Origin of the sequence: Providencia sp. PROV267, assembly GCF_028477825.1 — a bacterium.
Taxonomy (GTDB): domain Bacteria; phylum Pseudomonadota; class Gammaproteobacteria; order Enterobacterales; family Enterobacteriaceae; genus Providencia; species Providencia stuartii.
On the sequence record NZ_JAMPLX010000007.1, the window covers coordinates 173,015 to 230,685 of the forward strand.

Genomic DNA, 57,671 nt, shown 5'->3' on the forward strand with positions numbered 1-57,671 from the left:
TGCCTTATATTCTCGATAATTTTAATTTATCGATTCAGGCTGGTGAAACATTAGGCATTGTTGGTACATCTGGCTCAGGAAAAAGTACTCTTGCACGTTTATTACTCCGATTATATACCCCTGAGAAAGGAACGATCCTATTAGATGGCACTCCTCTTTCATCGATGAATATTCATTCGCTCAGAAGGCAAATTGGCATCGTATTACAAGAAAACTTTCTTTTTAACCAAACCGTTTTCGATAATATTGCGCAAACTTATCCCAATGCGTCAATGGATGAAGTCATACATGCCGCCAAAATGGCGGGGGCCCATGATTTTATCTTAAAATTACCGATGGGTTATGACACCATATTATCCGAAGGAGGCGCATCACTGTCTGGGGGACAACGCCAAAGAATTGCTATTGCACGTACACTGCTCGCCGACCCTAAAATTATTATTTTTGACGAAGCCACCAGCGCATTAGATGATGAGTCTCAAGCTATCATTCAAAAAAATATGCAGCTTATTGCTCAGGGCAGAACGGTAATTACGATTGCTCATCGCCTTTCTACTATTCGTCATCACCAACGTATTATCGTGATGCAACAAGGCAAAATTGTTGAACAAGGAAGCCATCAACAATTACTTGAGCAAGGCCAGTTTTATCAACATTTATGGGCGTTACAGCAATCTTTTAAATAATGACACGGATGTTAGTTATGAAACAAACAGCAGCAACGACACGGTATAACCATTTTTTACCGTCACATTTAGCACTATTAAAAAGCCCGCCGTCTTACCTAGCCTTAACAACGGCCATCATTATCAGTATTGGCATTTTATTTGCGATTATTTGGTCATATATCGGTAAATTAGATATTCAAGCGACGACACAAGGCCGATTGGTCGTTTCCGGGCGAACACAAGTTATTCAAGCCTTTGAGCTTAGCCGCTTACAACATATTTATGTGGCTGATGGACAACACGTCAAACAAGGCGACCCATTATTAAGTGTTAATGTCTTAGGGATCAATCAAGATATTCATAATCTTAATTATCAAATTCATTTTCAACAAATTGAAAAATGGGTACATCATGCGTTATTAAATCAAATTTCCCCTGAGCTCACTCAGGAGTTTGCTAAATTATTACCTACAGAGCAGCAACGCCTTTTAGAAAGCTATCAAAGCTTAAAAAATGAATATGATGCGTTACTCAATGAGATTGATAATGAAATAACATTGAATAGAACTCATTATTCGGCAAGAGAGCGTGAATTAAAAGACGTTAATACTTTGATCATCAATATACAAAAACGCCTTGATGCCCATCGGGTATTAAATAATCAGCAACTGATTAGCCAAAAAGAGTTTTTGGAGCAAGAGCGTGAACTGTTAATGGCGAAAAAAGAGAAAACCTCAAAATTATCCGAGCTAGCGATCCTCAATAGTCAACATTCCGCACTACATGAAAAACGTCACCGACTACAGACACAGAAAACCCAAGAGTGGTATGAAAAATATCGCCAAGCTGAATTTAAATTAGTTTCAGCGGAGCAGGAATTACTAAAAAAACAAGAAAGAGAGCAGTTAAAAATTATTCGTTCCCCTGTAGATGGTACAGTACAACAACTCGCGACCTATACTTTAGGTGCCGTATTACAGCCAGCTCAACAATTGATGGTGGTTGTGCCCAATAATGACGTGCAATTAGCCGAAGTCAAAATTCTCAATAAAGACATTGGATTTATTCGTGAAGGGCAATTAGCAACGGTCAAAATAGATGCTTTCCCCTACACACGCTATGGCACTATCGATGGTGAAGTCATTTCGATTTCTAGAGATAGCACCCAAGACGAGCAATTAGGTTTGGTTTTTTTAGGACAAATAGGTTTAAAGAAAAAGAGCCTATTGGTTGAAGGTAATCACATCGAATTAACCCCCGGTTTATCGGTCACTGCCGAAATTAAAACCGAAAAACGTCGCGTCATCGATTATTTACTTAGCCCTATTCAAGAATATACCACCACCGCCATGAGGGAAAAATAATCCATGACTGCGACTGAAACAAATTATGGTTTAGAGGCTTTAGTGTGGGTGGCAAACCATTATCAAAAAAATGTCACTAAAGACCAATTAATGCATGCTATTGGCATGAGCTCTGATTCACCGACCGACTGGGAGCTTAGAGAATGTGCCCACATTATAGGCTATGAAAGTGAGCTTGATGATTTAGACAAACGGCAAATTGCTAACCTTCCCCTTCCTGCACTAATTCGTATTCACGATGTTTGGTGGGTGCTGGCAAACAATCATGAGGGGGCGTTAGTGTTAATTCACCCCACACAAGGTGAGCTTTGTCTGTGGCATGAACATAATACAGAGGTAAATAGCCGCTTTGCCGTGTTATTAATCAAAGAACAATTTGAAGCCGAGCAAAAAAGAAAGTTTGGTATTGGCTGGTTTATCCCTTCAATATTACGTCAGCGCGCCCAATTAAAGAATGTTTTTATCCTTGCAGCTGTCGTGCAACTTTTTGCCTTAGTTAGCCCATTATTATTTCAAAATGTCATTGATAAGGTACTTGTTGGACGTAGTTTAAATAGCCTTCATGTCTTGGCAATTGGCATTATTAGTATTGCCTTTGCAGAGCCGCTTTATAGTTTTCTTCGGAATAAAATTTTTAGCCATACCAGTACACAAATTGGCGCTGAATTATCAGGAAAACTCTATCGGCACCTAATGGCACTACCATTGGGCTATTTTAAGCGGCGCCCTACAGGGAAAATTATCGCTCGAATTCGTGAAATGGCCCATATCCGCCAGTTTTTAACTGGCTCTACCTTGATGCTATTTATCGATTTACTCTTTGTTAGCCTTTTTATTGCCATTTTGTTTACCTATAGCGCCATTATGTCATGGCTTCTCATTGGCTCTTTGGTCATCTTTTTTATTTTATGGATGATACTCGGCCCCATTATTCGGCAACAAACAGAGAAGTCCTATCAAGCCGATGAAAATGGGCTAACCTTCTTAACAGAGGCTGTCACAGGGATTGAAACGATTAAAACGACAGCAACTGAAACCTATTTTTATCGTCGCTGGCAAAAGTTACTCAGTAAACAACTTATTCAAGGTTTTAAAGTCACCTTGCGTAGTAAGGTCGCCTCACAGCTAATGGCTCTCGTCAGTAAAATTACCACAGCGCTGTTGCTTTGGGTGGGTGTCAAAGAGGTGATGAATGGGGGGATCACCCCCGGTGAATTGGTTGCCTACAATATGTTAAGCGCTCATGTCACTCAACCTGTACTTCGATTAGCGCAAATATGGCAAGATTTTCAGCATACCATTATCTCTCTTCGCCGTGTGGGGGATATTTTGGATGAGCCTATTGAAAATGAACGAAAAGGCATTGTCAGTTCGGCATCTATTCAAGGCCGTATTGAGTTCCAAAATATTCGTTTTCGTTATCAACCCGAAGCCCCAGAAGTGCTGAGCCATCTTTCATTATCCGTTAAAGCGGGAGAGTTTATCGGTATTACTGGGCCTTCAGGCTCTGGAAAAAGTACCTTAACGAAACTACTGCAACGGTTATATATTCCACAACATGGTCAAGTGATTGTCGATGGGATGGATCTTGCGGTTAGCGATACGGTTGCTCTGCGTCGCCGCATGAGTGTCGTACTTCAAGAAAGTATGTTGTTTGTCGGTACTATTGAAGAAAACATTCGTTTGAGTAAACCACAAGCCAATCATGATGACGTTGTGGAAGCGGCTAAACTTGCAGGCGCCTATGACTTTATTATGTCACTTCCTGAGCAGTTTAACTTCCCTCTGTCAGAGCGTGGACTGAATCTTTCGGGAGGGCAGCGCCAGCGCATCGCACTCGCTAGAGCGTTACTGACAAAACCGGATATTTTGATTTTGGATGAAGCTACCTCGGCATTAGACTACGAGTCCGAAGCCGCCATCATGGCGAATATGCCTTTAATCACACAAGGACGGACAGTGATCAGTATTGCGCACCGTTTGAATACTATCATGCATGCGGATCGCATTTGTGTAATTTGCGACGGTAAGGTGGCTGAAATGGATAACCATCAAAATTTGCTTCAGCAAAATGGGTTATATGCACATTTATGGCGGCAGCAAACTCAATAATAGTACCGTCAAAGCACCAGCATGCGCTCGGCTGGTGCTTTTTCCAACAAACAGCTCTTTTTTTTACTATCAATAACTTTCGCTCGACATGCGCTATGGTACAAGGGAGTCAGCTAGGGTATTATTGCGCGCTGGATTATTGGTATACGCCCTTTAGCAGTAAAAATATATGGCAAAAGAACAAACTGATCGCACCACCCTTGATTTGTTCGCTGAGGAACGCAGGCCTGGGCGACCTAAAACAAGTCCGCTGTCGCGGGATGAACAATTAAGAATCAACAAACGTAATCAACTTAAGCGTGATAAGGTCAAAGGACTACGCCGCGTTGAATTAAAACTTAATGAAGATGCTGTCACGATATTGAATCAATTGGCGAATGAAAAAAACATGAGCCGTAGTGAGTTGATAGAAGAGATGTTAATGTCACAGCTAGCGCTAGTCTATGAGCCTTCTGGTCAATAGTTTCGTCTTCATAAACCACACAAATTCGACAGATTTATTCACGCTTTTTCGCCAAAATAGGGTCAAAATTCTAGGTACTTTAGTTCAAATTTAGCCCTATCTGGCTTTAGTAAACCAGATTGGAAAAACAAGAGGTTATTCACTTTATGGCAGTCATAGGCATTTTCTTCGGTAGTGACACTGGTAATACAGAAAATATTGCCAAGATGATCCAAAAGAGATTAGGCAACGAGAACGCGGAAGTTCATGATATTGCAAAGTGCAGTAAAGAAGATATTGAAGCATTCGATATTCTGCTTCTCGGTATCCCAACTTGGTACTATGGTGAAGCCCAATGTGATTGGGATGACTTCTTCCCAACACTCGAAGAAATTGACTTTGAAGGTAAACTTGTTGCTTTATTCGGCTGTGGCGACCAAGAAGACTATGCGGAGTACTTCTGTGATGCGATGGGAACCATTCGCGATATTATCGAGCCACGCGGTGCAGTGATCGTCGGTCATTGGCCAACTGATGGCTACCATTTTGAAGCATCTAAAGGAATGGCGGATGATAACCACTTTATCGGCCTTGCTATTGATGAAGATCGCCAGCCGGAACTCACCGAAGAACGTGTTGATGCATGGGTACAGCAAATTTCAGAAGAGATGTCTTTGTCTGAAATTTTAGGCTAATCGACTAATTAGAAATAGGCTTATTAATACTATTATAATAATGCGACAAAGCATGGTTTCTATTTTTTATTTCCATGCCTATAATTGTAAATCAGTTTAGAAGACAACTGAATTTATGTTAAAAACGTCTCATTATTGTTAAATTTATGATTTAAGATACAGGACAAACCCGCATGACAGACAACAATAAAGCATTGAAGAATGCTGGACTCAAAGTCACTCTTCCAAGATTAAAAATATTGGAAGTACTTCAGGAGCCTGAGTGCCATCACGTCAGTGCGGAAGATCTCTACAAAAAGCTGATTGATATGGGCGAAGAGATCGGTCTGGCTACAGTTTACCGCGTATTAAACCAGTTTGATGATGCAGGTATCGTGACACGTCATAACTTTGAAGGCGGTAAATCCGTTTTTGAGCTGACTCAACAGCACCATCATGACCACTTAATCTGCCTAGACTGTGGAAAAGTCATCGAGTTCTCTGACAAATCCATCGAAGAGCGCCAGACCAATATCGCTGCACGCCACGGTATTAAACTATCTAACCACAGTTTGTATCTTTATGGTCACTGTGCTGATGGCGATTGCCGTGAAAATGCGGATGCACACGATCCAAAAGAGTAATTACCGTAAATCTTTGCCTTTAACTGACTATAGATAGTTTTTAAAAAGGCTGTGGGATTTGAGTCCAGTACTCACTGGGCTCTAGCCTTCCCCACTTCATATTAATGCCTTACTTATCCTGTTTTGAGATCTTTCAAGAACCTAACGAGTCCCCTTCAATCCTTTGTCAGCTGAGTAAAGATTAAGTCGTATGGTTGATAGGGTTCTGATACCCAAGCTCGGCGGGTAATAGAACGTGATTATTGTATGGTGACGATAAAACCGTGAGGGAGCCTCTTCATTCGCTCCCTCACCACATACCCGTTATTTTTGAGTCACGATTTCTACACGACTCGCCCTCGCACCGTCTGGACTTTTCGCTCTTATTTTGACGTTCCCATTGACTTTGGGTGGGTTATCCGCCGAATAAACCTGCCAGTTATCGCTATCTGCCAATGCATACTCGATAATTAAGCTAGGGTAACTGATATTCGCCAGTAGCACACCGTTTTCAATTTTTGCACCAGGAACAGGGATACGGTAGGCAACTCCGGCTCTATCTAAGCGGCGAAGCTCTTTTTGCCCTACGATAGTCGCAAAACGGTTCCAATCATCTTCTAATTTTTGCTGTGAAACATATTGGGTTTTACCACCAATATATTCACGCCCTGATTGATAATCATTTTCCCATTGCGCCTTATGCCACGCTCTTTCTGCCAGCGGCAAAATGCGAGGGAATAACATGTATTCGACCTTATCATCCGTTCTGACGGCTTCACTCCACAATTGCCCTGAAAGACCATATACGCCCGGCCAAGGCTTGTCGCTTTTCGCACTGAAAGGATTCCCATCTCTATCCACTGAGGTTTCAGCATTTTGAGGGAGGTTATTCGGGGCAAAAGCAAAGACTTTTTGTTCATCACTCGCGCGTGTTGCCCAGTAGTAACCACTTTCACTTGGGTTAACTTCATAAGGCATATCAAAATAGACATAGTCTGGGTTGGAGATAACCACTTGGTAGCCTTTGTTTGCCCAATCATTTGCCGAGTCAAAGCCTCCCCAATAGAGAGTATCCCAGAAATTAACGCGAACATTGTCAGTGGCGAAATCTTTCGCACTCGAAGCGTCTTTTAAACCATCCTGCCATGCTTGCATTGTTGTAACGCCTTTTTGTTGCAAACTTTTACTCACCTGTTTAGCAAAATGGCTGGAAAGATGGTCAAAATCGCTGACATCCCCTTGCTGAATTAAAGCCTGACATGCTTTCGATTTTGCCCATGGCTTATCTTCGCGCTGTTTATCAATAATACCTTTGCCCGGCTCAATAGGGCCGCGTTTATCTTGGAAGCCTGCACCTAAGCGAATATTTTTCGCCTCATCACCACCAAAATGCCATGTTTTCAGTGGAACACCAGCTTCATCGTGCATCTGCATCACTTCACTGACGACTTTATTGACAAAGTTCTGTGATGAATCTAAGCAAGGGTTTAAATAACTACGCTTATCATAAAACTGTACCGATGTGGTTATTGAAGTATCTGATGGGTCAACTAAGCGGTACTCATTTGCCCCTTGTTCATCGCCCGCCGCGCTTAACTTATTATAACGCGCCTCCATAGCAACAACGGCTGCACGCGCATGGGCTGGCATATCAATTTCAGGGATCACCTCAATGTTGCGATCTTTGGCATAACGTAAAATTTCAATATAGTCATCACGCGTGAAATAGCCGCTCCCCATATTATTATTGTCAGCCCCCGACCCGAGTTGCGGCAATAAACATTTTTGCTCAGTTAAATCATGGCAACGCTGACTTCCCACTTCCGTTAATTCAGGTAAACCGGGGATCTCTATCCGCCAGCCTTCATCATCGGTTAAATGAAAATGGAATTTATTTAATTTATAGCGTGACATCTGGTCAATTAATCGCATCACCACCTGTTTACTGTGGAAATTTCGTCCAACGTCTAAAAAGACCCCACGATATTCCATACGTGGTTTATCATTCACGACCATTGCTGCCACTTTCGGTGTGTCACTTTCAGTTACCGCTGACAATAATGAACCTACACCATAAAATAACCCTATACGGTCATAACCAATAATTTCGGCTCGTTGCGGTGTGATCACTAATTTGTAAGCACCACTCACTTGATCTTCAGTAGAAAATTGCTTAGGTGCGATTTTTCCTTCAATGGGGAACCCGTGACTATTTTGTTTTAGCTTGCTCAGTTGTAAGTGTTGTTCAATAACAGCTAACTCACCTTTCGTTAGCCCATTTAGTTGTAATTTAACGCCTTTACTCAGATCAACATCCTCTGACTGCAAACTGATATCAAATGGAGTAGGTAAGATTTGCCCTCGCAATTGCTGCTCAGATAACGGTTTCATCGCTAAGTTTTTTTGATAGCGGTTTTCTGGTGTCATTAATAGATTGTTATCGGCGTCGGTTCGTTTCCAATTTTTCAGTTCAAAGGGGGTAACAAAGGTTGTTGGATCTTGAGTATCAGTGCTCTTAAGGTTGCGTGGGGATGCATCTCCCGATGTCGCGTACCACCTAGGCATAAAGTCTGAATAACTAACCTGCCAATATTCTCCCGTTAGCGGTAATACCACTTTTTCGTGGGCTTTAATCCCTTTAAATTGCTCTGTTGGTGTAATTTTATGAAGGTCGCCTGTAATATGTGTGATCTTAAATTGCGGGTTATCTTGTTTTAGAATCTGTCTAATACTATGAAAATAAAGCGCCCAATCGTTGGATTCAATCGCAGTATCGCCATTTGTTAAGGTAATATCGACACGGTTACATGCAGCCCAATCGGCACCCAGTGCAGCACAGTGAGTACCATGCTCACCAGCTTGGTTATCAAGCACATTTATTTTCACATCTATATCACTTAATGCATCGACGACTTGAGCCGATGATTGTTCAGCATTTACTGCGGTAGAAAAAAGTGTTGCTGATATGAATAATGCTAAAGGACTTAAATAATTCTTTTTCATTGTGACCTCAATATTAAATTCAAAATCAACCACTGCTATTTTATTTTTTAATAGCAGTGACCGCGCTATTAAAAAATAGTAAATGGCATCATGACCATAAACTTAATATCTTTTTCATCTTGAAATATATTGCCGAACCCACCACCATAGCTTGGAATATCTGTATGGTTGTCATATTTAGTAAAATGTAATTTAAATAAGGTATCTTTCGCCTTACCTGTCTGAACGGTATATAAAATATCAACGTTCCAAGCCGTTTCTTTTAATTTTACATCTTGAGCATATTGTGTATTCGTGCTGGGTTTAGCATCCCATCCATAAATATATGATGTTCCTACTTTCCAACCAGCAAGATCCCATTTAGCTAAATCGTACATCACCCCCGCAAAGAGCGCTTTTTCATTATTCGCGTTATAATCGGAGCGCCCATCCCACCAAATATCTAATCGCCCATTTGATGTCGCATACCCCGGGGTCATACGCTGTAAAAAATAGCCCTGATTCCCCTTTGCCTTCACATAAGTGCCTTCTAATCGAAAATCAAACTGATCATAGGTATAGCCAAACGTCACGGCTTGCAAGAACGCCAATCCATCGTAAACATCATTAATGCCACCATTGGTTACCTTATCTTTTGCTCCATAAAATTGATAAGACATCCGCAGGTCACGGGTAGCCACAGGAACAGCATAAGAGGCCTTCGCAAAGTACTGGTCCATATAGCCTTTTGCTTGCCCATAAGCCGCCTCTAAAACAAGGTTATTTTTAAAATCATATTTAAAACCAAGGGATTGCAAATAACTGATCCCTGTTTGACCATCCGCTTCACGGAAGTTATACATATCGCGATACCAAGGCGCTTTATAACGGTCTGTCCACATATATGACAGGCTCAAGGCCCCTTGTTGTGCGAAATCAAATACCCCACCGATTTCGAAACCCCGATAAGTTCCGGGCATATAGCTCCAGTGAGAAGCTAATAGTGTTTGTCCTGTTGGTTGGATATAACCGCCTCTGCCCCAAAACGGACCATATTGCATTTTAGCCGCTGCTTTATAAACGCTGACACCACTTCGATCACCGGTCCATTTTTCATCCCAACGCGTTTTTGCATCACTAAAACCAATTTCATTAGGCGCCGCTGGGCCACTATTGGATAATTCTATGGCTGTAAATGCGGCTAAATCTAAACCGATGACATCCTGAAAATAACCTGAAGAATAATCAAGGCTGGCATTCACGGTTGAATGTTTAAGGTTGTCGACATATTTCTTATATTTATCGCTTTCTGGATTTAACTCTTTCCTCGAACGGTCACGTTGCCAATAATACAAACCGCCTTTAAGGGTTGAATCATCTAAAAATTGCTCAGAAAAACTTATTGGTTGATAACTAATAGGAAGGAGTGCTATTCCTATTTTAAGCACGAGTATTCCCCTGCCACGATTGACATTTTTATTAACCATTCGATGTTTCCTCAGTTTTTTATATTATTTTTCAGTGATAAATTTCAGTAGCCGCCCGTTAAGTAATGATTAGTTTTGATAAACAAAATACGAGTACCTACTTAGCCTATTTTTCGCAACGCGAATTATTAAGGCTAAAAATATATTTATTCCTAAAATATGAGCCAAGACACATTAATTTTTCTATTCATTCACAGTACTAATTATTCGAGTTTATGGTGTTTCTCGAATTAATATCCTGAATTTAGGATAAAATGCAGGCAAAACACTATGGACAGAATGGGCATTTTGGACTTATTTCAACATAAAAAATAACTACATTTGAATGTAATCGTTTCATTCAAACTTGCTAAGTTGATTCATAACTGCTTTAGTTGATGAATAGTTTTTCACTCATAAACAGATCAAGTGAATGATTTTAGTGAGGGAAAATAAGGCGATTCAATAAGAGAAATAAGAGGGATCCGTCACACGTGAATATAGAGAAAAGTCAGCAGGAAGGTTGGCGTACACTACTCACCGGTAAGAATCTCTGTTTAACACTTGCCTTATCGGGGGGGATTTGCCTCCATGCGATTAATGTTTATATCACCATTACCACATTACCTTCCGTTGTACGGGATATTGGCGGCATTAATTTCTATGCTTGGAATACCACACTGTTTATTCTGTCTTCGATTATTTTGTCCGCCCTTACCTCACGGATCCTCAATTATTTTGGCCCCAAAAAAAGTTATGGGCTGGCGACGTTGATTTTTCTTGTAGGATCCGTTATCTGCGCTATCACCCCCTCAATGCCAGTAATGCTCCTTGGCAGAGTGATCCAAGGGGCTGGTGGCGGGATTTTACTCACCTTATCTTACTCAATGGTACACATTGTATTTCCTCAACATTTATGGTCGAGAGTGTTAGCGATGATGTCGAGTATGTGGGGAATGGCAACATTACTAGGGCCAGCACTGGGTGGCGTATTTGCAGAGTACGATATATGGCGAGGAGCATTTTGGTGTCTAGTCGTAGTCGGTATCCCTTATTTATGGCTGACTTGGCGGATTTTGCCGGCAAAAAATCCCCATGAAAACTGCCCTCAACAGCCGATTCCATTACAGGCCCTTTTACTGCTTTCTTGCGCCGTGCTCGCCATCTCTCTAGGCAGTTTAAGTCAAGACAAATTTATCCCTATTGGAGGGATGTTTATTGCCGTTTTACTGTGTGCTCGATTAATGGTTATTGAGCGTCGTGGTCATAATACGCTTTTCCCTTCGGGAACATTTCGCTTTTCTGCACAATTAGCGCCTATTTACCTCACGATGGCATTGTTGGGTCTAAGTGTACAAACAGAGGTTTTTGTTCCCTATTTTTTACAGATATTGCATGGTGTGGCTCCCTTGTTATCAGGCTATTTAGCGGCCCTAGTCGGTGCGGGTTGGTCAAGTGCCGCCATTGCTTCCTCATCACTAAAGCCGACGGTTGCCGTGCGAATTATTCGTTTCGCTCCACTATTCACACTGGTAGGCCTAACCACTCTTGCATTGTTCATAACAAAAATTATTGCTATTGAAGCATTTCAGGTATGGATTATTTGTATTGGTCTATTTATCACTGGCGCAAGTATTGGTGCAGCATGGCCACATTTGCTCACGCGAGTATTGCAAGTCTCGGCTGGAAGTGAATCTCAAAAAGCGTCGTCGGCAATTACGACCTTACAGCTATTTTCCACTGCTTTTGGTGCCTCTTTGGCAGGTATGATCGCTAACCTTGCAGGGCTTTCTTCACCTGGAGGGATTGAAGGTGCGCAATCGGCATCAATATGGCTCTTTATACTCTTTTCCTTAGTACCTTGCTTTGCGCTAATTACCGCTAATATTGTCGCCAATAGGGTGGATTTATCTGCGAAAAGCTGCGAATAGAGGGTCATTCCCCCTATTCGCTAATTTTAGTGTGGGTTAGTATTTTTCAAAAAGTGCCTGAATACGTTTAGGATCTTTGGTTTCAGTCAAGGCTAATTGAAGTAAAACACGTGCTTTTTGCGGGTTTAAGCGCTCTGAAGCTACAAAGCCATATAAGTTATCATCCACTTCAGCGTTACGAGTGGTGTAGCCTGTTGGTACACGGCTGGCACGAACGACAACCACATCCTCTTTAGCAGCAGTGGCTAATGCATCAAAAACCGTTTTATACATGTTGCCATTCCCAACCCCCGCACTCACTATTCCCTCAACTCCCTCATCACGTAACGCTTTCACTGGGGCAGCAGAGGCATTAGCATAGTTATAGACAATGCCAACTTGAGGTAATTTGTCTAATTTACTGACATCAAAGGCTGCTTTATTATCTCTAGGATCTGCTGGTTTATAAAAAGTCACTTTGCCATCATGGATAAAACCTTGTGGGCCTGCATTTACTGCCTCAAACGCTTGCACTTCGGTTGTGTTCATCTTAACGACATCACGCCCTTGGATCACTTTATCATTCATTGCCATTAAGACACCGCGATCCCCCGCTGATTTATCCGTCGCTACCACCACCGCATTATATAGGTTGAGAGGGCCATCAGCCCCCAGTGCAGTCGATGGTCTCATTGCGCCAACCAATACAATAGGTTTTTGACATGATGTTGTTAAATCGAGGAAAAAGGCAGTTTCTTCTAACGTGTCTGTACCATGAGTGATCACAAATCCATCTGTTTTATCACACTCTTGGTTGATTTTTTTCGCTAACGTTAACCAGACTTGGTCATTCATATCTTGGGAGCCAATATTGACGACTTGCTCGCCATTAAGATTCGCTATTTTTTTGATTTCAGGCACTGCATTGATGAGAGCATCAATACCGACCTTTCCGGCTTGGTAGCTTGAAGATGTTGCTGATTCACCACCTCCTGCTATCGTTCCTCCGGTGGCTAATACGGTAATATTTGGTAGTGCAAAAACGGATGTACTTGCCAATGAGAGCGCTGTCGCCAGTAATATTTTATGACTCTGTTTCATCCTATAACCTCTCTTTAAATAAACTACCGTTATTATGTGGATTTGAAACTGCATTTCCGTGATACCGATAATTATTTTAGGCAAAATAGTGGGGATTAGGATAATTTTGCGTGAGGTGTGTAACAAAAATCCGTATCATAGCCCCCTATAATTCTCCCTATTGATAAGTAACAAAATCATGAGCCAAACATTTATTCCTGGCAAAGATGCCGCCCTTGAAGTTTCCATCGACGCATTTCAAACAAAATTGAAAAAACTCGGTTTTGATATTGAAGAAGCCTCATGGCTGAATCCTGTTCCTAATGTTTGGTCAGTCCATATTCGAGACAAAGCATGCCCTCTGTGCTTTACGAACGGCAAAGGCGCGAGCAAAAAGGCCGCTTTAGCTTCTGCACTCGGTGAATATTTCGAGCGTTTATCAACTAACTATTTCTTTGCCGATTTCTATTTAGGAAAATCGATCGCTGAAGGTGATTTTGTTCATTATCCCAATGAAAAATGGTTTCCTCTTACCGAAGACGATAGCTTACCGGAAGGTATTTTAGACACTCGCTTACGTGAATTTTACGATCCTGATAATGCTTTGGCAGGCAGTCAGTTGATCGATTTACAATCGGGTAATGAAGAGCGTGGTATCTGTGCACTGCCTTTTACTCGCCAATCCGATAACCAAACGGTTTATATTCCTATGAATATTGTCGGCAACTTATATGTCTCTAATGGTATGTCGGCAGGCAACACGGCAAATGAAGCGCGTGTTCAAGGCTTATCTGAAGTCTTTGAACGTTTTGTGAAAAACCGCATTATTGCTGAACGAATCAGCTTGCCTACCATCCCAAATGAGATCATGGCTCGCTATCCTAATGTGGTTGAAGCCGTTGCCACACTTGAAAAAGAAGGCTTCCCTATTTTCTGTTATGACGCCTCTCTTGGTGGCCAATTCCCAGTCATTTGCGTGGTGCTATTTAACCCACAAAATGGAACCTGTTTTGCCTCTTTTGGTGCCCACCCTGATTTTGGTGTTGCTTTAGAGCGTACCGTAACAGAACTCTTGCAAGGCCGTAGCCTTAAAGATCTTGATGTGTTTAATGCGCCGACATTCGATGATGAGGAAGTGGCTGAGCAGACTAACCTAGAGACCCATTTTATCGACTCTAGTGGTCTTATTAGCTGGGATCTCTTTAAAGACGATGCCGATTACCCTTTCGTCGATTGGAATTTTAAAGGCACAACACAAGAAGAATTTGCAACACTTATGGGTATTTTTAATCAGCTCGGCGCCGAGGTTTATATTGCTGATTATCACCACTTAGGGGTTTATGCCTGCCGTATTTTAGTGCCGGGTATGTCTGATATTTATCCTGTCGAAGACTTGCATATTGCCAACAATGCGATGGGGGCACATTTACGTCATACCATTATCACGCTGCCTGATAGCCAATGGGAAAAGCAAGATTATCTGGCATTAATAGCGCAATTGGACGATGAAGGCCTCGATGATTTCACGCGTGTACGAGAGCTACTTGGCCTTGCCGTAGGTAAAGATAATGGCTGGAGTAACTTGCGTATTGGTGAGTTAAAATCCATGCTGGCGCTAGCAGGTGGTGACCTAGATCAGGCATTAGCCTGGGTAGAATGGACACAAGACTTTAATAGCTCCGTTTTTACCGCTGAACGAGCTAACTATTATCGTTGTTTGCATACCCTACTACTACTGAGCCAAGAAGAACAACGTGATGCGTCACAATATTATAGCGCTTTTGTCCGTATGTATGGGCAAGAGACCGTCGATGCGGCATCCGCTGCTATTGCTGGCGAATCTTGTTTCTATGGTTTGTGGTCCATCGATGATGAATTAACTGCGCTTCCAGCTCACCAAGCGCTACTTGCAGCCTATGAAAAACTGCAAAAAGCAAAACGTGAACATGCCTAATTGTTTTCTAACTCATCATTTTTAGATAGTGGCCTTCGGGCCATTATCTTTATATAAGTTAAATTAATTAAAATCACCGCTCATTTTGCAATATTTAAATAACAAATCACCGGTTTTATTTACCTATATTCCCTGAGCAAAGTCAGAATATAAAAATTTTTAATAAAATTTAAAAAATATTTAATTTATAAAAATCAATTAGATAAATCGAAATTTAACCATTTTTCAACAATTTACGTTGATTTCTTACGATGGTTCATGATCCATATCAAATTTCTTAGTTATGCCGTTTGTTACTATGATTGCGTGCTATAATTAATCAACTTAGTAAGAGAGTGTTAGTATGAAAGCTGACAACCCTTTTAATCTTTTGCCTCCCGCTGTAATGGCTCAAGTTGCAGATGACTCTGGTGTTTACAAAGCCAATAAACATCCTGCAATAACATACTTGTCAGCATTCACTGCCGGTATCTTTATCTCAATCGCATTCGTTTTTTATATTACTGCGACCACTGGCGCACAAGCCGCTCCTTTTGGTTTTACGAAACTTATCGGTGGTGTCTGTTTCTCTCTTGGGTTGATGCTCGTGGTTATTTGCGGTGCAGATCTATTTACATCCACGGTGTTGACCATTGTGTCAAAAGCTACAGGGCGGATCACTTGGGGGCAAATGTTCCTAAATTGGTTTAACGTCTATGTTGGCAACCTTATCGGCGCGCTCTTCTTTGTTGCTTTGATTTGGTTTGCTGGTCAATATACCGCGGCAAATGGTCAATGGGGGCTTAATGTCCTACAAACCGCAGACCATAAACTGCACCATACATTTATTGAGGCTGTTTGTTTAGGTATTTTAGCTAACTTAATGGTTTGTCTCGCTGTTTGGATGAGCTACTCAGGTCGTAGCCTAGCCGATAAGCTTTTGGTGCTTGTGCTCCCTGTCGCCATGTTCGTTGCGAGTGGCTTTGAACATAGCATTGCAAACATGTTTATGATCCCATTAGGTATCATGATCAAAGAGTTTGCTCCAGCTGAATTCTGGACTCAAATTGGCGTTTCACCAGAACACTTTTCTCAACTCAGTGTTAGCAACTTTGTTACAGACAACCTAATACCCGTTACTATCGGCAATATCATTGGCGGCGCACTTTTAGTCGGCCTAATTTACTGGTTCATGCATTTACGTGGTGGTCAAAAACATTAATAGCCACTACTTTCACGAAAAGATTTATTAAGATCCTTAAAAGATCCATTGTTAAAAGGTAAAAGTATCATGTCAGAATTAAATGAAAAATTCGCTTTAGCATGGCAAGGTTTTAACCAAGGTAACTGGAAAGAAAACGTCGATGTGCGTGACTTCATCCAGAAAAACTACACTCCATATGAAGGTGATGAATCTTTCTTAGCAGGCTCTACCCCAGCAACAGATGCGCTGTGGGAAAAAGTCATGGAAGGAATCAAAATCGAAAACCGTACTCATGCCCCCGTTGATTTTGACACTGATGTTGCATCAACGATCACTTCCCATGATGCGGGTTACATCGCCAAAGATTTAGAACAAATCGTTGGTCTGCAAACAGATGCACCTCTAAAACGTGGACTTATCCCATTCGGTGGGATCAAAATGGTGGAAAATTCATGTAAAGCCTATGATCGCACTTTAGATCCTAGCCTGAAAAAAATCTTTACTGAATACCGCAAAACCCATAACCAAGGCGTTTTCGATGTTTACACTCCAGACATCCTAAAATGCCGTAAATCAGGTATCTTAACCGGTCTGCCTGACGCATATGGTCGTGGTCGTATCATCGGTGACTACCGTCGTGTTGCTCTGTACGGTATTGATTTCCTGATGAAAGACAAATTTAATCAGTTCACTTCACTGCAAGAAAGATTAGAGAACGGTGAAGACCTGCAAATGACCATTCAATTGCGCGAAGAAATTGCTGAACAGCACCGTGCATTAGGCCAAATCAAAGAAATGGCTGCAAAATATGGTTATGACATTTCAGGTCCTGCGACTAACGCTAAAGAAGCGGTTCAGTGGACTTACTTCGCTTACCTAGCGGCAGTGAAATCACAAAACGGCGCGGCAATGTCATTTGGTCGTGTTTCAACCTTCTTAGACATTTATATCCAACGTGACCTTGAAGCTGGTAAACTGACAGAGCAAGAAGCACAAGAGCTGATTGACCACTTAGTCATGAAGCTACGTATGGTTCGTTTCCTACGTACTCCTGAATACGATGAGCTGTTCTCTGGTGACCCAATTTGGGCAACAGAATCTCTGGCAGGTATGGGTCTTGATGGCCGTACACTGGTGACTAAAAACACCTTCCGTTTCTTAAATACACTGTATACCATGGGCCCTTCTCCAGAGCCTAACATGACTATCCTGTGGTCAGAGAAACTGCCAATTAGCTTCAAAAAATTCGCTGCAAAAGTCTCTATCGATACTTCATCAGTTCAGTATGAAAACGATGACTTAATGCGCCCAGATTTCAACAACGATGACTATGCTATCGCATGTTGCGTCAGCCCAATGGTAGTTGGTAAACAAATGCAGTTCTTTGGTGCTCGCGCTAACTTAGCGAAAACCATGCTGTATACCATCAATGGTGGGATTGATGAAAAACTGAAAATGCAAGTAGGTCCTAAACACGCTCCTATCATGGACGAAGTACTTGACTTCGATACTGTGATGGATCGTATGGATCACTTTATGGATTGGTTAGCAACTCAGTATGTCACTGCATTGAATATCATTCACTATATGCATGACAAATACAGCTATGAAGCGGCTCTGATGGCACTGCATGACCGTGACGTTTACCGCACAATGGCTTGTGGTATCGCAGGTCTATCTGTCGCTGCTGACTCACTGTCTGCAATTAAATATGCGAAAGTAAAACCAATTCGTGACGAAGACGGCATCGCGATTGACTTTGAAATCGAAGGTGAATACCCACAATTTGGTAACAACGACCCTCGCGTCGATGATATTGCTTGTGACTTAGTTGAACGTTTCATGAAGAAAATTCAGAAACTGCCGACTTACCGCAATGCAGTACCAACTCAATCTATCCTGACAATCACTTCTAACGTGGTTTATGGTAAGAAAACAGGTAACACACCAGATGGTCGTCGTGCTGGCGCACCATTCGGACCAGGTGCAAACCCAATGCACGGACGTGACCAAAAAGGTGCTGTGGCTTCACTGACTTCTGTCGCTAAACTGCCATTTGCTTACGCGAAAGATGGTATCTCTTATACCTTCTCTATCGTACCAAATGCATTAGGTAAAGATGATGAGGTTCGTAAAGCGAACTTAGCCGGTCTAATGGATGGTTACTTCCACCATGAAGCTTCTATCGAAGGCGGTCAGCACCTAAACGTCAACGTAATGAACCGTGAAATGTTGTTGGATGCGATGGAAAACCCAGAGAAGTATCCTCAGTTAACTATCCGTGTTTCTGGTTATGCAGTGCGCTTTAACTCACTGACTAAAGAACAACAGCAAGACGTTATTACTCGTACTTTCACAAGTTCAATGTAATAATTAGGTTAATAAGTCAATTAAAATAACTAAAAAGCCCCAGCCTTATGGGGCTTTTTTAGAACTAAACCTGAATACTTTAAGTCAATTCCCCACTAATAACGATATATTTAAGTATGACAGGTATTTTTGGAGTTCCTGCTATGTCGACAACAACCAATATTATCCCAACCGCTGATTTAAGCACCACTGCGCCTCCTGCGACGCTGGGACGTATCCATTCCTTTGAATCTTGTGGTACTGTTGATGGCCCTGGTATTCGCTTTATTGTCTTTTTTCAAGGCTGCTTAATGCGCTGCTTATATTGTCATAACCGTGATACTTGGGACACCCATACCGGTAAGATGGTTACCGTCGAAGAGTTAATGAAAGAAGCTGTTACTTATCGCCACTTTATGAATGCCACAGGTGGTGGCGTAACGGCATCGGGCGGCGAAGCGATTTTACAAGCTGAATTTGTTCGTGATTGGTTCCGTGCATGTAAAGCGCAAAATATCCATACTTGCCTTGATACAAACGGCTTTGTACGTCGCTATGATCCCGTGATTGATGAGCTAATGGAGGTGACCGATCTCGTTATGCTCGATTTAAAACAGCTCAACGATGATATTCACCAAACATTGGTCGGCGTTTCTAATCACCGGACACTCGAGTTCGCTCGTTATCTTGCCAAACGTAACCAAAAAACTTGGGTGCGTTATGTCGTTGTTCCCGGCTGGAGTGATGATGACCACTCTGTTCATCTGCTCGGCGAATTTACCAAGGATATGAAAAACATCGAGAAAATCGAATTGCTCCCCTACCATGAGTTAGGCAAACATAAATGGGAAACCATGGGCGAGGAGTATAAACTCGATGGCGTTAAGCCCCCTTCAAAAGAGATCATGGAACGTGTCAAAAGCATCCTTGAAAGCTACGGCCACAAGGTCATGTATTAAACACCCTAATGGCTCTACACTCATGTAGAGCCATTATCATTTATTGCGTTTTAAACAGCATACCAATAGCTGCGGTAAACATGATCAAAGCGGTTCCTCGAAAGATCACTCTCTGCGATTTCGTACTCGATAAAAATTTACTTGCCTTCTTTGCACCAAAGATAAATATCATGCCAACTAAAAGTAATATTAATAACGTAGTTGGAACTAATACTGTGCTCCAAATCGTTATAGTCATTTCATTTAAAGAAATGACTAACGGTAATATTGCCATATAAAAAGCGATTGTTTTTGGATTACTTAATGTAATGGCAAGACCGGAAACACTCACAATAGCTAACTGCTTTTTTGATATAGCACCTACAGTATTTAATGGTTGGGCATCGTGGCGCCAAAAGACATAAGCTAACCAAAATAAATACAGTGCAGCAAACCAATAAATTAAATTAAAGATCGCGGCTAAGTGGTCAGCAACGAATACTAGGCCGAATATCGCAAAAGAGAGATAAATAATATCCCCTAAAATTAATCCACTCAGTAGTGCAAACCCCATTGTTACGCCACCCTTCAAGGTACGTGCGACGACTGCGGTCATTCCGGGCCCTGGAATAACGGCAGCAATCGCCAATGCACTCGCATAAGAGAGCAATTGTGTTATGCTTATCATATGATTAACCTACAGTAGAATGGCGAGATATAACGCTTATTTAAATAATGATAAATTACCGGTTAATTTATTGATGCTATTTTTATTCCCTACCAAACCAATAGCTGCTAATTGAATTTCTTGATCTAGAGTGTTAGTTAATTTTTGAGTGTAGTCATCATAACTTTTACAAGACTGAGCAATTAAACTAAAAGGTAATATATAAATATCTTCATGCTCTGCTATTTCTTTTTGAATTTGCTTTATTCGCTCAGGCGAGCTTTTTAATATAGGTAATGATGCACTGATGACCCCAGGATAATAAATATTATCTGCACTCATTAAATCATTCCCTATTAATTGGGTAATTTTGTTGCCTATCCCTACACCAATGATACTTGCAGCATTCATAGCAAGCCCTAATGCTAGATCTTGATTGACGATGATGGCACAACGATGAATAGATGCATCAAATTGCATAAAATCCCCTTTTCATAATTTTTGATAACATAAGGTTCTTCTGGTCGTGAACTGTAACAATTATGTCATCAATAAATAGAAATTTGCTGCCTATCTTATCTGTAGTAAAGTAGCTAAAAGAAGAAAATTACCTATTTATAAATATATTCCGAAAGGAAATACCCGCTATGGCAATAGATAAGACAGAAATCAAGATTCTTAAACTCCTTCAAGACGATGCACGTATTACAAATCAAGTACTCGCTGATAAAGTCGGTATGTCAGCATCCCCTTGCTGGCGACGCGTCCGTAAATTAGAAGACGATGATGTCATCCAAGGCTATCGAGCTATTCTTAACCGCAAAAAAATTGGTTTAGGTGTTATGGTTTTTGTGCGTGTCACTATCGACAGCCATAGTGAAACGGAAGCAAAGAAATTTGAACAAGAAGTCAGTGAGTTAGAAAATGTTGTTTCATGCTACAGCATCGGGGGAGATGCCGACTTTTTATTGCAAGTGGTTTCCCATGATTTAGATTCCTATGCCGATTTCGCGATGTCTGTGATCCGACGGCTTCCTGGTATTAAAGAAATGCAAAGTATGTTCGTGCTTAAAGAGATCAAACCCTTAGTTTCTTATCCTGTAACAACCGTTAATAGTGAAGCATAATAACCAGCAACGTATCAGTGGGTTGTAAAAAAAACGCCACTAATAAGTGGCGTTTTCTGTTTTAGTTAATTTAACTTGATTAACCGATGTACTCTAGGCCTTTCATATATGGGCGTAATACTTCTGGTACTTCAATACGACCATCTGCTAATTGGTAATTCTCCAATACAGCAACCAACGTACGACCAACAGCAAGACCAGAACCATTCAGTGTATGCACCAACTGTGTTTTCTTGTCACCTTTACTGCGGAAACGTGCTTGCATACGGCGAGCTTGGAAATCCCACATATTTGAGCACGAAGAAATCTCACGGTAGGTATTCTGAGCTGGTAACCAAACTTCCAAGTCATAGGTTTTACGTGAACCAAAACCAATATCACCAGTGCAAAGGATCACTTTACGATAGGGTAATTTCAGTAATTGCAGCACTTTCTCCGCGTGACCGGTTAGCTCTTCCAATGCTTCCATCGATTTCTCAGGATGCACTATTTGTACCAATTCGACTTTATCAAATTGGTGCATACGGATAAGCCCACGCGTGTCACGGCCATAAGAACCCGCTTCTGAACGGAAGCATGGTGTATGCGCAGTCATTTTTAGTGGTAATGCATCTTCATCAAGGATTTCATCACGTACTAAGTTGGTGACCGGCACTTCTGCTGTTGGGATCAATGCATAAGTACTTTCCGCTTCTTCTTCAAGCGGCTTAGTATGGAACAGATCTTCACCAAATTTAGGTAATTGACCAGTGCCATAAAGCGTATCATGGTTAACCAAATACGGTACATACAGCTCTTGATAGCCATGCTGTTCAGTATGCAAATCCAGCATAAACTGAGCCAGTGCACGGTGTAGACGAGCAATTTGCCCTTTCATCACCACAAAACGCGCGCCTGTCAGTTTAACGGCCGCGGGGAAATCTAGACCACCAGCGAGTTCGCCAAGGCTAACATGATCTTTAACTTCAAAGTCATATTGGCGTGGTTCACCCCAACGGGCAACCTCAACGTTATCTGAATCATCTTTCCCATCAGGAACAGCATCATCAGGCATATTCGGGATACTTAATGCAATATCACGGATCTCTTGTTGTAGCTTATCTAATGCTAACTTAGCAGCATCTAATTTTTCGCCTAACTGGTTCACTTCCTGACGTAAAGGCTCGATATCTTCACCACGCGCCTTAGCTGCACCAATGGATTTCGATCGCGAATTACGCTCTGCCTGCAGGGATTCAGTTTCAACTTGCAAAACTTTGCGGCGTTCTTCTAATTCACGCAGCTTTTCCACATCAAGGGTAAAACCCCTGCGAGCCAGTTTTTCAGCAACCGCGTCTAGCTCCGTACGCAGTAAATTGGGATCGAGCATGCTTATCCTGTGATTATTGTTAGTCAATATTGAAAGGGAGTATAACACATTCCGGCATTATACTCGTTACACCATCAAGCCGCCTATTGTGAAGGCGACCTAAATAATTTTATAAAAAATATTTCTTATAACCTTACCGCATTGCCCACATTAGCGATAGCGTTTTGTTGGGCTATTTTGATCCTGTTGCGCTAACCAGTTTAATTTTTCTGCTATTTTCGCTTCTAAACCACGATTCGTTGGGTGGTAATATTGGGTATGTTGCATTTCAGGTGGGAAATAAACCTCACCGGCTGCATAAGCATTTTCTTCGTCATGAGCATAGCGATACTCTTTCCCCGCCCCTAATTCTTTCAACAGTTTTGTCGGTGCATTACGTAAATGGGCAGGTACATCATAATCAGGCTGCATTTGCGCATCCGCTAACGCGGCTTTATAAGCCGTGTAAACTGCATTACTTTTTGGTGCACATGCCAAGTAAACAATAGCTTGAGCAATCGCACGCTCACCTTCCGCAGGACCAACCCGAGTGAAGCAATCCCATGCGGAAATAGCGACCTGCATCGCTCGCGGGTCGGCATTCCCTACATCTTCAGATGCGATAGCCAGCAAGCGCCGAGCCACATAAAGTGGATCACCACCTGCGGTAATAATCCGCGCATACCAATATAAAGCGGCATCGGGAGCCGAGCCTCGTACTGATTTATGCAAGGCAGAGATTAAATCGTAATAACGATCACCTTTATTATCAAAGCGCGCTGTACGTTCACCGCTGACTTCTTTTAGTAATTCAGCCGTTAAAATACGCTGACCATGGCTATCGGTTTCCGCCATATCCACCATCATCTCTAAAAGATTGAGGGAGCGACGCGCATCACCATTAACCAACTCGGCAATTAATTGACGTGTGGTATCGGGTAAAATCACATTTTGCCCGCCTAAGCCTCGCTTGGGATCCTCCATGGCTTGCTGCAACACATCTTCAATATCGCTTACCGTTAAAGATTTCAGTAGATAGACCCGTGCACGCGACAATAATGCGGAATTGAGTTCAAACGAAGGATTTTCTGTGGTTGCGCCGATAAAAGTAATGGTGCCATCTTCAATGTGTGGTAAAAACGCATCTTGCTGACTTTTATTAAAACGATGCACTTCATCAACAAATAAAATAGTCCTACGACCCGCATCTCGATTTTGGCGAGCTTTCTCTATCGCTTCACGGATCTCTTTAATACCGGACGTAACGGCAGAAATACGTTCAATATCTGCCTGTGCATAGTGACCAATAATTTCGGCTAATGTGGTTTTGCCTGTTCCTGGTGGCCCCCACAAAATCATTGAATGTAAATGACCTGCTTTTATTGCCCTGGGTAATGGTTTACCTTCAGCAAGCAAATGTTTTTGGCCTATATACTGTTCAAGAACCTCTGGGCGCATACGCGCTGCCAGAGGTTGAAATTCATTTTGTGAAAAATCGAGTGATAGGTTGCCCACTATTTCCTCTTATTTACCACCTGAGCGTTGGTCATCCAATGTGACCCCTTCCGGCACAGTGAATGTAAACTTACGCTTATCGACATTACCATTTTTTTGTTCTTTCAATTGGTAAGCACTTGTTTGCCCATCTTGCTCAACGGCTGAAAACTTCTCAATGGTGCCTTCTGGAGAAACCGTAATTGAAAAACGTTTTAATGTGCCATTACTCAACTTGGGTTTTAAGTCGAATGTATTACCTTGCTGAATAATAGAGTACTGTTTCCAATCTCTTGGGTTATTACGTGTAATCAATAAAAATGGGGTATCTTGAGTCGCATCCGCTAAGTTAGTGACAGTGACTTGCTCAACAAACGGGTTATAAAACCACAAATTTTTGCCATCAGACACTAAAACACTTTCATCAGGTGACGTCATATTCCAATTGAATAAATTAGGGCGCTGAAGCCATAATTCCCCCACACCTTCTTGTACGAGGTCACCTTCTGGGCTGGTGACTTTTTGAGAGAAGCTAGCGTGGAAGCTATTGACCTTATTCAGGCGATCCTGAAGGTCTTGGCTGGCATCTGCCAGTACTGAGCCGATATGTAAACTTAGGGCCAACGCCCCCAATAACATCATTTTTTTCATCGAACAAAGACCTTTTATTGATACCTTAATAGGCGCTATGCCTTTATTATTGCTCTCGCAACTCATCGACAACAAGGTTAGTAATCAGCTTGCCGTGGGGAAAGCACTTCGCGATTTCCATTATGTCTCGGCTCACTGACAATCCCTTGCGTTTCCATTTGCTCAACAATTCGCGCAGCACGGTTATAACCAATGCGGAACTGACGTTGAACACCTGAAATAGAAACGCGTTGTTTCTCTACAACAAACTCGACGGCTTGATCAAACAGAGGATCCAACTCTTCCTCTGCGCTATCATAACCGCCCCCTTCATTTTCATCGCTGCATTTGGTAATGCTATCAATATATTCTGGGCGACCGCGGGCTTTCCAATCATTCACCACCGCGTGCACTTCTTGGTCACGGACAAATGCCCCATGGACACGAACAGGAATCGATGAGTTAGGTGGTAAATACAGCATATCCCCCATTCCCAATAATGACTCTGCGCCACCTTGATCGAGGATAGTCCGAGAGTCAATTTTACTTGATACTGTAAAGGCAATACGCGTAGGTATGTTTGCTTTAATTAAACCTGTAATGATATCCACTGACGGGCGCTGAGTTGCCAATACTAGGTGGATACCTGCTGCACGTGCTTTTTGCGCTAGGCGAGCAATCAACTCTTCAACTTTTTTCCCTGCCGTCATCATCAAGTCAGCAAATTCATCAACCATGACGACAATATAGGGTTCTTTTTTCAGCATTGGATGCTCAGTTTCCATGCTGTCACTCGGTTTCCAGTGTGGGTCAGGAATAGGTCGCCCCATCTCTTCGGCAGCTTTAATTTTATCGTTGTAGCCAGCAAGGTTACGTACGCCAAGCGCCGACATTAAGCGATAGCGACGTTCCATTTCATTGACGCACCAACGCAATGCGTTAGCAGCATCTTTCATGTCAGTCACGACTTCTGTCAGCAAATGTGGAATGCCTTCATAAATAGACAGTTCCAACATTTTCGGGTCGATCATGATAAAACGGACATCTTCAGGTTTCGATTTATACAAAATACTGAGGATCATCGCGTTGACCCCTACCGATTTACCTGAGCCTGTTGTCCCCGCAACGAGTAAGTGTGGCATTTTCGCCAAATCCGCAATAACCGGATCGCCTTCGATATCTTTACCCAACACCATTGTTAACGGTGATGCACTATGCCTAAATTCGTCACAGTCCAGTACTTCTCTTAAATAGACTGTTTGGCGTTTTTCGTTCGGTAATTCAAGCCCCACATATGGCTTGCCGGGGATCACTTCAACAACCCTCACCGCCGTGGTAGAAAGTGAACGGGCAAGGTCTCTCGATAAAGTGGAGATCCGCGCCGCTTTTACCCCCGGTGCCAAATCTAGCTCGAATCGAGTGATCACCGGCCCCGGAGAGAAGCCGACCACTTCCGCTTTCACCCGATAGTCATTTAAGCGAGCTTCAATCAACCGTGCTGTCTGCTCTAATTTAAACATGTCAACAGGCTCTTCTTGTGTTGGTGGCGTAGTTAACAAATCCAAAGAAGGCATAGGCGTCGTTGGTTTTGGCAATGGTTGATCATTGCGTACCAAGAACGGGTGGAACAGGCTGTCTTGCTGCGGCTCCGGTTGTTGTGGCTGCGGTTGTTGTGGTTGTTGTTGCTGCTGTTGTGGTTGTTGCAGCGGAGCAAAAGTGTGCGACTGATTAGCAGAGATATCCGGTGTTGGAGCGACATGTTTTGTCACCTCATTCACTTGAGGTGTATTGTTTGTATTCTCCACGCTCGTTGCACTAAATGACGGCATAAATAAAGGATCTGCAGGCTCTTCATTAACCAAATCATTAACTGGCGAAAATTCATCTAATACCGAAATATGTTCACTCAGATCGAATTTAGGTTCAACTTTATAACCCGCATTCTCATCATCATCTTGCGCTGAGAAGGTATTTTTAGACTGGCTAAAGTGATGAGTATTTTGCTCAGTTTGTTCAACAGAAGCGGGCGCAGAAGACCAACGATGCTCTATTTCAGGTTGAGTATAATGAACCACTTTTTCTGGCGTTGGCGTCACTTCAGCCTGATGAGATATTGGTGACTCAGTCTCATCATGATGCTCAATATCACTGCCGTACCGTTCGCGCTGTTGCTGCAAAAATTGCTCACGGAGCCTATTTTCTTGTTCTTCATCTTGTTGTGGTTCATTCTCTGACGCAGCAGACCATTGTTGATAAATCTGCTCACGTTGCAAAGCTTCTTCTTTACGGCGCTGAAGTTCAGCATCACGTTGAGAAGGAATGCGAATGCCATATAGCTCCCGACGGGTTGGTAACCGAACAGGATTTGGGCGAGGCAATTCAGGCTCCATATTTTGTTTAACCTGAGCGTGGCGCTCAAGAGCCGCAACGGAAATACCAGCGGCTGCCAATGCAGCGGGATCGGCTAGCCTATCTGTTACTGATCGCCCACTTGCCTGTGAAACCGCCTCACTGATAGAAGAAGCTGGCATCGATACATTTTGCTGCCCTGTTAGGTTTGCTAATGATGGATTATCAGTATGTTCTGTCGGTGTCGTTGCAGCAGGTTGTGCCTCTGCCCCCCAACGCTCATGTGTATGATGATTGGCAGGTTGGTTAACCACACCATTCTCTGGAGATACATTATGGCTTTCAGGTTGGTAGCCTGTTGGCTCCGCGACTTGTGCCTGAGGCTCACTGGTTTTGAATTGGAAATCCCTATCATATACAACAGGTTGATAATCATCCGGCACTTCAAAATGATAAGCTTCTTGCGGCTCAGAAGCTGAAAACGCAAGGGGTTCTTCAACTTCATCAATAGGTTGATTGGCAGCCAAAGGAGCCGCTTCTTCTGTGGGTTGAACCTCTTCGGTTTCTACTGCGGCTAATTCACTAATTGAGGGAGCGGAGAACAAAACATCGTCACTGTCTACATTATCAATCGCTTGGCGCTCTGCCTCCTGCGCCCGCTGTAACGCATCTTCTGTTTCTTCAACATCATACGCATCATAATCATCGCCGCGCGCACGATTAGTCATTAATGTGATAGGAATTAATACCGCCGCACCAATTTTTTCGGCAATCGTCAACCATGACCAGCCCGTAAACAGTGTAAAGCTAATTGCCCATAAAAAGAGCAATGCCAGTGTTGCACCTAAAGAATTAAACCATGGCATGATCGCATTACTAAACACACTGCCAATCACCCCACCGGACGCGAAATTCGGTAAGTCGTCAAAGTTAAGCGCAGCAAGACCGCATGATGAGAGGATCAGCGCTAACCCACCAATTAAGCGCAATGACAACGAAAAGAAGTCAATATAACGACGTTGGCTTTCATAATGGTAAATCGCCCAACAACCGAGTAGCAGTAGAGGTGGAATTGCAAATGCTAAAATCCCAAAAGCCGAAAAGAGAATATCCGCACTCCAAGAGCCAACACTTCCCCCCAAATTTTTAACCGGTGCATTCCATGTGGTTTGCGACCAGCTTGGATCTGAAGGATTGAAACTCATTAATGCCACCATTAAGAAAATGGCACTTAAACAAATGGCAAGCAAAATGACTTCGAGTAGCCGTCTTCCACTACTGAGTTTTTTTAATCGAACGTGTTTGTCTTCTGTATATTCTTGGCTCATTACTGTTTCTTTACTGACTGATGATGTCACCCATGCCGAAACGAACTCACTTGAATTCGCAATGATGATAAGCACATATTGAAAGCCATTCTAACACCAATCACCTTCTTGTGCGTGACTTGTTGCCTCTCAGGCAAACTAAACGACTGTAGACACAGCAAGATGCAGTATTTCATCTTACAGTTGAGGATTCAATTTCTATTTTACGTTAAAAATCTTAATTATTTATGGCTTTAATATCAATAGATTAAAACGAAGAGTTACAGCTATTTAGCCTATTTTCAGAAAAAATCATATCGACGCTGTGCCTTTAATCGGAAACAGAGTCAAAAAAGCGCTAAGAGAGATAAAATATTGGCCTCTAAAACGGAACAACGCTGAGTAAACTCAGCGTTGAAACTGCAGTGCGACAACCATAAATGATGTTGTGCAGAAATGAGACTATACAAGCCTATTAGCGTGTTTTAATAACCAAGCGGTTACTTTGCTTCACTTCTTCCATAACGACGTACGTACGAGTATCGTTCACACCCGGTAGACGTAGAAGAGTCTCACCAAGCAGTTTACGGTAAGCGGACATATCTGGCACACGCGTTTTCAACAGATAATCGAAATCACCAGAAACTAAGTGACATTCTTGGATCTCTTCAAGCTTTTGAACCGCTGTGTTGAATTGCTCAAACACATCTGGTGCACCACGGTTTAGTGTAATTTCAACGAACACCAAGAGTGAAGCATCTAAGTAGTGAGGATTCAAAAGTGCTGTATAGCCAGAAATAAACCCTTGTCTTTCCAGACGACGCACACGCTCCAAACATGGCGTTGGTGACAAACCAACACGCTTAGACAGTTCTACGTTTGAGATACGCCCATCTTTCTGTAGTTCGTTAAGTATATTCCTATCAATACGGTCAAGGTCTTTTCCTGGACGCTTTTTATTATCAATCATCTCTTTATCTCTCTTTCTCTAATTGTTATTTTCCACACCTATAAAACAGCACCATCCTCGCTCATACTTTATTTATTTAGGTATTCGTGTTCAGGAGCAAATTTTATGCGCAATGCTGAAATCGACGTGAACAGAACCCCTGTTCACAATGATCACCTGTTTGTTAAGTTATAAGTGCTGTAAAGTTAACTTTCCGGCAAGAACAAAAACACACCATTTGCATTGGTCTACTAGATAATTAACTCTTACATAGATGTTTTCGCAAATGCACAGCCGATTGTCAAAGCAAATGAATAAAAATCAGTACAAGATTTCGATTTTTTTTCTATTTAAACGTTTCGCTGTCCGGATTCAGGAATATTCCTAAAAATCCTACCACGTGACATAAGCATACTTGCCATACTAAATTTTCACTTTAATCACTATTATCTATCGCAAAAATAGCTCAGCTATAATTTACTTAGTATTTAAATCACTTTTTTTAGCTTGCCAATTCTCCTACAATCCCATTATCGCTATTTTTATACTGAAAATGAGGTATTCATGAGCACAGCCATACATCGCAAGCTAATCATTTTGGGTTCTGGCCCAGCAGGATACACAGCGGCAGTTTATGCTGCACGCGCAAACTTAAGTCCAGCTCTGATTACTGGCGTGGAAAAAGGCGGTCAGTTAACCACTACGACTGAGGTTGAGAACTGGCCGGGTGACCCTGAAGGCTTGACTGGTCCAGGTTTGATGGATCGCATGTATGAACACGCGACCAAATTCCAAACAGAAATTATCTCAGATCATATTAATAAGGTTGATCTTAAGCAGCGCCCTTTCCGTCTTTTTGGCGATGAAAACGAATATACCTGTGATGCCCTGATTATTGCGACAGGTGCATCGGCGCGTTATATCGGCTTACCTTCTGAAGAAGCCTTTAAAGGCCGTGGCGTTTCTGCTTGTGCAACTTGTGACGGCTTCTTCTATCGTAATCAAAAAGTGGTTGTTGTCGGCGGAGGTAATACTGCGGTTGAAGAAGCCCTTTATCTATCCAACATTGCCTCAGAAGTCCATTTGGTTCACCGTCGTGATAGCTTCCGCGCAGAAAAAATCCTAGTTGATCGCCTAATGGATAAAGTGAAGAACGGCAATATTACGCTGCATACCGACCGTACACTTGATGAAGTACTCGGTGACGATATGGGCGTGACAGGCGTCCGTTTGCGTAATACCAAAACCGATGAAACTGAAGAATTAGAGGTGATGGGGGCATTTATCGCGATTGGTCACAGCCCAAATACCGCTATCTTTGATGGCCAGCTAGATTTAGAAAATGGCTATATCAAAGTGCAATCCGGTACACATGGTAATGCAACGCAAACCTCTATCCCAGGGGTCTTTGCCGCAGGTGATGTAATGGATCATATTTATCGTCAAGCAATTACATCAGCAGGTACAGGCTGTATGGCTGCCCTAGACGCAGAACGCTACTTAGATGGTTTAGCGGATAAAAAATAGTATAACCACATCCATCCTGATCATTTTAGGCACCTCAAATAGGTGCCTTTTTTGCCCCCTCTTTATAGGATAAGTTCCTTTTTTTTCAGAGTAAGTTCATAGGGGAGTTTCCTCCATCAATCTACAATAATCAAATTATTGATACATTATTTTTGACAATTCGCGCTAGGAAATATTATGGGTCAACAAATACAACGAGAAGCTATCAGCCGCTATGCCTACCTTTTTGTCGCTCTACTTGCTATTATCCAATCGACCTTGATTGTATTGTCAACGGACTCTTCATTCTCGTTCATCTATAATTTAAGCGCCCCATATACCTATCTTCCTTTTATGGTCGCAATTTTTGTACCTTCTGCTGTCAGTTACTTAATTACGAATGCCAAATCAGCTATTTTCTATACTAATATCTTGATCATTGCTGTATTAACAGTCTGGATCACGCTATGGGATGCAAAGAACTTAGAATTAAGTTACAGTCAACCTCAATTTACTGCCTTTGCTACCTTAATTGTTCTTTTTTTCTTTTTGCTACCTTGGTTGCAGACACGTCAGTTAGTGGGTAGATGGCATATTGATTATAGCCACTTACTCGATTTTTATATTAAAAATACGCTATTAATGATTATTGCCACCGTCATTGGTGGGCTTCTGGTTATTTTACTTTATCTCGCCAGTTTTTTATTTACGATTGTCAATCTCTCTACTCTTAGTCAGCTTATTGATAACAATTTTACTTTATATTCAGGTTTCACTTTAGGATTTAATATTGGGCTGGTTTTTTTACGCTCAATATTTGAGTTTCGCTTTAGCCAATTTATCCATTATATCGCCCGCTTTTTCCTGATAATACTCCATCTTATTGCTGCCATATTTGTCGGTGGTTTTTTATTTTCATTTGTGATGAAGCTATCGATATTAGAGGTGGGGGCTAGCGCAATACTGTGGTTCTTGGCTTTAAATATCATTTTAATTAATTTGACCTATGGGAATGGACACCACCAATATCAACGTGTTACATGGCTAAACACCTTAACGCTGTCTAGTATCATTTTATTGAATTTTTTCTCACTTTTTTCACTTTACGGCATTTTAGTGCGTGTCAACCAATACAGTTGGAGTGTCTCTCGCCTCTATGCCTTTAGCATCGCACTCTTTTTCACCGTCATTATTTTCGCCTACAGCTTTGCTATTATTCGCCGAAGAACGCTTTGGGCAAAATCTTTAGGTACCATAAACAAAGTAGGGATTGTAGGGCTAATGGCTGCCATCCTTATGATTAATAGTCCGATTGCTGATTTTAACCGTATTACCGCAAACAGCATATTAGCCAGTATCGAAAATGGTAAAATTGACGTTAACCCTCGGCTCGCTTTTGCCTTAAAAGAACTCGGGCCCAAAGGCCAACAAGCTATCGAAAGGCTCAAATTAAATCCCAATTACACCGCTCTACTCTATACAGATATCGATATTGGTAATGAAAAAATGAGTAAATCCCCCAAAGAGGCCATAATTATCGCAAAAAATAGTGCCGAATTGCCGGAAAGTTGGTGGTCCCAAACACGCGAATCGAGCTGCATCAATAATTATCATCCACCTCATTGCCTAGGTTTTATGGCAGATATCAATCAAGATGGGCAAAATGAGGTTATCATATGCCGTGCTTCCCCTAAGAGTGATTCTTTAGCCTGTACTATTTGGCAATATCAAATAACTGATTGGAAGTTTATTGATCACCAAATCAGTCATTATGATTCGGTGGCACAGCGAGATAACGCATGGGATAAATTATTAAATGGTCAATTTAAATTAGTGCCTAAAGAATGGCTACAAGTGGTACCAGAGCAATAATATTTATGCGTGATAAATGGCTTTACTCATTTATGTAAAGCCATTCGTTGTTATGAACCTACAGCTTATCCCTTGTATGCTAAATGCCATACATCTTGTAAACTCACCGACATCGCTCTAACAGGTTTAACTACCTTATTGATTTTAGTTTTGCATGGATGACAATTATCATTTACCTTTATAAAACATATTGATAACAATCATCTGTGCTATTTTAATAACACACTTTTATTATGCAACATATCGCGAATAAGCTGCTATGATAGGTAAAAACTCCGTTAAGCTTTAATCCATTGGCTTATTTTAGCTAGCGGCACACTCTCAATATAAAACTATACCTGCACACTGATCATTATGGATAAAACAAGACAGACTGAATTGGTACGTTGGTTGAAACAGCATAGTACATCCGCAAAACGTTGGCTGCGTATATCTATGCTATTAGGCGTTGTTAGTGGTCTGCTGATTATCGCACAAGCGTGGTTCTTGGCGGTAATATTGCAAGCTCTGATTATGGAACACACTCCACGAGAGCAACTTCTGACCCCTTTTATCCTACTCCTTGCCGTATTTGTGCTACGCGCACTCCTAACGGTTATTAGAGAGCGAGTGGGCTTTCGTTGTGGTCAAGTTGTACGCCAAGAAGTACGCAACATGGTCTTAAATAAGCTACAAGCGCTAGGCCCTGTATGGGTAAAAGGTAAACCAGCCGGTAGCTGGGCGACTATCGTTCTAGAGCAGATAGAAGATATGCAAGAGTACTATTCGCGCTATCTACCACAAATGTATCTTGCTGGCATCATCCCTATTATGATCTTGATTGCCATCTTCCCATTTAACTGGGCCGCCGCCTTAATCTTGTTTGCAACCGCCCCATTGATCCCCATTTTTATGGCCTTAGTGGGACTCGGTGCCGCAGATGCTAACCGACGTAACTTTGTTGCTTTAGGTCGCCTCAGCGGTAGTTTTCTCGACCGGTTACGCGGCTTAGATACATTACGACTGTTTTTCCGTGAAAAAGCAGAAGTGCAACAAATTCGTGAATCTACCGAAGACTTTCGCTCAAGAACCATGGAAGTCCTTAGAATGGCTTTCCTCTCCTCTGGTGTGCTTGAGTTTTTCGCCTCAATTTCAATCGCTATCGTAGCCGTCTATTTCGGTTTTTCCTATCTTGGCGAATTAAATTTTGGAAGCTATGGGTTACCAGTCACCATGTTTGCCGGTTTTCTGGCATTAATTTTATCGCCTGAGTTTTTCCAACCTCTACGTGATTTAGGCACCTATTATCATGCCAAAGCTCAAGCGGTAGGCGCAGCAGAAAGTTTGGTGACATTATTAGAAAGCGATGGCGAACAAAAAACAGAAACTGGGGATAAGACACCGCAAGATAAACCCATTCAAATTGAAGCAAATAAGTTAGAAATCTATTCCCACGACGGTCAACGTCTTGTCGGTCCTCTCGATTTTACTATCGAGCCACAACAGCGTATCGCTGTTGTCGGGCAAAGTGGTGCCGGGAAAAGCTCTTTACTCAATCTTTTGTTAGGTTTTCTTCCCTATAAAGGCTCGATTAAAATTAATGGGGATGAGCTAAAAGAGCTTTGCCCAGATAAATGGCGTGCATTAATTGGCTGGGTGGGTCAAAACCCTCATTTACCAGAACAAACGCTTATCGAGAATATCTGCTTAGGTAAACCGACTGCTTCAGAGGCTGAAATACAACAAGCCATTGATGATGCCTATGTTTCCGAGTTTCTCCCTATGCTACCTGATGGCTTAAATACACGCCTTGGCGACTATGCTGCTAGGCTATCCGTTGGGCAAGCTCAACGTGTTGCTGTCGCGCGTACACTCTTAAAGCCATCGCGTATTTTATTACTGGATGAACCAGCTGCTAGCCTTGATGCTCACAGTGAAAAACGGGTCATGCATACCCTTAATCAACTAGCTCAACAGCAAACGACAATTATGGTCACCCACTTACTCGAAGAAACGGTTAATTACGACCAAATTTGGGTGATGGCAAATGGTCAAATCATTCAGCGTGGTCATTATGCACAATTGAGCCAATCGGAAGGGCCGTTTGCCCGCTTGTTGGCTCACCGTAGTGAGGAGCTTTGATAATGCGAGTTCTATTACCTTTTTTGGCTCTCTATCGCCGACACTGGTTTTTGATCCTGCTCGGCATGATCTTAGCCATCGTGACTTTACTTGCCAGTATTGGGCTACTTACTCTATCAGGGTGGTTCCTCGCAGGGGCGGCAATTGCAGGTTTTCCGGGGCTTTATTATTTTAATTATATGCTGCCTGCTGCTGGTGTCCGTGGTGCCGCTATTTTCCGGACCGCAGGTCGCTACGCCGAACGACTGGTTAGCCATGATGCCACATTCCGAGTTTTGGCCCATTTACGTGTGTTCGCCTTTAGTAAAATATTACCGCTCTCACCGGGGGGGATCAGCCGCTTCCGCCAAGGGGAAATTCTTAACCGCCTTGTGGCGGATGTCGAAACCCTCGATCACCTATATTTACGTGTTTTATCGCCGATTTTTGCTGCTTTTGTCGTGATCTTTGTCCTGATTTTTGGGTTGAGCTTCCTTGACCCTCGCCTAGCGTGGACACTCGGTTGTATTATGCTGTTTTTATTATTTACCTTACCGTTTGTCTTTTATCGTGCAGGTAAGCCCATCGGACAAGAGCTGACTTACTTACGTGCCCATTACCGCACTGTCCTGACATCCGCTTTACAAGGGCAAGCGGAACTGACTTTGTTTGGAGCGCTTCCCCGTTTTCGCCAAACATTGGCAAATATTGAAAGCCAATGGCAAGTGCGCCAACAACAGCAAGCCAATCTAACAGGGGTATCTCAAGCCATTATTCTATTTGCCTCTGGTTTTACTGCTACTTTGTTGTTGTGGATGGCGGCAGATCATGTGGGGGGGAATACTAACCCAGGAGCACTCATTGCTTTATTTGTCTTCTGTGCACTGGCCGCTTTTGAAGCCTTAGGCCCTGTCGCCGTTGCCTTTCAGCATATGGGGCAAGTGATTGCTTCTGCTGAACGTGTTTCTCAGCTAATTGATGCCAAACCAGAGGTAACATTCCCTGACAACGGTTTATCCCTTCCCCAATTGGAAAGCCTTGTTGTCGACAATATTTCATTTACTTACCCCGAGCAACCTTTCGCAGTTTTAAAACAGGTTTCGCTTTCACTGCTACCGGGGCAACACATCGCCTTATTAGGTAAAACAGGTTGTGGGAAATCAACACTTTTGCAATTACTCACTCGAGCATGGGATGTTGATAGTGGTATGATCAAAATTAATGGTCAAAATATTAGTGACTATAGTGAACAAGCACTGCGTTCGCTCATGTCAGTCGTTCCACAACGGGTACACATTTTTAGTGATACCTTGCGTAATAATCTACTGCTCGCTAACGATAAGGCAACCGACAAACAGCTCATTGAGGTGTTAGACCAAGTTGGTCTTGGTAATTTGTTGGAAAATGAGCAAAAACTTAACGCTTGGATGGGTGAAGGTGGTCGACAATTATCGGGTGGAGAGCAGCGCCGCTTAGGGATCGCTCGAGCGCTATTACATAATACGCCATTAATTTTAATGGATGAGCCAACCGAAGGGCTTGATGCACAAACAGAGCAGCAGATCCTTGCCCTGTTAAAAGAGAAATGTGCCGATAAGGCACTAATTGTGATCACCCATCGCATGCAAGGTATCGAGCAAATGGATACTATTTGCGTGATGGATAACGGTGAAATTGTTGAGCAAGGCTCACATCAGGCGCTTTTAGATTTAAAAGGCCGCTATTTTCAGTTTCGCCAGCGCCATTTACAACAGCAGGCCCTGTGAGGCACATCATGTACCAGCTCGATGATGACTCCTATCTGTTCCCGCCCGTCCATGAAGCGATGCGGGAACCTAATGGCCTGTTAGCTATTGGTGGCGATTTAGCGCCAGATCGGCTGAAGGCTGCCTACTATGATGGCATTTTCCCTTGGTTTAACCCGGGCGAAATGCCATTATGGTGGTCACCCGATCCTAGAGCGGTTTTAATGGTTGGCGAATTGCACATTAGCCGTTCGATGAAAAAGTTATTGAGAAAGCAAAAGTATCGCGTCACTGTCAACCATGCCTTCAAAGATGTCATCGCAGCTTGTGCGATACGTGACGAAGGAACATGGATTTTACCTGAGGTGCGTGAGGGGTATCAGGCACTTCATGAGCAGGGGATCGCTCATTCTATTGAGGCGTGGTATGGTGAAGAACTGGTTGGCGGCCTGTATGGCGTGAACATGGGGCACCTATTTTGTGGGGAATCTATGTTCAGTCGGATGAATGATGCCTCCAAATTTGCTTTTATTACATTTTATTTTCATTTTTTGCGCTATAATGGGCAGCTTTTTGATTGTCAGGTACTTAACCACCATACCGCCTCATTAGGCGCAAAAGAAATATCCCGTCGGGATTTTTTACATATTCTTTATCGGTGGCGTAACAAAGCGATTGATCCCGCCTGCTGGTTACCGCAATCGATTGAAATACCGCCATTATTCGAATAGCGAATTTTGGCTTTACGTTATTTTATGCCCATACTGTTCAAGAAAAATCGCTTTAAAATGCAACATTTCTTTACTTAGTGAGGGTTTTTGGGCATTATCTTGCCCGTTAAAAATCATGGTTATTAGACTTAGAGGATTAGATGGCCAAAGAAGACAATATTGAAATGCAGGGCACAGTACTGGATACCCTGCCAAACACAATGTTTCGTGTTGAACTGGAAAATGGTCACGTTGTGACTGCCCATATTTCTGGAAAAATGCGTAAAAACTATATCCGCATCCTGACAGGCGACAAGGTAACTGTAGAGTTAACTCCGTACGACCTGAGCAAAGGCCGTATCATTTTCCGTAGCCGCTGATTCTATCTCTTCAGGCAAGGCCTGATACAGCCACAGGTGCACAAGACACCTGTGGTCTATTTGTTGTCAGAATACCGCATCCTCCGGAGAGGCCTTGTGCACGCTACTGAAGCTATATGTCAGTGTGTTACTTTTATTATCAAGCCCGATACGTACTGAGCCGCCATTAGTTAACGAACCAAACAGTAGCTCATTTGCTAATGGTTTTTTCAGGTTATCCTGGATCACACGTGCCATAGGTCGGGCTCCCATCGCCTTATCATAGCCTTTTTCACACAACCAGCGGCGAGCCTCTTGGCTAACTTCAATCGAAACACCTTTCTCATCAAGTTGTGCTTGTAGCTCGACAATGAATTTATCCACCACCTGTATGATGATATCCATGGATAATGAATTAAACCAAATAATGCCATCAAGACGGTTACGGAACTCAGGCGAGAAGACTTTCTTAATTTCAGACATCGCATCCGTACTGTTGTCTTGCTCTGCAAAGCCAATTGAGCGGCGCTGTGTTTCTTGAACCCCTGCATTGGTTGTCATGACAACAATCACATTACGGAAATCGGCTTTGCGCCCATTATTGTCTGTCAGTGTGCCGTGATCCATAACTTGTAGAAGGATATTAAACACATCGGGATGCGCCTTTTCAATTTCATCAAGCAGCACAACAGAATGTGGATGTTTAATCACCGCATCCGTCAAAAGCCCGCCTTGATCAAACCCTACATACCCAGGAGGTGCACCAATTAAGCGGCTCACGGTATGCCGTTCCATATATTCAGACATATCAAAGCGCAATAATTTTATATCCAATGCCTTAGCGAGTTGGACTGTGACTTCCGTTTTACCTACCCCAGTAGGGCCTGCAAATAAGAAGGAGCCTACCGGTTTATGATCTTGGCCTAACCCCGCTCGACTCATTTTAATAGCTTCTGTTAATGCGGTGATCGCATCATCTTGCCCAAACACTAGCATTTTCAGGCGTGAATCTAACGTTTTTAAGCGCTCTTTATCGCTCGAAGAGACGGTTTTTTCTGGGATACGTGCGATACGCGCAACCACAGATTCAATCTCAGGCACACCAATGGTTTTCCGACGTTTGCTAGGTGCAACCAAACGTGTCCGAGCGCCTGCTTCATCGATAACATCAATCGCTTTGTCTGGCAGATGCCTATCCGTGATGTATTTAACCGACAAATCAACCGCGGCTTGAATGGCTTTTGCCGTATAACGAACATCATGGTGTGATTCGTATTTCGGTTTTAATCCATTAATGATACGTACCGTTTCTTCGGTTGTTGGCTCTACAATATCAATTTTCTGGAAGCGGCGTGCCAACGCCCTATCTTTTTCGAAAATATTACTAAACTCTTGATAAGTCGTTGAACCAATAACACGGATACGGCCACCTGATAACAATGGCTTAATTAAATTTGCCGCATCAACTTGACCACCAGACGCTGCACCAGCCCCAATAATCGTGTGAATTTCATCGATAAATAGAATGCTTTTACTGTCTTTTTCCAGCATTTTTAGCAGTGATTTAAACCGTTTTTCGAAATCACCTCGGTATTTAGTGCCTGCTAATAAAGAACCAATATCTAATGAATAGATAGTGCAGCCGTTCATGACCTCGGGGACATCCCCTTGCTCAATGCGCCATGCTAGCCCTTCCGCTATCGCTGTTTTACCAACGCCAGATTCTCCCACCAGCAATGGGTTGTTTTTGCGACGGCGGCAAAGAACTTGGATCGTTCTCTCTAGCTCTGCCTGACGCCCTACCAGCGGGTCAATTTTGCCTTGTTTAGCCAGTTGATTCAGATTGGTTGTGAAATTATCCATATGATCATCAGAAACAGGCTGTTCTTCATGATTGACGTTGCTGTTTGGCGTATCTTGCTCGGATGATGCCGAAGCTTCCCCTTTAATCGTGCCGTGGGAGATAAAATTGACAACATCTAAACGGCTTACATCATGTTTACGCAATAAATAAGCTGCCTGTGACTCCTGCTCACTGAATATTGCGACCAGTACATTAGCGCCACTTACTTCATTACGACCCGATGATTGAACATGGAAGACCGCACGTTGCAGAACGCGTTGAAAACTTAATGTTGGCTGAGTATCGCGATTATCATTTTCAGGCAACAGTGGCGTCGTTTGCGCAATAAAGTGCTCAAGCTCTTGTCGCAGAACAACAAGGTCAACTTTACAGGCATCCAATGCTTCACGTGCTGACGCATTACTCAATAATGCCAGCAACAGGTGCTCCACTGTCATAAATTCATGTCGATTATCTTTCGCTTTTGCAAATGCGACGTTTAGACTCAGCTCCAGTTCTTGATTGAGCATAAGCACCTCCCAAAATTGATATTAGCGAGTTCACACTTTTTCTATTGTGCACAACAAAGGGTACTCATGTTCGCGCGCATAGCTGTTAACTTGTGCCGCTTTTGTTTCCGCAACCTCTGCCGTAAAGATACCGCAAACCCCTTTCCCCTGAAAATGGACATCTAACATTATCTGTGTAGCGCGTTCTTCATCAAAAGAAAAGTATTTTTGCAACACTTCAACAACAAAATCCATTGGAGTGTAATCATCGTTATTTAATATAACCTTATACATCGAAGGGGGCTGTAAAACTTGCTCCACTTCATCTTTAAAAACAACATCTGTTTTAAATGTACCAAGAAAATCGCTCATTACTTGTCGTGCTCGGAGTTAAGATTTATTAAGCATAGCCTTTATTATCAATGATTTCTATTAATCAAGATAACAATAAAACATAAATAAAATCATTTGTTTTATCAATTGCTGTTTCCGCTTAATAACAGTGTAACACGCAACCTAACGCAACTCATATGGCCTAAATTTTGTGATCTGCTTCAAAATTAATAAACTGGAGAGCGTTAGCCATATCAAATTTTTATCACTTCGCCAAAAATCAGCAAATTGATCGCTTGACGTCCGAAGGCAATTCACTACAGTATGATTTGCAGACAGTCAATATGTGTAATTATACTTAGTCGATGCATAGTGGTTATGCATTTATGTCAAACACAACTTGTAAATACGAAGGACGATGTATGGAGACAGGTACAGTTAAATGGTTCAACAACGCCAAAGGCTTTGGTTTCATCTGCCCAGAAAATGGGGGCGAAGATATTTTCGCTCATTATTCTTGTATACAAATGGAAGGTTACAGGACATTAAAAGCTGGTCAGAAAGTCAATTTTAGTATTAATACTGGCCCAAAAGGGAACCATGCCAACCTCATCATTCCGATTGAAAGCAGTACGTTGAATCATACAAGTGCAGAGGCAACGCCTCAAGAATAACCCCCGTGTAATAGAGCACAGTTAATTACTTTTCATTTAGCAATAACTGGTTTGCATGATTGGTCGTTAACTGTGTCTATTTTTTAATATCAATCTTTTGATATCAATGAGGACGGCCGTGGGTTTGTAAAAAAGAGACATCACCATAAAGTGATTTAAGCAGTGCGAATTGCTCTTCATCATAGAATTGGCAATTACCGCTACCAAATGCCTTCGCAACTTCAATCATAAACTTCACCGATGCGGCAATATCCACTTCATGACTAGCGCCTGTTGAACAACCCGGCACAATTGTCTGCGTACAAATAGCCACACCAACAACAGGGGCTGTTGTTGAGACTGCTGGCTGCATAATACTATTGATGTGATGTAATCCGTTGCCGTAAGGCGTGATATCTTGTACCGCGAGTGGGAACGTCACCGCATTCTGCCCACTGCTCCACTCCATCAAATGAAGTAAGTCCTCAGAAACAGGCAAGATATAGCCATCTTTTACCGTTGGTGACAAGGCATAACCTTTATGGTTGATCAGCCTATTTCCCTTTGTCGTGTCCACAGATAAAATAGCATCCGCTTCTGGGATAGCCTCATTTTCATTCATCGTCTCATCGTTGAGTGGTGAGTCCATAAAATCAACGGGGCTATGAGGACGTGTTGGCGCTGTTGGGCAAATATGCGTCGTAATGATCACATCCCCCATGAGGACATCACCCTTTTCTCTCATCTCGGCAAGTTTTAATGCCGTCGCAATGGCAGCAATAGCGCCATCAGCATCAGAAACCAGCCCAATACGAGATGGGCGCGCTCCGATACCCCCTAAACGCCCAATAATCCCCAATGTTGGGGCATGGTTACCTTGGCGTTTACCATGAGTACCTGGGATCACGATACGCACAAAATCACTTTGCCCTTTTCCATCTCGCACTGTTTTTGATGATGCTTCAATGGTAGTAAAGTTTTTAAACAAAGCGACAATATCATCCCCATTAACAACGGCGCTATCGATTAACTCGTAAGCACACAGGGTCTGCTTTAAACTCATATATTTCCCTTGTTATGTACTACTTTTCAGCTTATTTCTCTCGATCTCACCACTCTCCTTTAATGGTTGGTGTATAACCGTCAAAAATTAGCCTATTTCCTGGTGAAGGCGCATACACGCACAATAAATATAATATTTTTATTTTATGATTCACTACTACGTTTTAACCAATAAGGGTCACCTACCATACTGCCAAGGTAGGATGCCTTATGACATATTTTTGTCGCTAATTGCGCCAATAATTCAGAGGTAATTTGCGATGCAGGTAAACTCAAACATAAGGCATAGAGTGTACCTTGCGCAGGGTCATACACGGTACTTGAGACAGAGGCGACCCCCGGAACGGACTCATTAATTGAAAATGCCCAGCCTCGTTCCTCAATTTGATTTAACTCTTGGCGTAGCTTGTCTTGCTTTTCTTGCGGCTCTTGGCAAATGATCACTTCACGTTCACTCAAAGAGTAACGAGCTAATAACGCTTTACCTGTAGAAGTTCCCGCTATAGGCAATTTTGTTCCCGGCTGAGTGATCACTTGAAGCATGCTATTACCAATACGTGCATGCACGACTCTTACCTTATCTTTGTCTCTTAAAGAGACATAAGTGGTGAACCCCGTTTCTTTGGTCAGTTCATCGAGTGATTCAAGCGCCATATCAATCAACGGGTTCATACCCCGAGCGCGATGCGCTAACTCCATAATGATCAGCCCCGGACGATAAATGGGCGCATCATTTTTCTTTTCGAGCAAACCATGCTCTGCCATCTGTTTTAATAAACGTGATGCTGAGCTTTTTGGCATTCCCAATTCATTCACTAACGTTGTCACCGTCAGTTCATCGCCGGAGCGAAGAAACAACCGATATACATCGACAACACTTGAGAGAATACTCATAACTCACCTGTAACCTGAGAATTCTGCACCAACGCCTCATAGCTTTGTGGTTTTCTATCTCTTAAATAAGGAATGTTCAAACGCGTATGAGCCTGAACTCGAAAATCAACCTCACCAATGAGCAACGTTTCACCATCACAACTGGCTTCACTTAACACTTGCCCACGAGGCCCTACAATCTTACTACCGCCAAATAAATGAAGATCTTCCTCATTCCCCCAACGGTTAACTGCTAATAAGTGGCTACCATTCTCCAAAGCGCGGCACGCGGTATTGATATCCCACATATCCTTATCTTGAATACGCCATGCAGAAGGCACGAGCAGCAATTCAGCGCCATTTAAGGTTAAGATACGAGCCACCTCAGGAAACCCCATGTCGTAACAGATCATCACACCAATCTTACCGAATGGAGTATCAAATACCGGATAGCTATTACCACTGCTAAACCATTGTTTTTCAATGCCAAATGCGTGGACCTTACGGTAGACCCCGCTGACACCTTCACAACCTGGATTCCACACCCCAACAGCGTTATAAACCTCGCCTAAGTAGCTTCCTCGCTCAGCAAAGCCACTAACAATAGTGAGATCCAATTGCGTCGCTAGTGCGCTAAACAAGCGATAAGTTTCGCTGCCTTCATCATCGCTGAGATCCCATAGTTGGGTCGCAAGCAAATCGCCTCGATAGCCTGTTGTAGCCAGTTCAGGAAAACAGATTAATTTGGCACCTTGCTCCGCAGCTTGATGGCAGAATGCGGCCATCCGCTCTAAATTATGCTGCTTTTGACCAAGTAAAGAGTTAAATTGCGCAAGAGCAACTTTAACGCTGCTATGATCCATTGCTCTCATCCTTAATCTAAATGGTTAACTTTACGAAATTGCAGCGTATCGACACCTTTTATTCGAGCTTGCAGCAGCATCATCATCCAATAAAGGACTCCGCTAACTAGCAAAGAGTTAAGCGCTGGCACACCAAAATCAGTATCCCAAGGGCCTAATGCCGAGCTTAGCCAACCGACAACAACAGCAATAGCCCAAACAACCAACGTAATGGGATTAACTGCCTCACACAGAGTTGGAAGTTCACCCGCTGCTCTGGTTGTATCTAACTCACGCCGATCACGCTTTAATAAATAATAATCAACCACCATGATCCCCGCCACAGGTGGGATTGCTATACCTAAATAAATCAGAAAACCCACAAAATTATCTAAAATGCCGAGCATCGAGGCGATCGTACCCAAAATGCCGATAACCCACGTTAGATAACGACGGTCAAACCGTTTTTTGAAGATGGCATTCAATAAAGTCGATAAACCTAGTGATGAAGAGTAGAGGTTAATATCATTCATTTTGATAGTGGAGAAGATAACGATCGATGCTCCAACCAACCCAGTTAATGTCAACATCAGGTCAAAGACTTCATTGGTACGCAGGGCAAGTGCCATCAACACTGAAATCATATTGACTAACAGCTCACCAAAAAAAGTCCCGATAAGGGTCATCCAAAAAACCTCTTTCGGGCTTTTCATGAAACGACTAATATCGGGCGTTGTGATAGCTGAAATAATAAACCCACCAGCAACCATCGTAATGGCTGCTGGTAGAGTCATAAAAGCCCCCGCAGGTTCAGTGCGATTAATAAGCGCTCCGATATCTTGCCCAGAAAGCAAGCTATAGGTTGCCCAAGCTAATGCGAGTAAAAATAGCGGCGTTGATATATTTGCGGTAATAGATAAAAAGCGATACCCATATACCGTAATAATCGTCACCGCGATACCTGTAATAAGCGACCAAGTCCCTGGTGTTAGCACATTCGTCGCTTTATACATTCCATCCGCAAAGAAGCCATTTTGTACGCCAAACCAGCCCATCAGTGAAATCGCAATTGCGCCACCAATTAAAGCAGAGCCTAACTTACCAAATCCAGACCACCTTGATAGTAGACTGATTGACATTCCTTCACGGCACGCAGCTGCACCTAAAGCCCAGCTAACAACTTGTAAAATCACTGAACCTAACATTGTGGCCCAAAACGCTTGCCAAAACGTCAGTCCATAACCCAATGCTGCACCTAACATCACCTGAGATACACAGGCTAGTGAGCCAATTCGGATTATAAGAACTTCGTAGAATGGCCTGCGAGCACTGAAGGGCACCCGAGCCAGAGAATAATCTTCACCTGTTTTATTCGCCATTTAGTATTCCTGCTGTGTGGATCTTTGCTATTAAGTTTATTGGCTTTATTTTATTTGTTCCATTTTATGGAACTAGGTTTCATTTATTCTACGAGACAAATGATATCCATGTTCGATACCAAATCGCAAGTAGAATTTAACTTTTTACATAGCTTTTTGTGTATGTAGATATAACTATAACGGGAAAACTAAAGGCTGGGGAGATAAATTGATATAAAAATAAGGATGTTGAAGTACCTCTGACCATTACAGAGGTACTTGAAAAAATACAGATAGATCTCTTACTACTCTCTTGCTAATGCATCAATAGGGTTTAATCTTGCTGCACTTCGCGCGGGTAAGAATCCAAAAATGATACCAATTGCTGTCGAACAGATAAATGCACTGATCAGCGCCATAGGTTGAAAAACGAAAGTCCAGCCGGGCAACGCCATTTGCGCCATGACACTAATGCCATAGGAAAGCCCAATCCCCATTAACCCACCAATCAAGCAGACCAGTACCGCTTCAATCAAAAATTGCTGCATCACATCACTTGTGCGCGCACCAACCGCCATACGGATACCAATTTCTCGGGTCCTCTCAGTAACGGAAACTAACATGATGTTCATCACGCCTATACCACCAACCACCAGCGAAATAACAGCGACCAAGGTTAGAAACAGTTGCATGGTACGAGTGGTTTTCTCCGCTGTTTTCACAAGCGTATCAATATTGTAAGTAAAAACGTCCTTCTTACCGTGTCGCAATGTTAATAAGCGGGTGATCTGTTGCTCCGCTGTTTTGGCATCAACCCCCTCTTTAACCCTTACGACAATACTATCCAAGTAAGGTCGATTTAAGATTTTGCTATTTACCGTCGTATCCGGCAGCCACACTGACAGCGAATTACTTGAACCAAAAATTGATTTTTGCTCCGCGAGAACACCGATCACGGTAGCTGGCATATTCCCAATCAAGATGGTTTCCCCTACCACTTGCTTTTGGTTAGGAAAAAAGCGACGTTTTGTGTTCGCATCAATCACAACCACTTGCGCCCTACGCTCTACCATGTCTGCAGTAAAGTTCATCCCTTCGGAAAACTTTTCAGCGTAGACCTGAAAATAATCACGCCCAACCCCTAATAGCTGGGCTGAAGCATCTAAATTCCCCTTACGCAATCGAGTTGATTTAGATAACTCCCCCGATACGGCTTGCACATAAGGTTGCTTGGCAATGGCGTCAACATCGGATGGCTTTAAAGATTGCCGATTCTCTGCATCATCACTACCAAAATCCTCCCCAGGGTAAACCGAAATGGTATTCGTGCCGATTGATTTTATATCATTGAGAACCATGCTTTGAGCGGCATCACCGATCACCATAATAGAGACGACTGACGCAATACCGATGATAATGCCTAACATGGTGAGTAGTGTGCGCATTTTATTAACCACCATGGCGCGCCAAGCCATTAACAGTGCTTCGCTAAACCGTCCATAGATTTGCCCTAACGACATTTTCCTAGGTGATGTTTTCTCCAATGAAGGTACATTTGGAGCTTTAGCAGAGCCTGAGTCACTAATAATTTCGCCATCTTTAATTTCAATAATGCGTTCAGCCTGCTGAGCGACTTTGGGGTCATGGGTAACAATAATAACGGTGTGCCCCTGCGCACATAATTCTTTGAGGATTTTCATTACCTCTTCACCAGAGTGGCTATCAAGGGCACCAGTTGGCTCATCAGCAAGGATAACTTGACCACCATTCATCAACGCACGCGCGATACTTACCCGCTGTTGTTGCCCTCCCGATAACTGACTTGGTCGGTATTCTGTTCGTTCGCCAAGCCCGAGTTTCGCTAATAATTCAATGGCTTTTTTACGGCGTTGAGTCTTACCTGCCCCCGCGTAAATGGCGGGAACTTCAACATTTTGTTCAGCCGTTAAATGGCTAAGTAGATGGTAGCGCTGGAAAATAAAGCCAAAGTGTTCACGGCGTAACTCAGCTAGCTGATCGTTATCAAGCTGGGAAATATTTTGCTGAGCAACAAAGTATTCCCCTGAGCTAGGTTTATCCAAACAGCCGATGATATTCATTAAAGTTGATTTCCCCGAGCCAGATGCACCAATAATGGCCACCATTTCCCCAGCATCAACAGTTAATGAAATATTTTTCAATACCGTAATTTCTGTTTCACCAGCAGGATAACGTCGCGTGATCCCTCTAAGTTCTAATAAGGCTGACATATTAACTCTCCGCGTTACGGCCGGTGATCACCTGTTCGCCTTCTTTTAGTCCATCAGTGACTTCAACATATACATCATTACGGCTACCGATTTTTATTTGCCGTTTTTCAGCCTGTTCTCCCTGCAACACTTCTACCTCATAAATTTGCGGGGAAACTTCATCCCCTAAAGCAGAGAGCGGTAAAAGTAATACATTTTTATGCGATTCAAGATCAATTTTGACCTGTGCCGTCATTTGTAATTTCAGTAAATGCTGGGGGTTGGGCACTTCAAAACGTGCATAATAAAAAATAGCATCGTTGATTTTTTCAGGAGTCGGTAAAATATCTTTCAACACCCCTGAGAAGCGTTTATCTGGCGCGCCCAATACAGTAAATGACGCTGCCTGACCCGGTTTAAGATGAATAACATCCGCCTCTGACACTTCAGCTTTAACTAACATTGTATTCAAATCAGCTAATGTCAGAATGGTTGGCGCTTCCTGAGCCGCTATCACTGTTTGACCTTGTAATGTTTTGATAAACGTGACAATACCATCCATTGGCGCGGTAATTTGTGTATATTTCAAGTTTGTTTTTGCCGTATCTAAGGTCGCTTGGTTGCGCTTAATTTGCGCCTGATATGTTGCCACCTGCGCCTTTTTCACAGCGACATCCGTTTGCGCTTTATCTAAATCTTGTTTTGAGACGGCTTGGAGCTTAGATAAACTCAATTGGCGTTGATAAGTCACTTCAGCTAAGCGTAACTCTGCTTTCGCTAACGCCAAATGTGATTCCAGCTCATGGATCGTTTCTTGAGATTCTGTCACGTCGTTTTGTGCTTTTTGTGGATCAATGACCGCTAGCAAATCACCTTTTTTGACTTTATCTCCCTCTTGAACATACAGAGTTTGTAGCTGCCCACTGACCTGCGCACCGACATCAACTTTGCGCACAGCATCCAGTTTACCTGTTGCTTGAACTTGTTTATTGAGATCACCTCGGGCCACTGCGACTGTTTGAAAAGCCTCTTTTTTATCTTCCGTGAAAAAAAAGAATGCGATACCAATCGCAATTAAAATAACCAGTAAAGAAACCAGCCACTTCTTACGTGAATTTGCTCTCATTCAATCTATACCTATACCAATAAAGAGAGGGCTACGCCCCCTCATAAAATTTACCTATTTAGCCGAGCATTCGTGAATAATTTAGTAAGCTTTACCTCTTGCTAACCACGCTACCCGAGAAAACATATTTTTGAGTTGTGATGGGATAGAATCTGGCCCTAATTCTGCTGCTCGATTGACAATAGCGATAGCAAGATCAGGTTTGGATGTTTTGGAAATTGCTTTAATAATCACACGTCGAGTCGAAACTTTCGCGTTATCCGGTATCCCTGATATCTCATGATAAAGATGTTTAAATCCTTCGCGATATAAAAAATGCTCCATATCCGGTGCCGGCAATCGAGTTAATCGGTCTCGTTCCGTGTCATGCATTTTTTCAGCGTAACTCAGCGCGGTGGCGGCATACTTCTTACCAGCCTCATCGCCATCAACAAGTGTATGCCATTCTATACCCATTTTGCTGGCAAACTTTAACAAAGGCTTAAGACCGCTTTGTGCAAACTCAATCACTTTGATGCCTTCTGTTTCAAAGTAATAGTTACACTGCCGCGCTAACTCATTCATTAACCAAATTTCAGTCTCGCCTTCAACCAATAACCAACAACGCGCAAACATCGCTGATGGCCGGTTAAAGCGGATGTGAAAGGAGATTTTCCGAATTTCCTCCGCAGATAGCTCATTCTCACCTAAGCGATAAGCCGAAACTTTGCCGGAATCGCGCACCAAGCGGCAAAGATTTTCAATCGGCACTTGCGACAGAAGCTCCCCGGAATTCGTTGTGGTCAAGCGTTGTAAAGAAAAGAGATTGAGTAGACCCCAAGCAATCGACAACATAATTGGATGCAGGCGTGTTTCGGGGTCTTCTACAATAACCAAAGGGCGTGCATATTTATCGAGTTGGATATTGCCTTTTGACTGCAATAAAGAAGAAAACATGCCTAAGATAATTAAACGGATATTACGCTGATTTGGTTTTGCAATAATACGGCTAATATTATCTAAAGCATGCCAGCCTCTTTTGCGTGGTTCAAACTTAATTGCTGCTTTATGCTCTTGAAACAGATGGTTACTTTGCCCCGCAAAATAATGACTGAGCAGTTGCTGCATCGCATCCACCCCTTCAACCAACTCCTCGTCGCTCAAGCGTTGCGGATTATTGATTAATGCACGAGTCAGCTCTTCCATTCGCGAGTTAAAAATATCGCGTACCTCTTTTTCACCCGCAACAATCGTCTCAGTATTTAATGTGCGCAAAAAACGGGCATCACGCAAACGGATCACTGGATATAAGCGAATAATTTCTTTGATATATTTACCGACATTATCCAATGACAACTTATTTCCCCCTGCATTGAGGAAACTGCGGTCAACGCTAATGCTGCCGTCTTCTTTTAGTTCAGCACTAACGCGGTAAAAGATATGCTTAAGATCATCACCGTTATCGACCCAAACGGAGGTAAGATTACGAAAGCGAAATGAGCGATGTCGGCCTGGGCGGTTTTCACAAAATTTCAACACTATCTGCAATGAGCGAAATCGAGAGGCATCATCCCCTGTTGGATGATGAAAATCATGCTTATTAAATTGGTAATTTTCTTGTTCGGGCGAAAGTAAAATCGTCAGTGCATCCAAAAGGCTCGACTTTCCCCATGAGTTTTCACCAATTAACACCGTATTATTATTTAAAGCTAATGAGAGCCGGTTAATCCCTCTAAAACCGTAGATTTCCACTCGTTCCAGATACATACACCCTCTCCTTGCTATTAATCTATTTTTAGAGCTTACCTCTTAACTGCTGGTATGACTATAAGACAGCTCGAAAATTAAATATATTTTTACACTCAATAACTAAAGTTGTATTTCGGCAACAGACGCGGCTGGCTCGTCCGTAAAGCCACTTGACGACGTATCAACGGCAGATAACAATAGAGCTGACTAAGTTGAGCCTCCATTTATAGTGTTATAAAATAGTTAAACTTTATTTTTTAGTCTTTTTATCCTATTTTTTAGCCATAACTGGAGAAAAAGACGCTATCTTAGAACCATCTGCCAGACTGATAAAACAGCAAATAAATGAAATTAATATCAAATATAATAATTAATATATAACCCCTTGTTAATGGGATAATTATAAGGATGCAAAATGTATTCAGGACTACTCATTATTTTACTACCGTTAACGCTAGGTTATCTTATCCCTATAAAAAATAAAAAGATTTTAGATATTATACATCGAGCGTTAAATTCAATGGTTTATATCATTCTCTTTTTAATGGGGATTACACTCGCTTTACTTGAAAACTTAAGTGTTCACCTATTTTCAATTTTAATCTACGCACTCACATTCTTTGGTTGTATATTTTCACTTAACCTTATCTCACTACTGCTATTAGATAAGTTAGATCCTTGGAAAATCCCTAAGCATAAACAAGAAAAGCCTCCATCACGTTTAAAAATGGTATTTGAATCATTGCAACTGTGTGGTGTGCTATTGATTGGTTTCTTAGTTGGCTTAACTGGATTTGATTTCCTGCACTATGCCGATAAAGGCAGCCAAATTGCGTTAATGATGTTACTGCTTCTTGTCGGCTTGCAACTTCGCAATAGTGGCATGAGTATTAAACAAATCTTAGTTAACCGCCGAGGAACCACAATCGCCTTTGTGATGGCAATCAGCGCGCTAGCTGGTGGCGCAATTGCCGCATTATTATTAGGTTTACCCGTAAAAATGGGGCTAGCATTGGCCTCTGGGTTTGGCTGGTACTCATTAACAGGGATTGTATTAACCGATGCCTATGGCCCTGTCATGGGGAGCGCCGCGTTCTTTAATGACCTCGCTCGTGAACTCGCTGCGATTATGTTGATCCCTTTAATTATTAACCGCTACCGCTCAACCGCATTAGGTATTTGCGGCTCAACATCAATGGATTTTACCCTCCCAGTCCTCCAGCGAAGTGGTGGCGTCTCTATCGTACCGGCCGCTATTGTGCATGGTTTCGTGCTCAGCCTCGTTACCCCGATCTTAATGGCATTTTTCACTTAGCTATATTTCACTCACAGATTGCCACTTATTTATAACATGATAGATAAGTGGCAAGTCCTAAAATGACTATAATTAACAGCACTTTACATAAGTAGAATTTCAGTCACAATAGCGACAGATGAGAGTGAAACAGGAAACCAAGATGAACGAAAAGCAACGTGTTTTAGTATTGGGCGCCAGTGGCTATATTGGGCAAAATTTAATCCCCGAATTAATTAAGCAAGGCTATCAAGTGACAGCCGCTGCTAGGCGGGTGGATTGGATGCTCTCACAAGGCTGGCAAGATACACAATGTGTTTATGTTGATCTGCAAGACCCTGAAACACTCAAAGACGTGATGAAGGAGATCGATATTGTCTATTTCCTCGTTCATAGCATGGCTGATCATGCCAACCTGATTGAACGTGAGCGCACGGCGGCTCGCCATGTTCAGCAAGCACTTGATCAATCGAATGTTAAGCATGTTATTTATCTCAGTTCACTACAACATGGTCACAGCTATTCTCAACATTTGATCTCTCGTCGATTAACAGGGGAGATCTTACGTGAGAGTCAGGTGCCAGTCACAGAGATCCGCTCAGCAATCATCGTTGGCTCAGGATCGGCGGCTTTTGAGATCATGCGTGATATGGTTTACAACCTCGCTATCTTAACCCCACCGCGTTGGGTACGTTCAAAGTCTTCACCTATTGCGCTGAGTAACATACTGCATTACTTAACTGAATTAGCAAAACGCCCCGTGACTGAAAGTAAAATTTACGATGCGGGTGGCCCTGAGTACATGAGCTACCAAGAGCTATTCAAGCGCTTTATAAAAATCAGCGGTAAGCGTAGATTGCTGATCCCTATCCCTATTCCTATTAGCATGATCTCCGTCCACTTCATCAGTTTGATCACCTCAGTTCCTCCGGCAATTGCTAAAGAGTTGATCCAAGGATTGCAGCATGACCTGCCTGCCGACGATAAAGCCTTACGCGAACTGATCCCACAAACGTTGGTTTCATTTGATGAGGCGGTCAAAACTACCTTAGCTCAAGAAGCCGATGCTATCGACAATGCAGATTGGGGTTATGATCCTGAAGTCAAAAAACGCTGGCGACCGGGTTATGGTTTTTACCCTAAACAGGCCGGTGCCACACTCGGCACTTCGGCAAGTACAGAGTCGCTATGGCATGTTGTGCAGCAAATCGGGGGTAAAAACGGCTATTTTTATGCCAACGCACTTTGGAAAACCCGTGCCATTATGGATGACATGATGTTAAACAAAGTGAAATATGGTCGCCCCGCTCGTGAAGAGCTGCAATTAGGTGATGAAATTGATGGTTGGCGCGTCATTAATTTGGAGCCTAATAAACAGCTTAGCCTGCTCTTTGGGATGAAAGCGCCTGGGCTAGGCCGCCTGACTTTCACCATTCACGATAGCGGTAGCCGCCGTTCAATTGATGTACGTGCATGGTGGCACCCCGCAGGATTTAGTGGGTTGCTCTATTGGTTTGCCATGATGCCTGCCCATCTATTTATTTTTAAAGGCATGGCTAAACGTATTAGTGAATTGGCGTTTGAGCGGGATAAACAACTTGCAGGCAAGTCATCAACTGGGCAACAGCCGCCAAAATGATGATTGCTTAATAACAAAAAACCAAATTTTTATGCATATATTATTGCATAAATATGCTTACAGGATTAATATCTGTGTCAGTTAAACAAGGTATTATTGGTAAGCATGAGCATTCAATTAAAAAATATAAACTGTTTTTACGGCTCTCATCAGGCGCTCTTTGATATCAACTTAGAGTGCCCTGCCGGAGAAACCATGGTATTACTCGGGCCTAGCGGTGCAGGCAAAAGCTCTTTGCTACGTGTACTGAATTTGTTGGAGATGCCACGTTCAGGTGTACTTAACATTGCAGGTCAAAATTTTGATTTTGCCTCAACCCCTGATGCCAAAGCTATCCGTGCATTACGTCAAAATGTCGGAATGGTTTTTCAACAATACAATCTATGGCCTCATCTCACCGTCATGGATAATTTAATTGAAGCGCCGTGCCGAGTTTTAAAGCTGTCACGTCAAGAAGCAAAAGCAAAAGCGGAAAAATTATTAGAACGTTTGCGATTAACACAATTTGCAACGCGTTTCCCTTTGCATTTATCTGGCGGCCAACAGCAACGTGTTGCCATTGCTCGTGCATTGATGATGGAACCACAAGTTCTGCTATTTGATGAACCAACGGCAGCCCTTGACCCCGAGATTACAGCACAAGTCGTCGATATCATTCGCGAGTTGTCTGCAACAGGAATTACACAGGTAATCGTGACTCATGAAGTTGAGATTGCCCGTAAAGCCGCTAGCCGTGTGGTGTATATGGAAAACGGTCATATTGTTGAACAAGGGGATGCCAGCCATTTCACAGCACCTCAAACTGAAGCATTTGCAAATTATCTGTCACACTAATAGATATAGGATTAAGCAATGAAAAAAATTATATTAGCTGCACTACTTGGCGCTGTAACCCTATCTGCAACTGCGGCGGAAAAAGAGACCATCCGTTTTGCAACAGAAGCGACTTATGCCCCATTTGAAATGTTTGACAAAAACAACCAAATCGTGGGTTTTGACGTCGACCTTGCCAATGCGATGTGTGAAAAAATGAATGCAACTTGCACATTCACCCATCAATCTTTCGATAGCTTGATCCCAAGTTTGAAATTCCGTCGTTTTGAAGCATTGATGGCAGGTATTGATATTACGCCTGATCGCCAAAAACAAGTGGACTTCACTGACACTTATTACCCTAATTCGGCTGAGTTTATTGCCATTAAAGAGAAAGTCTCTTCTGTTGATCAGTTAAAAGGGAAAAAAATTGGCGTTCAAAATGGCACAACTCACCAAAAATATATCATGGAACAGCATAAGGATATGACGACCGTTCCTTATGATAACTACCAATCAGCTATCCTTGATCTGCAAAATGGTCGTATTGATGCTGTGTTCGGTGATACTGCTGTTGCTGACGAATGGCTAAAAGCCAAAGGCAACGAAAACTTAGCGCCTGTTGGTGAAAAAGTCACTGATCCACAGTATTTTGGTATCGGCTTAGGTATCGCGGTTCGTAAAGGTAATAAAGAGTTGTTAGATAAAATGAATAAGGCATTGGCAGAAGTAAAAGCTGATGGAACTTATGACGTTATCTATAAAAAATGGTTTGAACAATAATCGATACTGTTAATGAACAATTTTCTTTTTCTAACAAGTGCCGCCGGTATCACCGTCGGCCTTGCTGTTTCTGCTCTCATATTGGGCCTGATCCTCGCCATGTTATTTACGGCATGGGAGTCCGTGCGTTTTAAACCTATCGCTTTTTTAGGAACGTGCTGGGTCACCTTGATCCGCGGTCTACCTGAACTGCTGGTTGTGTTATTTGTCTATTTCGGCACACTGCAACTGATTAATATTTTAGGTGATGGGATAGAGATCAATCTGGGTTTCTGGCAAACCACCTTACAGATTGATCCGAGCATTTTCTTTGCAGACAGCGGTGAGTTTGACTTTACCCCCTTCGCTTGCGGTGTGGTTGCATTAGCCCTTCTCTATGCGTCCTACGCATCACAAACCCTACGCGGTGCCTTAAAAGCGGTGCCTTATGGGCAGTGGGAAGCAGGTTTAGCGCTTGGATTAACCAAACGAACCATATTCTTTCGTTTTATCATGCCACAAATGTGGCGTCATGCGCTGCCCGGCTTGGGCAACCAATGGCTGGTATTACTCAAAGATACCGCACTGGTTTCTTTAATCAGTGTTAATGATCTTATGTTACAGACTAAGACCATTGTTAACCGTACCCATGAACCTTTTACATGGTACGCTATTGTAGGGCTTATCTATCTTGCGATTACCTTATTAAGCCAAGTTATTTTGAAACGAATTGAATTGCGTACAACTCGCTTTGAAAGAGGTGAATCGCAATGATTGATTTAATTCTCGATATTTTACCTGGCTTACCAACGAGCTTATCGTTAACCTTCAGCGCATTATTTGTGGCATTTATATTGGCCGTATTATTTACGCTCATTTTGTCATTAAAAACGCCAATTATTTCGCAAGCCGTCAAAGTCTATATTACCCTATTTACCGGCACACCATTATTGGTGCAGTTCTTCCTGATTTATAATGGCCCTAGCCAATTTAAATCATTACAAAACTATCCTGTACTGTGGGAGTTTATTTCAACGCCTTGGGTATGTGCGATGATTGCATTAGCCCTCAATAGTGCTGCTTACTCAACATTACTCTTTCATGGTGCCGTAAAAGCAATTCCATCTGGGCAATGGCAATCATGCCAAGCATTAGGTATGTCTAAAGCCCAGACCATGCGGATTATTCTTCCCTATGCGTTTAAGCGCTCTTTATCATCTTATTCGAACGAAGTGGTATTAATCTTTAAAAGTACCTCACTCGCCAGTACGATCACGATGATGGATATTATGGGTTACAGTAGCCAAGTATTTGGTCAAAGTTGGGATGTAATGGCATTTGTGGCTGCGGGGATCATCTACCTCGTTGTTAACGCAATTTTGACGATCATCATGCGATTTATTGAACGTCACGCTCTTGCATTTGAGCAAAGGAACTAACCCGTTTTATCTTTGAATTTAACCTATCACAGTCATAAAAGGGCTTATGAAAATAAGCCCTTGAGGCTTGCTGATAAACAGGGATAAAACCCTAGTTTTTCCCTCTTCGTGTTATCAGCAGTCTGTTTGATTCACCATCAGGGCTAGCGTTTTACCGCTTTTAATACTAAAAATGGTGCATAACGGGTATAGCGTTCAAGATCAGGGCGCTCTTTTAGCGCACTAGCAAGCGGTTTAGGCTCTTTCAACCCTTCAAGGGTAAAACCACAATCAAGTAAGATTGAGACATAATTTTCCACCATACGATGGTACTTGATGACGTTCTCCACAAACCACGTTGTGTTCCTGCTTGATTGTTGTTGATAGCAATCAACAGGTAAATAGCGAAAATTACCCCGTATATTCGTGCAGGTATCGGCTTGACCAACCTTAAATATAATTCCAGCTATCAATATAGAGAATGGGATCCCGAAGGGAGATTAACGGATGATGTTCATTGTCTAAATCTAAAACGAAAAACAATTTTGCTTGGCGCTTAGGTTTAGAGGTTCAATATGCCGTTAATGACAATCTGTCAATGGATTTGAGTTACCGCTATCGAAGATGGCTGCACCTTTAAATCCAAAATTAAAGCTCAGTCTAATGATATTTTATTGGGTGTCACCTATCATTTCTAATTAACATTATCCGGCAGCTTATCTTTTAATAAGCTGCTTTAATTATCACACTATTCGATTAATAAAAATGTTCTAAATAATTCGCTAGGTAAGTTGTTTAGTTTTTGACTAATAATGCAATCACTTCGTAGTGCGCAGTATGTGGGAACATATCAAACAACTGCACCTTACTCACAGCATAGCCTTCCAATTGCTCAATATCTTTTGCCATGGTCTGAGCATTACAGCTTGAATATAAAATATAGTTAGGCCGCATAGTCGAAAGATATTCACATAACTCTTTACCTATGCCTCTCCTAGGTGGATTGACTAATACCAATTGAGGAATATTTCCTTTAGCCGTTGCAAACTTCGTTGAATCTAATGCTTGAAACTCAACATGTTGTAGTCCAAGCTCTTGCGCTGATTGCTTGGCACAAGCGATCGCAGGAGCACTAATTTCAATTCCCGTTAACTGAGTTTGCTTTTCCGCACAATGTAAGCCAAATCCGCCAACACCGCAGAAAAGATCCCATAAGCTAGTGATATTAAGCTTTTTAACCCACTCACGCGCTGTTTGATATAACCGAGCAGCCACAACAGGG

Annotated in this window: 45 protein-coding genes and 2 pseudogenes (2 of these 47 running past the window's edge); 25 read left to right on the plus strand and 22 right to left on the minus strand. The window is 42.5% G+C overall.

Annotation, left to right across the window (positions count from 1 at the left end; all coding sequences use genetic code 11):
- From PR709_RS05490 to fur, 6 genes are all read left to right on the plus strand, one after another.
- Positions 1 to 686 carry the 3' end of a peptidase domain-containing ABC transporter gene (locus PR709_RS05490; RefSeq protein WP_272570800.1) on the plus strand. The gene continues 1,402 nt to the left of window position 1, outside the view, so the window shows 686 of its 2,088 coding nt (coding positions 1,403-2,088); its start codon lies off the left edge, out of view; it ends in the stop codon at positions 684 to 686.
- A 17-nt stretch (positions 687 to 703) separates the two neighbouring features.
- Complete coding sequence (locus PR709_RS05495) at positions 704 to 2,032, plus strand: HlyD family type I secretion periplasmic adaptor subunit (protein ID WP_272570801.1); 1,329 nt, start codon at positions 704 to 706, stop codon at positions 2,030 to 2,032.
- A 3-nt stretch (positions 2,033 to 2,035) separates the two neighbouring features.
- Positions 2,036 to 4,144: a type I secretion system permease/ATPase gene (locus PR709_RS05500; protein ID WP_272570803.1), complete on the plus strand. Its 2,109-nt coding sequence runs from the start codon at positions 2,036 to 2,038 to the stop codon at positions 4,142 to 4,144.
- Between the two features lie 169 nt (positions 4,145 to 4,313).
- The gene (gene ybfE / locus PR709_RS05505) at positions 4,314 to 4,607 is read left to right on the plus strand and encodes a LexA regulated protein (protein WP_004918124.1); all 294 of its coding nucleotides are present in this window, start codon (positions 4,314 to 4,316) and stop codon (positions 4,605 to 4,607) included.
- A 146-nt stretch (positions 4,608 to 4,753) separates the two neighbouring features.
- Positions 4,754 to 5,281: a flavodoxin FldA gene (gene fldA, locus PR709_RS05510; protein ID WP_014657842.1), complete on the plus strand. Its 528-nt coding sequence runs from the start codon at positions 4,754 to 4,756 to the stop codon at positions 5,279 to 5,281.
- A gap of 173 nt (positions 5,282 to 5,454) precedes the next feature.
- On the plus strand, positions 5,455 to 5,904 hold the full coding sequence (gene fur, locus PR709_RS05515; protein ID WP_004918120.1) for a ferric iron uptake transcriptional regulator: 450 nt from the start codon (positions 5,455 to 5,457) through the stop codon (positions 5,902 to 5,904).
- A gap of 303 nt (positions 5,905 to 6,207) precedes the next feature.
- On the opposite strand, the gene PR709_RS05520 is transcribed toward fur, so the two are convergent.
- Entirely contained in the window at positions 6,208 to 8,886 is a 2,679-nt protein-coding gene (locus PR709_RS05520; RefSeq protein WP_272570805.1) for a beta-N-acetylhexosaminidase, read from the minus strand.
- Positions 8,887 to 8,954: 68 nt separating this feature from the next.
- The gene (chiP, locus tag PR709_RS05525; RefSeq protein ID WP_004918116.1) at positions 8,955 to 10,352 is read right to left on the minus strand and encodes a chitoporin ChiP; all 1,398 of its coding nucleotides are present in this window, start codon (positions 10,350 to 10,352) and stop codon (positions 8,955 to 8,957) included.
- A gap of 473 nt (positions 10,353 to 10,825) precedes the next feature.
- On the opposite strand from chiP, the gene PR709_RS05530 reads away from it, so the two are divergent.
- The gene (locus PR709_RS05530) at positions 10,826 to 12,262 is read left to right on the plus strand and encodes an MFS transporter (RefSeq protein ID WP_004918113.1); all 1,437 of its coding nucleotides are present in this window, start codon (positions 10,826 to 10,828) and stop codon (positions 12,260 to 12,262) included.
- A 36-nt stretch (positions 12,263 to 12,298) separates the two neighbouring features.
- On the opposite strand, the gene ansB is transcribed toward PR709_RS05530, so the two are convergent.
- Positions 12,299 to 13,342 carry an L-asparaginase 2 gene (gene ansB, locus PR709_RS05535; RefSeq protein ID WP_272570806.1) on the minus strand — a complete coding sequence of 348 codons (1,044 nt, stop codon included), beginning with the start codon at positions 13,340 to 13,342 and terminating at the stop codon, positions 12,299 to 12,301.
- Positions 13,343 to 13,520: 178 nt separating this feature from the next.
- On the opposite strand from ansB, the gene ycaO reads away from it, so the two are divergent.
- From ycaO to pflA, 4 genes are all read left to right on the plus strand, one after another.
- Positions 13,521 to 15,275: a 30S ribosomal protein S12 methylthiotransferase accessory factor YcaO gene (gene ycaO, locus PR709_RS05540; protein ID WP_004918110.1), complete on the plus strand. Its 1,755-nt coding sequence runs from the start codon at positions 13,521 to 13,523 to the stop codon at positions 15,273 to 15,275.
- Between the two features lie 343 nt (positions 15,276 to 15,618).
- Entirely contained in the window at positions 15,619 to 16,476 is an 858-nt protein-coding gene (focA, locus tag PR709_RS05545) for a formate transporter FocA (RefSeq protein WP_004918108.1), read from the plus strand.
- 69 nt (positions 16,477 to 16,545) lie between these two features.
- Entirely contained in the window at positions 16,546 to 18,828 is a 2,283-nt protein-coding gene (gene pflB / locus PR709_RS05550; RefSeq protein ID WP_004918106.1) for a formate C-acetyltransferase, read from the plus strand.
- Between the two features lie 143 nt (positions 18,829 to 18,971).
- Positions 18,972 to 19,766 (plus strand): pyruvate formate lyase 1-activating protein, encoded by a 795-nt coding sequence (gene pflA, locus PR709_RS05555; RefSeq protein ID WP_014657838.1) that lies wholly within the window; start codon positions 18,972 to 18,974, stop codon positions 19,764 to 19,766.
- A 40-nt stretch (positions 19,767 to 19,806) separates the two neighbouring features.
- On the opposite strand, the gene PR709_RS05560 is transcribed toward pflA, so the two are convergent.
- Both PR709_RS05560 and PR709_RS05565 read right to left on the minus strand, forming a co-directional pair.
- Positions 19,807 to 20,433, minus strand: coding sequence for a LysE family translocator (locus PR709_RS05560; protein WP_272570807.1), 627 nt, complete (start codon positions 20,431 to 20,433; stop codon positions 19,807 to 19,809).
- A gap of 36 nt (positions 20,434 to 20,469) precedes the next feature.
- Complete coding sequence (locus PR709_RS05565; RefSeq protein ID WP_004918101.1) at positions 20,470 to 20,892, minus strand: DUF2000 domain-containing protein; 423 nt, start codon at positions 20,890 to 20,892, stop codon at positions 20,470 to 20,472.
- A 167-nt stretch (positions 20,893 to 21,059) separates the two neighbouring features.
- Between PR709_RS05565 and PR709_RS05570 the strand changes: the two genes are divergently transcribed.
- Positions 21,060 to 21,539, plus strand: coding sequence for an Lrp/AsnC family transcriptional regulator (locus PR709_RS05570; protein WP_004918098.1), 480 nt, complete (start codon positions 21,060 to 21,062; stop codon positions 21,537 to 21,539).
- Between the two features lie 79 nt (positions 21,540 to 21,618).
- Here the strand turns inward: PR709_RS05570 and serS are convergent, their stop codons facing one another.
- The 6 genes and pseudogenes from serS to lrp all read right to left on the minus strand — a co-directional run bounded on the left by serS (position 21,619) and on the right by lrp (position 29,637).
- Positions 21,619 to 22,908, minus strand: coding sequence for a serine--tRNA ligase (gene serS, locus PR709_RS05575; RefSeq protein WP_040132956.1), 1,290 nt, complete (start codon positions 22,906 to 22,908; stop codon positions 21,619 to 21,621).
- 150 nt (positions 22,909 to 23,058) lie between these two features.
- The gene (locus tag PR709_RS05580; RefSeq protein ID WP_272570808.1) at positions 23,059 to 24,402 is read right to left on the minus strand and encodes a replication-associated recombination protein A; all 1,344 of its coding nucleotides are present in this window, start codon (positions 24,400 to 24,402) and stop codon (positions 23,059 to 23,061) included.
- A gap of 9 nt (positions 24,403 to 24,411) precedes the next feature.
- Entirely contained in the window at positions 24,412 to 25,032 is a 621-nt protein-coding gene (gene lolA / locus PR709_RS05585) for an outer membrane lipoprotein chaperone LolA (protein WP_014657836.1), read from the minus strand.
- A gap of 77 nt (positions 25,033 to 25,109) precedes the next feature.
- Positions 25,110 to 27,833: pseudogene (locus tag PR709_RS05590) on the minus strand (DNA translocase FtsK); the annotation flags it as partial.
- 342 nt (positions 27,834 to 28,175) lie between these two features.
- Positions 28,176 to 28,688: pseudogene (locus tag PR709_RS19545) on the minus strand (DNA translocase FtsK 4TM domain-containing protein); the annotation flags it as partial.
- A 454-nt stretch (positions 28,689 to 29,142) separates the two neighbouring features.
- Positions 29,143 to 29,637: a leucine-responsive transcriptional regulator Lrp gene (lrp, locus tag PR709_RS05595; protein WP_004918089.1), complete on the minus strand. Its 495-nt coding sequence runs from the start codon at positions 29,635 to 29,637 to the stop codon at positions 29,143 to 29,145.
- 543 nt (positions 29,638 to 30,180) lie between these two features.
- Here lrp and trxB point away from each other — a divergent pair.
- From trxB to infA, 6 genes are all read left to right on the plus strand, one after another.
- On the plus strand, positions 30,181 to 31,143 hold the full coding sequence (gene trxB, locus PR709_RS05600; RefSeq protein ID WP_004918087.1) for a thioredoxin-disulfide reductase: 963 nt from the start codon (positions 30,181 to 30,183) through the stop codon (positions 31,141 to 31,143).
- Positions 31,144 to 31,320: 177 nt separating this feature from the next.
- Positions 31,321 to 32,994 carry a DUF7057 domain-containing protein gene (locus PR709_RS05605; RefSeq protein ID WP_004918084.1) on the plus strand — a complete coding sequence of 558 codons (1,674 nt, stop codon included), beginning with the start codon at positions 31,321 to 31,323 and terminating at the stop codon, positions 32,992 to 32,994.
- A 354-nt stretch (positions 32,995 to 33,348) separates the two neighbouring features.
- Positions 33,349 to 35,115, plus strand: coding sequence for a heme ABC transporter permease/ATP-binding protein CydD (gene cydD / locus PR709_RS05610; protein WP_014657832.1), 1,767 nt, complete (start codon positions 33,349 to 33,351; stop codon positions 35,113 to 35,115).
- Positions 35,116 to 35,117: 2 nt separating this feature from the next.
- Positions 35,118 to 36,860, plus strand: coding sequence for a heme ABC transporter ATP-binding protein/permease CydC (gene cydC, locus PR709_RS05615; RefSeq protein ID WP_014657831.1), 1,743 nt, complete (start codon positions 35,118 to 35,120; stop codon positions 36,858 to 36,860).
- 8 nt (positions 36,861 to 36,868) lie between these two features.
- Positions 36,869 to 37,570, plus strand: coding sequence for a leucyl/phenylalanyl-tRNA--protein transferase (gene aat / locus PR709_RS05620; RefSeq protein WP_004918075.1), 702 nt, complete (start codon positions 36,869 to 36,871; stop codon positions 37,568 to 37,570).
- A gap of 140 nt (positions 37,571 to 37,710) precedes the next feature.
- On the plus strand, positions 37,711 to 37,929 hold the full coding sequence (gene infA / locus PR709_RS05625; RefSeq protein ID WP_004244560.1) for a translation initiation factor IF-1: 219 nt from the start codon (positions 37,711 to 37,713) through the stop codon (positions 37,927 to 37,929).
- Positions 37,930 to 37,995: 66 nt separating this feature from the next.
- Here infA and clpA read toward each other — a convergent pair whose 3' ends face one another.
- Positions 37,996 to 40,281 (minus strand): ATP-dependent Clp protease ATP-binding subunit ClpA, encoded by a 2,286-nt coding sequence (gene clpA, locus PR709_RS05630; RefSeq protein WP_004918072.1) that lies wholly within the window; start codon positions 40,279 to 40,281, stop codon positions 37,996 to 37,998.
- A 30-nt stretch (positions 40,282 to 40,311) separates the two neighbouring features.
- Positions 40,312 to 40,632 carry an ATP-dependent Clp protease adapter ClpS gene (clpS, locus tag PR709_RS05635; RefSeq protein WP_004918070.1) on the minus strand — a complete coding sequence of 107 codons (321 nt, stop codon included), beginning with the start codon at positions 40,630 to 40,632 and terminating at the stop codon, positions 40,312 to 40,314.
- Between the two features lie 383 nt (positions 40,633 to 41,015).
- On the opposite strand from clpS, the gene cspD reads away from it, so the two are divergent.
- Entirely contained in the window at positions 41,016 to 41,267 is a 252-nt protein-coding gene (gene cspD, locus PR709_RS05640) for a cold shock domain-containing protein CspD (protein WP_004918068.1), read from the plus strand.
- Between the two features lie 103 nt (positions 41,268 to 41,370).
- Here cspD and PR709_RS05645 read toward each other — a convergent pair whose 3' ends face one another.
- From PR709_RS05645 to PR709_RS05675, 7 genes are all read right to left on the minus strand, one after another.
- Positions 41,371 to 42,309: a DUF1177 domain-containing protein gene (locus PR709_RS05645; RefSeq protein ID WP_014657829.1), complete on the minus strand. Its 939-nt coding sequence runs from the start codon at positions 42,307 to 42,309 to the stop codon at positions 41,371 to 41,373.
- A gap of 143 nt (positions 42,310 to 42,452) precedes the next feature.
- Positions 42,453 to 43,202 (minus strand): IclR family transcriptional regulator, encoded by a 750-nt coding sequence (locus tag PR709_RS05650; RefSeq protein ID WP_004918066.1) that lies wholly within the window; start codon positions 43,200 to 43,202, stop codon positions 42,453 to 42,455.
- Positions 43,199 to 44,044, minus strand: coding sequence for a nitrilase-related carbon-nitrogen hydrolase (locus tag PR709_RS05655; RefSeq protein ID WP_014657828.1), 846 nt, complete (start codon positions 44,042 to 44,044; stop codon positions 43,199 to 43,201). The genes PR709_RS05650 and PR709_RS05655 overlap by 4 nt, the downstream gene beginning before the upstream one ends.
- 11 nt (positions 44,045 to 44,055) lie before the next feature.
- Entirely contained in the window at positions 44,056 to 45,402 is a 1,347-nt protein-coding gene (locus PR709_RS05660) for a purine-cytosine permease family protein (RefSeq protein ID WP_014657827.1), read from the minus strand.
- Positions 45,403 to 45,686: 284 nt separating this feature from the next.
- Positions 45,687 to 47,630, minus strand: coding sequence for a macrolide ABC transporter ATP-binding protein/permease MacB (gene macB, locus PR709_RS05665; protein ID WP_004918063.1), 1,944 nt, complete (start codon positions 47,628 to 47,630; stop codon positions 45,687 to 45,689).
- A 1-nt stretch (position 47,631) separates the two neighbouring features.
- Complete coding sequence (macA, locus tag PR709_RS05670) at positions 47,632 to 48,735, minus strand: macrolide transporter subunit MacA (RefSeq protein ID WP_004918062.1); 1,104 nt, start codon at positions 48,733 to 48,735, stop codon at positions 47,632 to 47,634.
- 81 nt (positions 48,736 to 48,816) lie between these two features.
- Positions 48,817 to 50,481: a DUF2813 domain-containing protein gene (locus tag PR709_RS05675; protein ID WP_004918060.1), complete on the minus strand. Its 1,665-nt coding sequence runs from the start codon at positions 50,479 to 50,481 to the stop codon at positions 48,817 to 48,819.
- Between the two features lie 397 nt (positions 50,482 to 50,878).
- On the opposite strand from PR709_RS05675, the gene PR709_RS05680 reads away from it, so the two are divergent.
- The 6 genes from PR709_RS05680 to artM all read left to right on the plus strand — a co-directional run bounded on the left by PR709_RS05680 (position 50,879) and on the right by artM (position 56,410).
- Complete coding sequence (locus PR709_RS05680; RefSeq protein ID WP_004918058.1) at positions 50,879 to 51,778, plus strand: lysine exporter LysO family protein; 900 nt, start codon at positions 50,879 to 50,881, stop codon at positions 51,776 to 51,778.
- Between the two features lie 142 nt (positions 51,779 to 51,920).
- Positions 51,921 to 53,396 carry a DUF2867 domain-containing protein gene (locus PR709_RS05685; protein ID WP_014657826.1) on the plus strand — a complete coding sequence of 492 codons (1,476 nt, stop codon included), beginning with the start codon at positions 51,921 to 51,923 and terminating at the stop codon, positions 53,394 to 53,396.
- Positions 53,397 to 53,501: 105 nt separating this feature from the next.
- Positions 53,502 to 54,230: an arginine ABC transporter ATP-binding protein ArtP gene (gene artP / locus PR709_RS05690; protein WP_004918053.1), complete on the plus strand. Its 729-nt coding sequence runs from the start codon at positions 53,502 to 53,504 to the stop codon at positions 54,228 to 54,230.
- Positions 54,231 to 54,248: 18 nt separating this feature from the next.
- A complete protein-coding gene (artJ, locus tag PR709_RS05695) occupies positions 54,249 to 54,992 on the plus strand; it encodes an arginine ABC transporter substrate-binding protein (RefSeq protein WP_004918052.1) in 744 nt (247 codons plus the stop codon).
- 12 nt (positions 54,993 to 55,004) lie between these two features.
- Positions 55,005 to 55,745: an arginine ABC transporter permease ArtQ gene (artQ, locus tag PR709_RS05700; protein WP_004918050.1), complete on the plus strand. Its 741-nt coding sequence runs from the start codon at positions 55,005 to 55,007 to the stop codon at positions 55,743 to 55,745.
- Positions 55,742 to 56,410, plus strand: coding sequence for an arginine ABC transporter permease ArtM (gene artM, locus PR709_RS05705; RefSeq protein WP_004918049.1), 669 nt, complete (start codon positions 55,742 to 55,744; stop codon positions 56,408 to 56,410). Before artQ ends, artM begins: the two co-directional genes overlap by 4 nt.
- Positions 56,411 to 56,553: 143 nt before the next feature.
- Here the strand turns inward: artM and PR709_RS05710 are convergent, their stop codons facing one another.
- Positions 56,554 to 56,862: a hypothetical protein gene (locus tag PR709_RS05710; protein ID WP_131728118.1), complete on the minus strand. Its 309-nt coding sequence runs from the start codon at positions 56,860 to 56,862 to the stop codon at positions 56,554 to 56,556.
- A gap of 322 nt (positions 56,863 to 57,184) precedes the next feature.
- Positions 57,185 to 57,671: the 3' portion of a 23S rRNA (uracil(747)-C(5))-methyltransferase RlmC gene (rlmC, locus tag PR709_RS05715; protein ID WP_036943589.1), read on the minus strand. Its footprint extends 641 nt past the window's final position; 487 of the gene's 1,128 nt are visible here — the last part of the coding sequence; its start codon lies beyond the right edge, outside the window; its stop codon occupies positions 57,185 to 57,187.

What these genes read in the sequence shown, in the direction of transcription:
- PR709_RS05495 (WP_272570801.1), top strand. Translation starts at nt 704, where the DNA reads ATGAAACAAACAGCAGCAACGACACGGTATAACCATTTTTTACCGTCA.
- PR709_RS05500 (WP_272570803.1), top strand. Translation starts at nt 2,036, where the DNA reads ATGACTGCGACTGAAACAAATTATGGTTTAGAGGCTTTAGTGTGGGTG.
- ybfE (WP_004918124.1), top strand. Translation starts at nt 4,314, where the DNA reads ATGGCAAAAGAACAAACTGATCGCACCACCCTTGATTTGTTCGCTGAG.
- fldA (WP_014657842.1), top strand. Translation starts at nt 4,754, where the DNA reads ATGGCAGTCATAGGCATTTTCTTCGGTAGTGACACTGGTAATACAGAA.
- fur (WP_004918120.1), top strand. Translation starts at nt 5,455, where the DNA reads ATGACAGACAACAATAAAGCATTGAAGAATGCTGGACTCAAAGTCACT.
- PR709_RS05520 (WP_272570805.1), bottom strand. Translation starts at nt 8,886, where the DNA reads ATGAAAAAGAATTATTTAAGTCCTTTAGCATTATTCATATCAGCAACA.
- chiP (WP_004918116.1), bottom strand. Translation starts at nt 10,352, where the DNA reads ATGGTTAATAAAAATGTCAATCGTGGCAGGGGAATACTCGTGCTTAAA.
- ansB (WP_272570806.1), bottom strand. Translation starts at nt 13,342, where the DNA reads ATGAAACAGAGTCATAAAATATTACTGGCGACAGCGCTCTCATTGGCA.
- ycaO (WP_004918110.1), top strand. Translation starts at nt 13,521, where the DNA reads ATGAGCCAAACATTTATTCCTGGCAAAGATGCCGCCCTTGAAGTTTCC.
- focA (WP_004918108.1), top strand. Translation starts at nt 15,619, where the DNA reads ATGAAAGCTGACAACCCTTTTAATCTTTTGCCTCCCGCTGTAATGGCT.
- pflB (WP_004918106.1), top strand. Translation starts at nt 16,546, where the DNA reads ATGTCAGAATTAAATGAAAAATTCGCTTTAGCATGGCAAGGTTTTAAC.
- pflA (WP_014657838.1), top strand. Translation starts at nt 18,972, where the DNA reads ATGTCGACAACAACCAATATTATCCCAACCGCTGATTTAAGCACCACT.
- PR709_RS05560 (WP_272570807.1), bottom strand. Translation starts at nt 20,433, where the DNA reads ATGATAAGCATAACACAATTGCTCTCTTATGCGAGTGCATTGGCGATT.
- PR709_RS05565 (WP_004918101.1), bottom strand. Translation starts at nt 20,892, where the DNA reads ATGCAATTTGATGCATCTATTCATCGTTGTGCCATCATCGTCAATCAA.
- PR709_RS05570 (WP_004918098.1), top strand. Translation starts at nt 21,060, where the DNA reads ATGGCAATAGATAAGACAGAAATCAAGATTCTTAAACTCCTTCAAGAC.
- serS (WP_040132956.1), bottom strand. Translation starts at nt 22,908, where the DNA reads ATGCTCGATCCCAATTTACTGCGTACGGAGCTAGACGCGGTTGCTGAA.
- lolA (WP_014657836.1), bottom strand. Translation starts at nt 25,032, where the DNA reads ATGAAAAAAATGATGTTATTGGGGGCGTTGGCCCTAAGTTTACATATC.
- lrp (WP_004918089.1), bottom strand. Translation starts at nt 29,637, where the DNA reads ATGATTGATAATAAAAAGCGTCCAGGAAAAGACCTTGACCGTATTGAT.
- trxB (WP_004918087.1), top strand. Translation starts at nt 30,181, where the DNA reads ATGAGCACAGCCATACATCGCAAGCTAATCATTTTGGGTTCTGGCCCA.
- PR709_RS05605 (WP_004918084.1), top strand. Translation starts at nt 31,321, where the DNA reads ATGGGTCAACAAATACAACGAGAAGCTATCAGCCGCTATGCCTACCTT.
- cydD (WP_014657832.1), top strand. Translation starts at nt 33,349, where the DNA reads ATGGATAAAACAAGACAGACTGAATTGGTACGTTGGTTGAAACAGCAT.
- cydC (WP_014657831.1), top strand. Translation starts at nt 35,118, where the DNA reads ATGCGAGTTCTATTACCTTTTTTGGCTCTCTATCGCCGACACTGGTTT.
- aat (WP_004918075.1), top strand. Translation starts at nt 36,869, where the DNA reads ATGTACCAGCTCGATGATGACTCCTATCTGTTCCCGCCCGTCCATGAA.
- infA (WP_004244560.1), top strand. Translation starts at nt 37,711, where the DNA reads ATGGCCAAAGAAGACAATATTGAAATGCAGGGCACAGTACTGGATACC.
- clpA (WP_004918072.1), bottom strand. Translation starts at nt 40,281, where the DNA reads ATGCTCAATCAAGAACTGGAGCTGAGTCTAAACGTCGCATTTGCAAAA.
- clpS (WP_004918070.1), bottom strand. Translation starts at nt 40,632, where the DNA reads ATGAGCGATTTTCTTGGTACATTTAAAACAGATGTTGTTTTTAAAGAT.
- cspD (WP_004918068.1), top strand. Translation starts at nt 41,016, where the DNA reads ATGGAGACAGGTACAGTTAAATGGTTCAACAACGCCAAAGGCTTTGGT.
- PR709_RS05645 (WP_014657829.1), bottom strand. Translation starts at nt 42,309, where the DNA reads ATGAGTTTAAAGCAGACCCTGTGTGCTTACGAGTTAATCGATAGCGCC.
- PR709_RS05650 (WP_004918066.1), bottom strand. Translation starts at nt 43,202, where the DNA reads ATGAGTATTCTCTCAAGTGTTGTCGATGTATATCGGTTGTTTCTTCGC.
- PR709_RS05655 (WP_014657828.1), bottom strand. Translation starts at nt 44,044, where the DNA reads ATGGATCATAGCAGCGTTAAAGTTGCTCTTGCGCAATTTAACTCTTTA.
- PR709_RS05660 (WP_014657827.1), bottom strand. Translation starts at nt 45,402, where the DNA reads ATGGCGAATAAAACAGGTGAAGATTATTCTCTGGCTCGGGTGCCCTTC.
- macB (WP_004918063.1), bottom strand. Translation starts at nt 47,630, where the DNA reads ATGTCAGCCTTATTAGAACTTAGAGGGATCACGCGACGTTATCCTGCT.
- macA (WP_004918062.1), bottom strand. Translation starts at nt 48,735, where the DNA reads ATGAGAGCAAATTCACGTAAGAAGTGGCTGGTTTCTTTACTGGTTATT.
- PR709_RS05675 (WP_004918060.1), bottom strand. Translation starts at nt 50,481, where the DNA reads ATGTATCTGGAACGAGTGGAAATCTACGGTTTTAGAGGGATTAACCGG.
- PR709_RS05680 (WP_004918058.1), top strand. Translation starts at nt 50,879, where the DNA reads ATGTATTCAGGACTACTCATTATTTTACTACCGTTAACGCTAGGTTAT.
- PR709_RS05685 (WP_014657826.1), top strand. Translation starts at nt 51,921, where the DNA reads ATGAACGAAAAGCAACGTGTTTTAGTATTGGGCGCCAGTGGCTATATT.
- artP (WP_004918053.1), top strand. Translation starts at nt 53,502, where the DNA reads ATGAGCATTCAATTAAAAAATATAAACTGTTTTTACGGCTCTCATCAG.
- artJ (WP_004918052.1), top strand. Translation starts at nt 54,249, where the DNA reads ATGAAAAAAATTATATTAGCTGCACTACTTGGCGCTGTAACCCTATCT.
- artQ (WP_004918050.1), top strand. Translation starts at nt 55,005, where the DNA reads ATGAACAATTTTCTTTTTCTAACAAGTGCCGCCGGTATCACCGTCGGC.
- artM (WP_004918049.1), top strand. Translation starts at nt 55,742, where the DNA reads ATGATTGATTTAATTCTCGATATTTTACCTGGCTTACCAACGAGCTTA.